We start from the raw sequence: 57,394 nt of genomic DNA on the forward strand, positions 1-57,394 counted from the left end.
TCGTTGTGTTTCGGTGGTCATAGTGTGAGGGAAACGCCCGGTTACATTCCGAACCCGGAAGCTAAGCCTTGTTGCGCCGATGGTACTGCATGCGGGAGTGTGTGGGAGAGTAGGACGCCGCCGAACAATTTGTGTGTGTGGCCCTGCCGGGTTTCCGGTGGGGCCACACCCATTTCTGTGCACCTTTTCTGCACCCATAAGAACTCCCGTAGGCTGGCGCCATGCGCTACGGCTTGGTCATCTTCGATAATGACGGCGTTCTCGTCGACAGCGAGCCCCTCGCCAATCGGATTCTTTCCGGTTATCTTTCCGAGCTGGGCCATCCCACCACCTATGAGGACGCCCTCCGGGATTACATGGGCGGCAGCGTGCAGCGCGTGCACGATCTCGTGCTGGCGCGTACCGGCGAGCGCTTGCCCGACGACTTCACCGACACCCTGCACCAGCGGACGTTCGCCGCGTTCCGCAGCGAGCTGGAGCCGGTGGCCGGCGTGGCCGAGGTGCTGGAGAAGCTGGCAGTCGACGCCGTGCCCCATTGCCTCGCGTCCTCCGGCTCTCATGAGCGCATACGCGTGGCCTTGCACAAGACCGGGCTGGACACCCACTTCGACGACGCCAGGATTTTCAGTGCGGAGGACGTGGGACGCGGCAAGCCCGCGCCCGATCTGTTCCTGCACGCGGCCGAGGCCATGGGCGTGCCCCCAGCCCGGTGCGCCGTGGTGGAGGACAGCCCGCTCGGGGTGGAGGCGGCTCGCGCGGCCGGAATGGATGTGTACGGATATGCCGCGATGACCCCCCGCGCCAAGCTCTCCCGAGCCACTCACCTGTTCTCGGACATGAGCGAGCTGCTGGCCCTGCTCGCCCGCTGATTCCGGACAGGTACGGTGTCGGGATGAGCGGTGGCGCGCAGGTGATGTGGGACGAGGCGGTCAGTGGCTACGACTTCGGTCCCGGTCACCCCATGGATCCGGTCCGCCTCACGCTGACGATGCGGTTGGTCGAGGCGTACGGACTGGACCGCGCGCCGGAGCTGAAGGTCGTACGAGCCCCCGCGGCCGGAGCTTCCACGCTGTGTCTCGTCCACCGCCAGGACTACATCGACGCCGTCGTCCGCGTCTCCGCGGACCCCGCCTCGGCGGACGGCTCGTACGGCCTGGGCACCCCGGACGACCCGGCCTTCGCCGGCATCCATGAGGCGTCGGCGCTGATCGCGGGGCAGTCGGTGGCCGCGGCCGAGGCCGTGTGGCGCGGCGATGTGCTGCACGGGGTGAACTTCTCGGGCGGGCTGCATCATGCGATGCCCGGCTCGGCGTCCGGTTTCTGCATCTACAACGATCCCGCGCTCGCCATCGCCAGGCTGCTGGAGCTGGGAGCGGAGCGCGTCGCGTATGTCGATGTGGACGTGCATCACGGGGATGGTGTGGAGACCGCCTTCTGGAACGATCCCCGGGTGCTCACCATCTCGCTGCACGAGCACCCCGGCACCCTCTTCCCGGGCACCGGCTGGCCGCAGGAGTCCGGCGGTCCGGACGCGGAGGGCACAGCGGTGAACGTGGCGCTGCCGCCTGGCACGGGCGACGGTGGCTGGCTGCGGGCGCTGCACGGCGTCGTGCCGGAGCTGCTGGAGGCGTTCTCACCGCAGGTGCTCGTGACCCAGCACGGGGCCGACACCCATGCGGAGGACCCGCTGGCACATCTCGCCGTCAGCGTCGACGCGCAGCGGTCGGCCGCGGAAGCGTGCCACGGCTGGGCGCACCAGCTGGCCGGAGGCCGCTGGCTGGCGCTCGGCGGCGGCGGATACGCGGTGGTGGATGTGGTGCCGCGCAGCTGGACGCATCTGGTCGGGATCGCGGCCGGTGCCCCCGTCGACCCGCGCTCCGAAGTCCCGGAGACGTGGCGGCAGGCGGTGTACGCGCGTACGGGGCAGGTGGCGGCGCCCATGCGGATGACGGACGGACGCGAACCGCTGTGGAAGGTGTGGGGCGAGTCGGGGTACGACCCGGCCGACCCGCTGGACCAGGCCGTGCTGGCGACCCGTCGTGCGGTCTTCCCCTCCCACGGCCTGCTTCCCTGACACCTCCCGGCGCCAGTTCCGGGAACGGTGGCATCACGTCGGTTCCGGACCGACTCCTGCCCGCCTACGCTTCTTTGGCCGCTGCTCTGTCGGCGCCGGGGTGTCCCGTACTAGCACCGGCGCAGGGGGACGTATCGACAAAACGACCCGGTTCGGGGTACGTCCGTACAACCTTTCCTGCGTACGGGGCGTCGCGCTGCTCCGTGAGGCGGACCGGCGGCCGGTACCAGGCGTGGGCGGTACGCACGCGCACTCACCGTGGCCGGTGTGCGCCGTGCTCGCCGCTGCCCCGAGCGCGGGCGGGGGCGGGTCCGCGCCGGCGGCCGCGGGGTCATGGCGGGGTCTGCGCCGCAGGTCAGCCGGGCATCGAGGTCATCGGGCGCGCCGACGCGGGCGACTCGGCGCTGTTCGTCGTCCGGGCTGCGGGGCGGGTGCCCGCCACCCTCCCCCTTGATGACTGTGCGCATTCCGCCAACTACCCTGCGATGACTCGCTATGTACTCAATGAGCCTGTCTGTCACAGTAGGAGACCGATCGTTGCTCCTCTTCCTCACTTGCATCACCCGCCCCTAATCTGGGGAGGAGCGCACATGCGAGCAGGAGTCACCGGAGGGGAAGCCGGTGCCCGACATGTGCGGAAGGTCAGGTGTGACATGGCTGCTGGCGAAAGGCCTCTCAACGAGGTCGTGTTCTTGACCGTGGCGGAAGTCGCCGCGGTGATGCGAGTGTCCAAGATGACCGTGTACCGCTTGGTGCACAGCGGTCATCTGCCGGCGATCCGGGTGGGCAGGTCTTTCCGGGTCCCAGAGCAGGCCGTTCATGACTACCTCCAGGAATCGTATGTGGGGGTGGAAAGCGCTTAGTGCCCTTCCCGGCACCGGCCGTCCTTGATCACGGACGGCCGGCAGGGACCCGCGACGGGCGCGGATTACGACCATCACTCGGTGGCGGGTAGGCTGACCCCTATGTAGGTCGTGTGGGCTCGGACGCCCCGCACCGAGTGATTCGAGATGAGTTCACCCCACGCCTGTGGGGTTGATCCGTGAGCGAGGGTAGTCGTGGGCTCTGTTATCAAAAAGCGGCGTAAGCGGATGGCGAAGAAGAAGCACCGCAAGCTGCTCAAGCGCACGCGCGTACAGCGCCGCAACAAGAAGTGAGCGAGCGCGCCGTTCGTTGACCGCCGCTCTCCGTCCCGCACCGTGGTGTGCGCGGGGGAGAGCGGCGGTTCTGTCTCATCCGGGCTCGTTCGCCACGTTGCCCACCGCTGAGCAGGGGGAAGAGATCGTGGGCAGAGTCGTGCTGGTGACGGGCGTCGCCCGGCAGCTCGGCGGCCTTCTCGTGGGCCGGATCCAACGAGAGCCGGACGTCGACCGGGTGATCGGCGTCGATGTCCGGACGCCTGTGCACCAACTGGGCGACGCACAGTTCGTACGGGCCGATATCCGGCAGCCCGCCATTGCCGGAGTGCTCGCGGAACACCGCGTCGACACCGTCGTGCACATGGACATCCACGGCACGCCCCTGACGCCGCGCGGCAGCCGCGCCTCGGTCAAGGAGACCAACGTCATCGGCACGATGCAGCTGCTCGGGGCCTGCCAGAAGGCGCCGGAGATACGCAGGCTGGTGGTGAAGTCGAGCACGAGCGTGTACGGCTCCGCCCCGCGGGACCCGGCCGTCTTCGACGAGGGCATCGAGCCCAAGGCGCCGGCGAGCGGCGGCTTCGCCAAGGACGTGGTGGAGGTCGAGGGCTATGTGCGGGGCTTCAGCCGCCGCAGGCCCGATGTCGCGGTCACCGTGCTGCGCTTCGCCCACGTACTGGGCCCGACTGTCGATTCGCCGATGGGCGACTACTTCACGCTGCCGGTGCTGCCGACGGTGCTCGGCCACGACCCCCGCCTGCAGTTCGTGCACGAGGACGACGCGGTCGAGGTACTGCGCATGGTCTCGGGTGAGCCCGCGCGCGGCAGGTTCCACGCGGGCACGTTCAACATCGCGGGCGCCGGTGTGCTGCTGTTGTCGCAGTGCGCCCGGCGGCTGGGCAGGCCGACGCTGCCGCTGCTGTCGCCCGCGATCCGCTGGGCGGGCTCGGCGATGCGCACGGCGGGCCTCACGGATTTCTCTCCGGAGCAGATCGGGATGCTGACACACGGACGAGTGGTACGGACGGCGCGGATGCGCGAAGTCCTCGGGTTCGAGCCCCGGCACAGCACGGCGGAGACGCTGGAGGACTTCGCCCGCGGCTACGGCTGCGGACTGCTGCCCCCGGAGGCGGTCGGCCGTACGGTCGACCGGGTCGCCGCCGGACTGGCGGGGTTGTCCGGAGAGCGGCATGAGGAGAAGGAGCCGGGCAGTCATGGCTGACGCGAAGGTCATTCCGTTCGACGACGACCGGCGTCGGCGGCGTACGGCGGGCGCGTCCGAGCCGCAGCACGACGCGTGGCCGGGCCAGGGCGAAGCGGGTGAGGCCACGGGCACGGGCGACCCCTCCGGCGCTGAGGATGCCTCCGAGGCCGAGGGCGGCACCGGCCCGGCCGGTGGCGGCTGGGAGGAGCGGGTCGCGCAGGGGCTGGCGTTCCTGCGGCGCCGGCTCACCGGCGAGTACGAGGTCGACGAGTTCGGCTACGACGCGGAGCTCACCGACCAGGTGCTGCTGTCGTTCCTGCGGCCGATGTACGAGAACTACTTCCGAGTCGAGGTGCGGGGAATCGAGCACATCCCCGACACCGGTGGCGCCCTGCTGGTGTCGAACCACTCCGGCACCGTGCCGCTGGACGGGCTGATGCTGCAGGTCGCCGTGCGCGACCACCACCCCGCCGGCCGGGCGCTCCGGCTGCTCGCCGCCGATCTGGTCTTCACGCTTCCGGTGGTGAGCGAGCTTGCACGGAAGGCGGGCCACACGCTGGCCTGTACCGAGGACGCGCAGCGGCTCCTGGAGCGCGGTGAGGTCGTCGGTGTGATGCCCGAGGGCTTCAAGGGGATCGGCAAGCCCTTCGCGGAGCGCTACAAGTTGCAGCGCTTCGGGCGTGGCGGCTTCGTGTCGACGGCGCTGCGGGCTGGTGCCCCGATCGTGCCGTGCTCCATCGTCGGGGCGGAGGAGATCTACCCGATGGTCGGCAATTCCCGGACGCTGGCCCGGCTTCTGGGCCTCCCCTACTTCCCGATCACTCCTACCTTCCCCTGGCTGGGCGCGCTGGGGGCGGTGCCGCTGCCGACGAAGTGGATCATCCAGTTCGGGGAGCCGATTCCGACCGACGGATATCCGGCGGCGGCGGCGGAAGATCCGATGCTGATGTTCAACCTGACGGATCAGGTGCGGGAGACGATTCAGCACACGCTCTACGAACTGCTGGTGCGGCGGCGCTCGGTCTTCTTCTGAGAGTGCGGAAGTGCGGGCGCCGCCACGCCCGCACCGCCCGCCTCAGTGCGTCAGCGTCGTCGCCTCACTGCGGTGGCTCCTCCGTGTCACTTCCCAGCCCGGGCAGCAGGACCAGCGGGGGCAGGGTGATGTCCGGCGCGGGAGTCCGGGACTGGGAGGACTCGCCGGGCTCGCCGGATTCGGCGCTCCCGGCGGACCCGGCAGGGCGCTCGGAGTGTGCGTCGCTCGGCTCCTCGGAGGGCTCCAAGAGATCCTTCCCGCCGACCAGTCCGTCCTGAGACGGCTCGGAGGAGGAGGGGTTCGGCGTGCCGGTGCCCTGCCGTTCCGTACGCTCGTCGGCGCCCGGCGAAGGTGAGGGCGACGGTGTCGGCGTGGCGTCCCTGTCGTGCAGGCGCCGGCGGTCCGCCGGGGACTCGCCGCCGGTGGCCGCCTCGGGTGGCGCGACGAACAGCGAGCGAACGGGGCCGACTTCCCGCTCTATGGCGTCGAAGACCGAGCTCACCTCCTCGCCCACTTCGGAGAGCTGCAGGGGCAGCCGCTCGCGCAGCTGGCTCCAGCGCAGCCGGTGCTCCTCGGCGAAGGACGACAGCGACTTCATCCGGCCGATCTTGCCGTCCCGTTCGTATGCGGCGCTGAGGAGCCGGTGGCCCTCCGCCGCGTCATGGCGCATGCCGGACAGCGCACGGCGCACCTCGCTCACCGACTCGTGGTCGAGCGATCCCGACCGCCCGCGCTCCACCAGACGGCGGGCTTCGCGCAGCCGGGTGGAGGCGTTGTCCAGATAGACCTGGCCGCGGTCGGCGTCGCCGCCCGCCAGGTCGAGCCGGAGGCCCTCCATGCCCCGCTTGAGCCCGTAGAGGGTGTCGCCGGGGAGCGCGTCCGAGCTGGCGACGGCGGCTCCGCCGAGGGCGCTGGCCGCGACCCCGACGCTGAGCCCGCCCGCCGCGAGCCGCTTGCCCAGCCGTGACCTGGGACGGAGTCTGCTCAGGACGCCCAGCGGTGGCGCGCGGTGTGCGCCCCGGCCCGTACGGCCCGCGCGGGCGGCACCTGTGGCACCGGCGGCGTCGGCCCTGCCGGCGGCACGTTGTTCCGGGACGGTGGCGTCCCTGCCCGTACGGGCGGCTCCTCCGGCGAGGGCGCCTTCGGTGCAGGCGGACTCCATGGCGGCGATGAGCTGGGCCCGTTGGACGGATTTGACCTTCGGATCCAGCTCGGGCCTGGGCAGCGCCCGCAGCCCGCCCGCCACGGTGAGCAGTGGGGACTGCCCGGCTTCGCGGCCCTCCTTGGTCCCGGCACGGCCACGTGTCGCCCTCTCGCCCTTCGCCCCGTCTGTGGCTGAGTCCTCGGTCGCTGAGCCGTCGGGCTCGCGGCCGTGCTCGTCCAGGGCCTGGGCGAAGGCGCGTGCCCGTCGGCTCGTCGACACCGATCCGATCACCGGCGGCACCTCCTCTCGTCAGCACGGTCGACCCCCCGCGACAAAGGGGAAGGTGCCGCGGCCGGACCCGTCCTCTCGCGCGGAGCGAGCGGCCGGAGTGCGGCACGACTGCGGGGAGCCTGCATCCCCCACAACGAGCGGAAAGCCAGTCGGGTTACGGAGTCACGATGATGTGACCGGAGGTATTTGAAAAGTTACCAATCGTTACGTCCGTCACCGCTCGTCCTCCGGGAGCAGCCGGGCCAGGGTGCGGACGGCGCGGTACTGGAGGGTCTTGATCGCGCCCTCGTTCTTCCCCATGATGCGCGCGGTCTCCGCCACCGTGAGGCCCTGGAGGAAGCGCAGCGTCACGCACTCCTGCTGCTGTGGGTTGAGCCGGTGGACGGCGTCCAGCAGGGCGGCGTTGGAGAGGGTTTCGAGGACCGATTCCTCGGGGCTTCGTTCGACCTCGTTCGCGTCCAGCATCTCGCCGGTGGTCACTTCCAGCCGGAACCGACTGGATTTGAAGTGATCGGCGACGAGATTGCGCGCGATGGTGACCAGCCAGGCCCCGAAGTCGCGGCCCTGCCAGGTGAAGGTGCTGATGCGCCGCAGGGCGCGCAGGAAAGTCTCGCTGGTCAGGTCCTCAGCCGTGGCCCGGCCGCCGACACGGTAGTAGATGTAGCGGTACACGGTGTCGTTGTACTGGTCGTAGAGGCAGCCGAAGGCGTCCGCCTCGCCGCCTTGGGCGCGCTCGACCAAATCCATCATGCGCCGGGCGTCGGTGTCGCTGACGGCGGGGCGGCGCCCCGCGGGTGAGGTGCCGGACGCACCGGCGCGGGTGCGCCGCCCGGTGATCCGGGAGCCTGCGCGGGCGTCGGTGGCGGTGCTGCTGTCGGTCAGGGCATAGCAGGGGTGTGCGGGGACAGGTGCGGCTGCGGCGAGGGCGGGTACGGCGTACGCGTTGGGGACGAAGGCGCGCAGTTGGCCGATGACCGTCGTGCGCAGCGTAGCCAGGCCCGAGGTGTCAACCCCGACGTGTGGGTACACGGGACTCCCAGAGGCAGAGCTTCCATCACATGCAGAACGGGACCTTGCGTCCGGTGCTGGGACGTGTGGGTACCGGAATGCGTCTGAGGAGAATAACGCTTCGTACAGGGAGCGCTACACCTAGTTGTTGAAATTGCCGAATCGGTTTGATCTGTTACGCATTGACAATCGATAGCAATTCGAACAAGCACTGTGTGTTGATCGCTTGGGCGACGTGGATTGTCGATTCAGTGACGATTTCTGGCCGAGTCGGTCCCGCAGGACTGGTGGGAGGCAGGCGGGGGTAAACAGCCGGACCGCGTTGCGGATCCGTGCATGTCCGCCGTGTGTGCGGCTGGGGTCGCACCGGGTCTCGCCCCTGCTCGGGGAGGTGGGGAACCTGTGGGCTCTCAGCGCCGGCGGCGGTGCAGTGCCACGGCGGCCGCGGCCCCGCCCGCCGCCGCGCCGACTCCCGCAGCGGCCGGTATGCCGATCTTCGCCGCCTTCCGCCCCGTGCGGTAGTCACGCAGCCGCCAGCCCATTTCGCCCGCATGCGTGCGAAGTCGGCTGTCAGGATTGATCGCATAGGGATAACCGACGAGTGACAGCATCGGAATGTCGTTCGCCGAGTCGCTGTACGCGGCGCAGCGCTCGAGCTCCAGCCGCTCGGCGGCGGCCAGCGCCCGTACGGCCTCCGCCTTGGCCGGGCCGTGCAGCGGCTCGCCGACGAGGCGGCCCGTGTAGACGCCGCCGACCGATTCGGCGACGGTGCCCAGCGCGCCGGTCAGGCCCAGCCGCCGGGCGATGATCGTCGCCGTCTCCACCGGCGCGGCGGTGACCAGCCAGACCTTCTGCCCGGCGTCCAGGTGGGCCTGAGCGAGCGCGCGGGTGCCCGGCCAGATCCTGCCCGCCATGTACTCGTCGTAGATCTCCTCGCCGATCGCGGTCAGTTCGGAGACCCGGTGGCCCTGGACGATCGACAGGGCGCTGTCCCGTGCGTCCTGCATGTGCCCGGCGTTCTCCGAGCCCGCGAGGCGGAAGTACGCCTGCTGCCAGGCGAAGCGGACAAGTTCGCTCTTGCGGAAGAACCGGCGCTTGTAGAGCCCGCGACCGAAGTGGAAGAGGGCGGCACCCTGCATGACGGTGTTGTCGAGATCGAAGAACGCGGCGGCCCGGGTGTCCCCGGCGACGGGGAACTCCGGTGCCTCTTCTTCCTGCTTGCGGGCAGCCTCGGCGGCGGCCTCGCCCGCAAGGACGCTCCGCGCGGTCGCGGAGCGCCTACGAGGAGTGAGCCAGGACGGAACGGCCATACCGCGAGCATAGTCAGTCCGCCGACCTGGGCCCTTACGCGCGGATGCCGGACGGATGCCGGACGGAGAACGATTGGGGTACGAGCCGCGAGGCGGCACGGCGGGCGGATACCGGGTGGGCGGATACCGGGCGGGCGGGGGGCGGACAATGGACCGCATGAAGAAGGTCACGTTGGTCGGGAAGCCCGGATGCCATCTCTGTGAGGTCGCGCGGGACACCGTCGTCAGGGTCTGCGCCGAGACGGGAGCCGTCTGGGAGGAGAAGGACATCAATCAGGACCAGGAGCTGTACCGCCTCTACTGGGAGCAGATCCCGGTGGTGCTGGTGGACGGCGAGCAGCACGATTTCTGGCGGGTCGACCCGGAACGGCTGCGCAGGGCGCTGGTCGGCTGAGGGCGGCCTGCCGCCCGCTCGGTCCGGAATCGGCCGGAATTCGATTATCATCGAGGTCGTTTTGCCGTCCGGGGGCGTACATGTGAGGAGTGTTACCGCGTGTCCCCCTTGGTGCATGTGGCGCCGGTCACGTTGACCGGACAAAGCGGACACCATCTTTGTGCACGCGTTCACAAAGGCATAGCCTGGGCGCGACGGAGCGGTCCGGGCGCAGGCGCAGAGACGTGCGTGGTGTGCGACCGCTCACCGCTTCGCGCAACCGGCAGGAGCACCGTGGCAACTGGCCGAACTCACCGACCGGCGACGACCCGGAGCCGAGGGATTCCCGAGGCCACGGTCGCGCGCCTCCCGCTGTACCTGCGTGCCCTCACCGCCCTCTCCGAGCGTTCGGTGCCCACTGTCTCGTCCGAGGAGCTGGCCGCTGCGGCCGGGGTCAACTCCGCGAAGCTCCGCAAGGATTTCTCCTACCTCGGCTCGTACGGGACGCGCGGTGTCGGCTATGACGTCGAGTACCTCGTCTACCAGATCTCCCGCGAACTGGGCCTGACCCAGGACTGGCCGGTCGTGATCGTCGGTATCGGAAACCTCGGAGCCGCGCTCGCCAACTATGGCGGGTTCGCCTCCCGTGGCTTCCGGGTGGCCGCCCTCATCGACGCCGACCCGGAGATGGCCGGGCGTCCCGTGGCGGGCATTCCGGTGCAGCACACGGACGAGCTCGAGAAGATCATTTCGGACAACGGCGTCTCCATCGGCGTCATCGCCACCCCGGCCGGTTCCGCGCAGCAGGTCTGCGAGCGGCTCGTCGCGGCCGGCATCACCTCGATCCTCAACTTCGCGCCCACCGTGCTCTCCGTGCCCGAGGGCGTGGACGTGCGGAAGGTCGACCTGTCGATAGAACTCCAGATCCTCGCCTTCCACGAGCAGCGGAAGGCGGGCGAGGAGGCCCCGGCCGAGGAGGAGTCCGCGCCTCCCGCGGCTCCGCCCGCCGCGACGGTGACCAAGGTCCCCAGGGCGAGCGGGAAGACGGCCGCGGGCCAGAAGTCCGGCGCCACCGGACCACCCGGCACGGCTGCCGAGACGGACGCGGTGCCGGTGGCGGACGCTGCCGGAGCTGCTGCCGGAATGGCCGCCAAGCGGCCGGAAGCGGGACCTGACGGGGACGTGCCCGCCGTGATGCCGGCATGAGCCTTCTGGTCGTCGGTCTGAGCCACCGCAGCGCCCCGGTGAGCGTGCTGGAGCGCGCCGCGCTGGAGAGCGGCCTGCGCGGCAAGCTGCTGCAGGACACCGTCGGCGCCGAGTCCGCCACCGAGGCGGCGGTGCTCTCGACGTGCAACCGCATCGAGCTGTACGCCGACGTGGACAAGTTCCACGCCGGTGTCGCCGATCTGTCCACCCTGCTCGCCCAGCACAGCGGTGTCAGCCTGGACGAGCTGACGCCTTATCTGTATGTGCACTACGAGGACCGGGCCGTCCACCACCTGTTCTCGGTGGCCTGCGGGCTGGACTCGATGGTCGTCGGCGAGGGTCAGATCCTCGGCCAGATAAAGGACGCCCTCGCCGTCGCCCAGGAGCAGCACACGGCCGGGCGGCTCCTCAACGACTTCTTCCAGCAGGCCCTGCGGGTCGGCAAGCGGGCACACTCCGAGACCGGCATCGACAAGGCGGGGCAGTCCCTCGTCACGGTCGGGCTGGAGACCCTCGCGGGCGGGCAGGACGTGGCGGGCTGGGTGACCGGCCGACGCGTGCTCGTGATCGGGGCCGGTTCGATGTCCTCGCTGGCCGCGACGACCCTCGCCCGCTGCGGTGCCGCCGAACTGGTGATCGCCAACCGCACCCTGTCGCGTGCGCGGCGGCTGGCGGCGAGCCTCACCGACGCCGGTCCGGCGCCGGGTGCCGGCCCCGCCCCCGCTCCCGCCTTCGTGCCGGGCGCGGCCCCCGCCGCCGGGCTCGCCCCAGCCGTCGGCAGCACGCCCGCGAGCACACCGTCCGGGGCGCTGAGCGCGCGTGCCGTGCCCGTCGAGGAGGTCCCCGCCGAGCTGGCGCTCGCCGACCTCGTCGTCTCCTGCACGGGCGCGACCGGCCTCGTCCTGACGGCCGACGCGGTGCGTACCGCCCTCGCTACGCGCGATGAGGCCGCCGGCACCCCCCCTGGTTCCGGCACCCCTGGTACCCGGCTCGCGCTGCTCGACCTGGCGATGCCCCGCGACATCGACGCGGCCGTCCACCACGTCGGCGGAGCACGCCTCGTCGACATCGAGTCCCTCGCCGAGGCGTCCGCCGATGCCCCGATGGCGGCTGACGTGGACGCCGTGCGGGGTATCGTCACGGACGAAGTGGCCGCGTTCGGGGCCGCCCAGCGTGCCGCGACGATCACGCCCACCGTGGTAGCCCTGCGCGCGATGGCCTCCGATGTCGTGGTCCAGGAGATGGCACGGCTGGAGGGCCGCCTGCAGGGGCTGGACGAGAAGCAGCGTGCCGAGATCACCCAGACGGTGCGTCGCGTTGTCGACAAGCTGCTGCACGCGCCGACCGTACGGGTCAAGCAGCTCGCGGGTGAGCCCGGCGGTGCCGGTTACGCCGACGCGCTGCGCGAGCTGTTCGATCTCGACCCGCAGGCTGTCGCGGCCGTCAGCAACCCGGAACAGGAGCGGCCATGACCAGGCCCAGTAGCACCGCAGCCCTCAGGCTGGGCACCCGCCGCAGCTCGTTGGCCATGGCGCAATCCGGCCTTGTCGCCGAGCAGTTGCGCCAGGCCACCGGCCGTACGGTCGAGCTGGTCGGCATCACGACCCATGGGGACACCAGCCGCGAGCACCTGGCGCAGATCGGCGGTACCGGAGTCTTCGCCTCCGCACTGCGTGAGGCACTCGCCAAAGGTGAGATAGACCTCGCTGTGCACTCCCTCAAGGACCTGCCGACGACCCAGCCGCCGGAGTTGGTGATCGCGGCCGTGCCGCCCCGCGGGGACCCCCGCGACGCGCTGATCGCCCGTGATGGCCTGGATTTCGAGCAGTTGGTGCGGTCCGCCACGAGCCCTCCGCGCATAGGTACGGGCTCGCCGCGGCGGACGGCACAGCTGAACGCCTGGGCACGCTCGCTCGGTGCCGAGGTGGACACGGTCCCCATTCGTGGGAATATCGAGTCGCGGATCGGGTACGTCCGCTCCGGAGAGTTCGACGCGATCGTCCTCGCCGCCGCCGGGCTGAACCGTATCGGCCGGCTCGACGAAGCCACGGAGCTGATCACCCCGGACGTAATGCTGCCCGCCCCCGGCCAGGGGGCACTGGCGGTCGAGTGCGTGGCGACCGACACGCATCTGGCCGCACAGCTCGCCGAGCTCGACGACCCGTACACACGGGCCGCCGTGACCGCTGAGCGAACCCTGCTCGCCGCCCTGGAGGCCGGCTGCAGCGCACCTGTGGGGGCGCTGGCCGACCTGCTGGTCGACGGGCAGGCTGCCACCGAAATGCGCCTGCGCGGCGTCGTCGGCACAACCGACGGCACCACGCTGGTGCAGCTGTCCACCACCGGCCCCGTACTGGCGTCCGCCGCCGAAGCCGTGTTCCAGTCCGAGCGACTGGGCCGCGAACTCGCCGACGAGATGCTCGCCAAGGGCGCGGCCGGTCTGATGGGGGAGCGAGCACTTTGAGCCCCACCGCCGCCCGGTCGTCGAAGACGCAGTCCTCGACGACTCACCACCTCTACGGTGCCCACGGGCACGTCACCTTCCTCGGTGCCGGGCCCGGAGACCCCGGATTGCTCACCTTGCGCGCCGTGGAGGCGCTCTCGCGGGCCGATGTGCTGGTCGCGGACCCGCAGGTGCACGAGATCGTGCGCCCCCACGCGCGGGCGGGGGTGGACACACCGCTGGCCAGGGCACCATGGAGCGACGCGACAGACGCGACACCGACCGACGCGTCGCACGCCGATGCCCCGCATGCCGACGGGAACTCCACCGGCCCGTCCGCCAACGGGCAGTCCGCCGATCGGCAGACCGCCCGGAGCGCCAACGGCCAGACCCCAACTACGCCTGTCAGCGCTGGCGATTGGGCAAATATTGTCATGGCGGCCGCGCGCAGCGGCAAGCGGGTCGTCCGTGCCGTAGTGGGCGACCCGGGGCTGGACGCGGACGCCGCCCAGGAGATGCTGGCGCTCGTCGCCGAGGGCATCACCTTCGAGGTGGTGCCCGGTGTGGCGACCCTCGTGGGCGTGCCCGCGTACGCCGGAGTTCCGCTGCGCGACGGACACGGCACGGACGTCCGCTTCATCGACGCCCGTACCGCCGACGACAGATGCTGGACGGAGACCGGCGCGAGCGACGCGACCCTCGTCGTCTCCACCACGCTGGACACCGTGGCCGGTGCCGCCGGGGAACTGGTGGCCGCCGGGCGCAAGCCGGACACTCCGCTGTCCGTCACCCTCGCCGGTACCACGACCCGGCAGCGCACCTGGACGGCGACGCTCGGCTCCATCGCCCAGACCCTCAAGGCGGCGAAGGTGCTGCCCTCGGGTGACGGCGGGCAGACGGTGATAGCCGTCGTCGGCGAGCGCAGCTCCCCCGCCCAGCGGGAACAGCTGGCCTGGTTCGAATCCAAGCCGCTGTTCGGCTGGCAGGTCCTGGTGCCTCGCACCAGGGAGCAGGCGGCGTCGCTCTCCGACCAGCTGCGCTCGTACGGCGCGGTGCCCGCCGAGGTGCCCACCATCGCAGTCGAACCGCCGCGTACGCCCCAGCAGATGGAACGTGCCGTCAAGGGCCTGGTCACCGGCCGGTACGAGTGGATCGCGTTCACCTCGGTCAACGCGGTGAAGGCGGTGCGGGAGAAGTTCGAGGAGTACGGGCTCGACGCACGGGCCTTCGCCGGGATCAAGGTCGCGGCGGTGGGCGAGCAGACCGCCGGCGCGCTGATCGACTTCGGCGTCAAGCCGGATCTCGTACCGAGCGGCGAGCAGTCGGCCGCGGGGCTGCTGGAGGACTGGCCGCCCTACGACCCGGTCTTCGACCCGATCGACCGGGTCTTCCTGCCGCGGGCCGACATCGCCACCGAGACTCTCGTCGCCGGTCTGATCGAGCTGGGCTGGGAGGTCGACGACGTCACCGCGTACCGGACGGTACGTGCCTCGCCGCCGCCCGCCGAGACCCGTGAGGCGATCAAGGGCGGCGGGTTCGACGCGGTGCTCTTCACGTCGTCGAGCACGGTGCGTAACCTTGTCGGCATTGCGGGCAAGCCGCACAACGTCACCGTCATCGCGTGCATCGGTCCCGCCACCGCGAAGACGGCGGAGGAGCACGGGCTGCGGGTGGACGTGCTGTCCCCCGAGCCGTCCGTGCACAAGCTCGCCGAGGCGCTGGCCGAGTTCGGGCAGAAGCGCCGCGCCGAAGCCGTCGAGGCGGGCGACGTGGTGAAGCGGCCGAGCGAGAAGCGGCCGACCAGGAGGAGGGCCCGGACATCGTGAACACCGCAGACACGGACCCCGGCTCGGGCTACGGCGGTTTCCCCGCCGTACGCCCGCGCCGCCTGCGCGGCACCCCCGCGATGCGCCGCATGGTCGCCGAGCACCGGGTGCACCCGGCCGACCTCATCCTGCCCGCCTTCGTGCGGGAGGGCATCAGCGAGCCGGTACCGGTCGCGGCCATGCCGGGCGTCGTGCAGCACACCCGGGACACGCTGCGCAAGGCGGCCGTGGAGGCCGTGGCGGCGGGCGTGTCCGGGATCATGCTCTTCGGCGTGCCCGAGGAGAAGGACGCGATCGGCTCCCAGGGCACCGACCCCGACGGCATCCTCCAGCGCGCCCTGCGGGACGTACGGGCGGAGGTCGGCGACGAACTGGTCATCATGTCCGACCTGTGCCTGGACGAGTACACCGACCACGGGCACTGCGGTGTCCTGGACGCGCAGGGCCGGGTGGACAACGACGCCACGCTGCTGCGGTACGCCGAGATGGCCCGCGTCCAGGCCGACGCGGGCGCCCACGTGCTGGGCGCCAGCGGCATGATGGACGGCCAGATCGGCCACGCGCGCGCCGCGCTCGACGAAGCGGGACACCAGGACGTCTCCCTCTTCGCCTACACGGCGAAATACACCTCGGCCTTCTACGGGCCCTTCCGTGAGGCCGTCGGCTCGTCACTCAAGGGCGACCGCAAGACCTACCAGCAGGACCCGCCCAACGCCCGGGAGGCGCTGCGCGAACTCGCCCTCGACCTGGCCGAGGGCGCGGACATGGTGATGGTCAAGCCGGGCCTGCCCTACCTCGACATCCTGCGGGAGATCGCGGAGCGCGCGGACGTACCGGTCGGCGTCTACCAGATCTCCGGCGAGTACGCGATGCTCGAAGCCGCCGCCGAGAAGGGCTGGGTGGAGCGCGAGCGCGCCATCCTGGAAACCCTGACCAGCTTCAAGCGGGCAGGTGCGAGCATGATCCTCACCTACTGGGCAACCGAGGCGGCGGCCCTCCTCCAGCACGACTCCCGCTGACGCGGCCCGCCGCACCTGCCGACCGCGCCCCGGTCTTCCGCCGAACGCCTGGGGCGTGCGTCGGCCCGTCGGCGTAGCGGGCAGGGAGTCCTGCCCCTGCTCTCCCCGGGCTCAGGTCGCGCAGAGTTCCGCGAAGCGGCCGGTGTCGATGTTGCCGCCGGAGAGGATCACACCGATGCGGGCCGGAGTCTCGCCCGCCCAGTCGATGCGGCCGGCCAGCAGAGCCGCCAGCCCGCTCGCGCCACTCGGCTCCACGACCATCTTCAGCCGCTCGAAAGCCAGCCGCATCGCGTCGCGGATCTGGGCGTCCGTGACCAGGGCGATCCCGTCCACCAGCCGCCGATTGACGGAGAAGGTCAGCTCGCCGGGAGTCTGGATCGCCTGGCCGTCCGCGATGGAGCGCGGCACGGGGACGGAGACGCGCTCGCCCGCCTCCAGCGACCGCTTGGTGTCGTCCCCCGCCTCCGGCTCGACGCCGATCACCCGGACCCCTTCCAGCAGGCCCTTCGCCACCGTGGCGCTCCCGGCGATCAGCCCGCCGCCGCCGACCGGCACCACCAGCGCGTCGAGGGCGCCGACATCCTCCGTCAGTTCCAGCGCGGCCGTCCCCTGCCCGGCGATCACATGCGGATGTTCGTACGGCGGGATCAGCGTCAGTCCGCGCTCGGCGGCCATGGCGTTGCCGAGGGCGGCCCGGTCGCCCGTGTAGCGGTCATAGGTGACGATCTCCGCGCCGTACCCGGCGGTCGCCTCGCGCTTGGACTCCGGAGTGTCCTCGGGCATCAGGATGACGGCGCTGCTGCCCAGCTCCCGCGCGGCCAGCGCGACGGCCTGGGCGTGGTTCCCCGAGGAGTACGCGGCGACGCCCCGGGCCAGCTGCTCCGGTGACAGGCGGGAGGCGGCGTTGTAGGCGCCCCGGAACTTGAACGCCCCGACGCGCTGGAAGTTCTCGCACTTGAGGAAGACCTGCGCGCCGACGAGCGCGTCCAGGGTGCGCGAACGCAGCACGGGCGTGCGGTGCACGATCCCCTTGAGCTGCGCGGCGGCGTCGCGGACGTCCTGGAGGGTGATCGGGGGTGTTGTCGTCATGCTTCAGCTCCCTGGGGGCCGGATTCCTTGTCGGTTCGGGGTGCGTCGCCGTCCGTGGGGGACCGGTCGCGGACCTTCGCGAGATAGCTGTAGACGGAGGCGCGGGAGATGCCGAGCCGGGAGGCAACCTGCCGGGCGGCGCCGCGTACGGCGAACACCCCGTGCTCGTGCAGGCTGCCGAACAGCTCGAGCCGTTCCGCCCGGCTCAGGCCAGTCCACGGCTTGTTCTGCCGCAGCAGGTGGGCGTCGACGATCGCGTCCACCACGGTGTCCACGTCGTCGCCGAAGGTGGTGGTCGGCGCGGCGGCGACCGGGCTCGCGACACCCGCGAGCCCGCCGATGAGGGCATGGGCCTGGTTGACCGCGGTGACGTCGAGGTTCACGCACAGCGCCCCGAACACCGCGCCTGCGGAATCACGCAGCACCATCGTGGAGGACTTGACGAGGCTCCCGTCCTGGGTGCGGGTGAGGTAGTTCAGCTCGTCGGACGCGTCGTCGCCCCGGGCGAGCAGGCCCATCCCGATCTCGCTCATCGACCCGCCGACACTGCGCCCGGTGACCGATCCCGCGAGGGCGACCACGGAGTGCTCGGGGCGGCGGAAGTCATGGACCACCGCCTCGCAGAACGGCCCCAGGGTCGCGACGATCCCGTCGACGACGGGGGCCAGTGCGTCGATGATCGCGTCCTGCTCTTGCTTCCGCGCCCGCTGCTGTCCCTGTTTCTGCTCCGGCTCCGGCTCCTGCCCCCGCCGCCCGGTCGGCACGCCGTGCGTCTCCGCCACTTCTGCCGCCACCCCCGTCACGTTGGCCACGCCGGTCGCCCGGAGCAGCATGCTGGACTCAGAGTATATGCACTGGACTAAAAGTCCAGTCCGTCGGTCCGTCGGTCCGCCGGGCAGGGACCGGAGAAGCGCCGGTCAGTCCCGGGGAAGGAAGGCGGTCAGGACGGTACGGATATCGGGCTCGGGGTCGAACCCCTCCGTAGGCATGCCGATCTGGTGTAGCAGCAACCCGTCCAGATAGTCGTACAGGCTTCGGCAGTGCGCCTGCGGCGTGGGCGAGCCCAGCTCCCGCAGCCATTCCGCTCCCCATCGGGTCAGCGACTCCCGCCCACGTGTGAGCGGGTCACGGAGGGAGGGGCGGGCGACGGCTTCCAGGAGGAGCGCGTACCGGGCGGTTGTGCGCGCCCGGCCCGGCCCGAGCAAATGCAGGACGACGCGGGCGAGCGCTGCCGCGAGCGCCTCCGAGCCCTGCTGGGACCCCCGTGCCGCCTGCGCCCCCTGCGCGCCCGCCTCCCCCTCCGTGCCTCCCGCACCCTGCCACCCGGGGCCGCTGAACACTTCCCAGTCCCGCTGGTCGAGCAGCACCATGTGGGCGACGACCCCGTCCACCAGGGCGTCCCGGGTGCGGAAGTGGTTGGACGTGGTGCCTGCCGGCACGCCCGCGGCTCCGTCCACCGCCTGGTAGGTCAGCCTGCGCAGCCCGCCGGAACCCAGCACCTCCATCGCCGCGTCCAGAACCTCGTCCCGCCTGCCCGGCATTCGTACTCTCCTCCGCCTCTGGGATTGCTTACGGGGTCCATACCGGCCGGGCACTACAAATATAGTAGCCTGGAGGTATGGCCAAGTCAGCGATTATCGTCGGAGGCGGCATCGGCGGGCTCGCCGCCGCGCTTCACCTGCGCGCCCGCGACTGGGACGTCGAGGTGCGAGAACGCGCCGCCGGGCTGCCCCGGACCGGCACCGCCCTCGGCATCTGGCCCAGCGCCCTGCACGCCCTCGACAGCATCGGAGTCGGCGCCACCGTCCGCACCCTCGGCCGTGCCCAGACGGGCGGCGGCTTCGTACGAGCCGACGGCAGCCGGATCGCGGACGTCGACGTCGACGCGATGGAACGCCACCACGGCGACCCCATGTACCTCATCTCCCGCGCGCCTCTGCTGCACGCCCTCGCCGCCCCGCTGGAGCAGGACGGCGCCATCCGCTTCGGCGAGCAGGTGACCGACGTCCGCGAACTGACCGGGTACGACGTGGTGATCGCCGCCGACGGCATCAACAGCCAGGCCCGCACCACCCTGTTCGGCAGCGAGTACGGCACCCGGTACACCGGTGTGACCTCCTGGCGCGGCATCGTGGACGGCGACACCTCGCGCGTCGTGGAGACCTGGGGTACCGCTGCCCGCTTCGGCGTCACTCCGCACACGGCGGGACGTACCAACTGGTTCGCCTGCGTCCGCGCCCCCGAACACGCTCCCGCCCCGGGCGGCGACCTCGCCACCCTGCGCACCCGCTTCGGCCACTGGCACCCGGGCGTCCGCCGCGTCCTGGACGAGCTCGACAACGAAGGCGGAGCCGGCGTGCTCCGCCACGACCTCCACGATCTCGCCCGGCCGCTGCCCAGCTACGTCAGTGGACACACTGCCCTCATCGGCGACGCGGCCCACGCGATGACACCCGCCCTGGGACGGGGCGCCTGCGAGGCGCTGATCGACGGTGTCACCCTGGCCCGCGCACTGACCACGCACGACGCGGTGGGCGACGCGCTGACTGCCTACGACGCGCAGCGCCGCCGCACCACCCAGTGGATGGCCCGCGCCTCCCGGCTGCTGAACCAGCTGGTGCACACGCCCGGCGCGGCGCCCCTGCGCAACGCGGCGATGCGGGTGGCCCTTGCGGTGAGCCGCCCGCCCGGGTGAGCGACTCCTTCACAGCCGACACCACTGGTCCGCAACGTCGTTGATCACCTCGGCCGGGCGATGCCCGGAGCGACGTGACGACGGAGGCATGGCGTGGGGGTCGGTTTGCGTTCGGCGATCCTGGATTTCGTCGGAGACGAGGGCGAAGGCCCAGGCGGCGGCCCCGGCAGCCGCGGCCCCGGCAGCGACCTGGGAGGGATGAAGTCCGACAGAGAGCTGTGGACTTCGGCATCCGAGGGCGTCAACTCCCTGCACCAAAGCCTGAAGCGGGCCACCGCCCAGCTGGACGAGCAACAGGCCGGGCTCGGCGCGGGCACAGCCCCCGTCACCGGACTCACCAGCGGCACAGCCCAGTTGGCGGCCTACCGGTCCTGGGAACGGTACCTGCGCCTGCTCGGCCGCGAATGCGCCGAACTGACCGGCAAGTTGCACAAGGCGGGCAACGACCACTACAAGAACGACCAAGCGACAGGACACGCGTTCGCGGAACAGCTGACCAGACCCGAACACCCCCGCAGGGGCGGTGACCGGGGATGGTGAGCTACCGGACGCTGCGCGACCTTCAGCCGTCCCGCTTCGAACAGGCGGCGGACGGCTACCACGAGGTCAGCAGCGCGGCCCGCGAGGCGAAGGACCACCTGTCCCACCAGATCGTCGCCAAGGCGTTCGAAATGTCGGCCGACGGGCTGCTCGGCGAGGGCGCCACCGCGGCCCGGACCCGACTCACCCGGCTCGCCGAGAACCTCCACTACACACAGGTCGAATGCGGCCTGCTCAGCGCGGCACTGAACGGGCTCGCCGCAGAACTCCGGGCGGCAAAGACGAAGCTCACAACAGCCGAGGAGGAAGCGGAGAACGCGGGCTTCCAGGTCGACGAGAAGGACGGCTCCGTGAGCTGGACGTCGGAGAAATCCCCCTTCACCGCGCTCCGGGGCGTGACCGGCCAGGACAGTTGGGTACCGCTTGCCGCCCCGGATTCGGACCGGGTGAAAGCCCAGGCATTCGCGGACCGCATCGGCGACGCACTCGCAGACGCGACGGAAGCCGACAGGCGCTGGGCACCGAAACTCCGGCGCCTGAAGGCCCAGAACGATCTGACCGTGAGCAGCGGCGACTGGTCAGACGTCCACGGCGACCAACGCGCGGTCCAGTCCATCGCGGGGGAATACCTCGACAAGGGCGCCATTCCGAAGGGCAACGACCCGGAGCGCAACGCCGAATGGTGGCAGAGCCTCTCTGCTCAGCAGAAGGCCGACTACGCCTCCCTCTACCCCGCCTCCATCGGCTCCCTCGACGGCCTCCCCGCCGACATCCGCGACGAGGCGAACCGCACGGTCCTCGCCCAGAAGAAGGGCCACTACGAGACGGCCCTAGCAGCGATCCCACCCAAACCCACCGGCCTCTACGCCCACCCGGGCGGCTCCCAAAGCCGCGACTGGCGCGAACAACAAGATGCGCGGCGCGCATGGGAGGAAAAATACGGCGACAAGAAGGCCCGCCTCGAATCCGCCCTCAGAGGGATGGACGCCATCGAAAACCGCTTCGCGAGAACAGGTCAAGACGGCCTCCCCGAAGCTTATCTTTTGGGGTTTGACGTCGAGGGTGAGGGGCGTGGCAGGGTGATCATCGCCAATGGCAACCCGGATACCGCTGACCATACCGCAGTCTATGTCCCCGGAACGGGCGCTGGCCTCGGAAACATCCATGGGGACATCAACCGTGGCGAAACGCTGTGGAGGTCGAGCGATGCACTTGCGCCTGACAGCGATGTATCGACTATCACTTGGTTGGATTATAGGCCCCCGGAAGATGTTCCGCACGCCGGTTCCGGAAGCTACGCAGCGGCTGGCGGCCCAAGGCTGAACGATTTCCTTCAGTCGACCGCAACTGCCCAGGGCGGCGCAGACGCGAGCCACACCACAGTCGTCGGTCACAGCTATGGAACGACCACTGTCGGCGAAGGATCGAAGCAAGGAAAACTCGCCGCCGACGACATTGTTGCTGTTGCCAGTCCCGGGATGCAGGTGCCTCACTCTGAGGCCTTGGACACGGGAAGCGAGCACACCTGGACCATGACTGCGCGCGATGACGACCTTGTCGGCCTCGGTGGCCGCCTGTCGGGCTTGGGAGAGGGCGGAGTCATTCCCAGTGATGAGAGGTTCGGTGCTCAGCGCATGCAGACAGATACATTGGGACATAGTGGTTATTGGGATTCTGGGTCGACGAGTCTTGAGAATCAGTCCAACGTCATCGTTGGGGAGTATGGAAGAGTGGTCAGGGGTGATTAAGTGCTGCCACAGATATCCATCGGCCAGCAGGTTCGCGAAGCTGGCAGTCAGCATCTCCCTTTTGTCTTCGATTGGATGCGCCGTCATGAGCGAAGAGGAACCTAAGCTGCCCTATAAACCTCAAGTGCGTGAGGTGGAAGCGGGTAAAAGTGTGACCAGGAAAATTTCCAGCGAACTCCTCGATATGGCTGGAATCAAGGGGAAGGTCACTGATTCTGGACCCGGCATTGCAGTGTGTGAGGATGTGGATCCGAACTTCCGGGAGTACTATATTGTCCGGCATCCGTGGTCGATTTACGGCATTTCGAATAGAGCTCTGGAGCAAGGTATGCAGAACTTCAGAAAGGGACTGCCAGGGCATGGCTGGACAATCACAAAAGACGGGCCAGCGCGATCACGAAACGAAGACCCGGAGATCTTCGCCGAGAATAAAGGAGAAAAACATGCGGTGCACATTATCTGGCATAGGACAGGTGCAAACAGGAAGCCGCTCATTCATGTGAACCTCGTGTCGGAGTGCTATAAACGTTCCATCCGAGGCGGCGAGCAACATTGATGATTGGCCCGATTCGTGGGCCTACGTCGACTGATCCGGGCGGTGACGTCGCCCAGCGTCAGAGAAGATGCGCTGGCCAGGGGTGAGCACCCCGTGAGGATCGTAGCGGTGCTTCGCGGCGCGAAAGGCGGGCCACGTGGGGCCGAAGTGGGTGGGCCAGTCGTGGGGGTGGGTGGGGATGGAGCCCACCGGATACCGTTTGCCGCAATGGTCGCGGACCGCTTCGTACGCGGTGCGGTTGGCCGCGAGGAGACGCCGCACCGTGGCGTGGTCGTCCGGAGGACACGCGCGCAGGACGGCCAGCAGGTAGGGCGTCGGGTCGTGCGGGGGCATGCGCAGCAACTCCGTGTGGAGGCGCTTGCGTTGCAGGGGGTAGAGGAGGACGACGCCGCCCGGTCCGACGTCGTCGGGGGTGAGATCGCGCAGGATGTCCCCGGCCAGGGACTCCGTGGCGTCGCCGGGGAGCAGGAGGTTCAGCCAGGGGTGCGCGTAGTCCCAGAGCCCGGATTCCTTCTGTTCGGTGAATACGGGCCCGAGCCGGTCCAGGAAGCTGTAGTAGTCGAGGTCCTCGGTTTCCTTGCCCGCCGGGTCGAAGCGCAGGCCGTGCAGCAGCAGTTCGTCGTCCGGCTCGGGCCCGGCGGGTGGGCCGTAGGCGACGGCTTCCAGAAGGTAGGTGCGGTACGCGCCGGTGTCGTCAGCCGCGATCTGGCCCTCCACGTACGAGAAGCGGCGTTGTTCGACAAGTAGCCGCTGGTCTGCCAGGAAGGTGCCCAGGTCGGTGTATGGCAGGAGGTAGTGCCGTACGGTCCGGGGCGCGCGGACGAGGCGGAGTGTGGCGGAGACGATGATGGCGCATTGGCCGAGCCCGGCGCGGACCGCGTCGAACAGGTCGCGGTGCCGGGTGGGTGAGCAGCGCACCAGTTCTCCGGCTCCCGTGACGACCTGGAGTTCGGTCACGGTGTCGGTCTGGGCGCCGTGCTGGTGGGTCTGGCCGCCGAGTCCGCCGACGGAGAGGGTGCCGCCGACGGAGAGTTCCAGGTAGTCGGTGAAGACGGGCGGTGTGAGCCCTGATGCCAGCGTTGCCTTGGTGACGTCGCTCCATTTGGCGCCCGCGCCGACCGTCACGGTGCCGTGCCCCGCCGAACCGTGCCCCGCCGAACCGTGCCGCACCGGGCCGATGTCCGCGAGGGGTGAGGTCTTGATGACGAGGCCCGCTTCCGTCTGGGCCTGGCCGTGTGTCGCGTGTGCCTGCCCGCGCGGGGCGACGGGGATCCGGTGCCTGCCGCAGTAGCGGACCATGGTGACGATGTCGTCGACCGAGCCGGGCCGCAGCACGGCGGCGGGTGTCCGGTGGACGATGTGGCCGAAATCGTCGGCTGCGGCGGCGCGTGCGGCGTCGTCGGTGTGGAGGGTGCCGTCCAGCGGCGGGACTGCCTCCCAGGGCGGGCTGCCGCCGTGACTGGCGCCGCCGCTGTCCCGGTCGGTGGCCCAGGCGCGGGCCGACGGGTGGAAACCCGTCACCACCGCTCCGGCCGCTCCGGCGACTCCAGCAAGTCCGGCCAGGCTGTTGAGCGCGGTACGTCGGGTCGGCTGCGGGCGCATGGCGCGGTCCTCTCGGCGGCGGGCCGTGGCAGAGCCTGAGACGTTACGCAGGGTGGGCGGCCGTGTGGGCGTGCGCGCCGCCCGGTCATCCGTTCGGCAGCGGCGGCCCACCCGTCCGGCCGATGCGGGTCCGCACGGTCTCCCGAGGCGAACGGCCCGACATGTAACGATATCGCCGTGAATCAAACCGGCGGCCGGATGAGACTGGAAACGCAGTATGAGGGCGGCGCGGTGACGCCGCTGGAGCTGTACTTCGACTTGGTGTTCGTGTTCGCACTCACCGGGGTCACCGCGTTCATGGCCGAGGACCTGTCCTGGCACGGGATGCTGCGCGGCGCGCTGATCTTCGGGCTGCTGTGGTGGAGCTGGGTGTGCTACGCGTGGGTCGGCAACGTGGTCCGCGCGGACGAGGGGGTCGCCCGGCTGGCCATGCTCACCGGGATGACGGTCATGTTCGTGCTCGCGCTGAGCATTCCGGAGGCGTTCGAGGACGGCCCCGGCGGCCTGCACGGGCCGGTGGTCATGGCCGTCTGCTACTTCCTGTTCCGCGCCGTGCACATCGTGCTGTTCTGGTTCATCGCCGCCGGAGATCGCGGGCTGCGCGGCCAGCTGCTGCGCCTGTTGCCGTCGATGCTGTCGGCGACCACGCTGCTGCTGTTCGCGGCGGGGACCCACGGCACGGTGCAGACGGTGCTGTGGGCGGCGGCGCTGGTGGCCGACTATCTGGGCAACTACCTGGGCGGAGCCCGTGGCTGGCGGATCCGCTCGGCCCGGCACTTCGCCGAGCGGCACGGGCTCATCCTGATCATCGCGCTGGGCGAGTCGATCGTGGCCATCAGCGTCGGGATGGCCGAGCGGCCCATCTCCTGGCCGATCGTGGTTGCCGCGGTGCTCGGGCTGACGCTGGCCTCATCCCTGTGGTGGTCCTACTTCGACGTGACTTCGCTGCTCGCCGAACAGGCTTTCTCCAGCACCCCGGTGGCCGAGCGGCCCCGGCTGGCGCGGGACGCCTACAGCTATCTGCATCTGCCCCTGATCGGCGGTGTGGTGCTGCTCGCGCTGGGGTTGAAGAAGGTGCTGGAGTACGTCGGTGACACGGAGCACCATGACCTCGCCGACCCGCTGAAGGGCATCGGCCTCTTCGCGCTGACGGTGGGGGTTGTGCTGTATCTGCTGGCGCATGTGGTGTTCAAGTGGCGGGTGCTGCACGTACTCAACGTGGAGCGTGGCGTGCTGGCCGTCGCGCTGCTGTCGATGCTGCTGATCGGACCGCATATCCCGGCGCTGGCCTCGCTCGGGGTGCTTGCGGCGGCGATGGCCGGGCTGGTGGTGTTCGAGACCGCCCGTTTCGCTGAGGCCCGCGAGCGGATCCGCCACGCGCATTGAGCCGTCCGGCGGAGCAGATCAGATGGCCGGTGTGGCCCGGGTCGTCTTCGAGTGCGCCGGGGGCGGCGGTGGCCTGCACCGCCGCCCCCGGCCGGACGCGCCCCCGGCCGGACGCGCCCCCGGCCGGACGCGCCCCGGCCGGATGCGCACACGGACGCGCACAGTCCGGACGCTTACAGCTCCGCAGGGGTGCGGATGCCCATCAGCGCCATGCCCTGGTGGAGCGTGCGGGCCGTCAGCTCGCACAGGAAGAGCCGGTTCTCCGTCTGGGCAGGGCCGCCCTCGGCCTTCAGCACCGGGCACTGGTCATAGAAGGTCGTGAAGTGTGACGCCAGCTGGTAGAGGTACGCGGCCAGCTTGTGGGGCTCGTACGCCTCCGCCGTCTCGGCCAGGGTGTCCCCGAACGCGTCCAGGTGCAGCCCCAGCGCGCGCTCGGCGGGTGCCAGCGCCAGCTCCGGGTGCGCCACGGGCTGCGCGGTGTCTCCCGCCTTGCGCCGGATGGAACGGGTACGGGCGTAGGCGTACTGGAGGTAGACGCTGGTGTCGCCGTTGAGCGAGACCATCCGGTCCAGGTCGAAGACGTAGTCGCGGGTCAGGGAGTTCGACAGGTCCGCGTACTTGACCGCGCCGATGCCGACCTCGGTGGCGCGCTCCTGGATCTGCGCCTCGGTCAGGCCGAGATTGGCGCTCTTCTCCCGTACGACTGCCGCCGCCCGCTCCACCGCCTCGTCGAGCAGGTCGACCAGCCGGATCGTCTCGCCCTCACGGGTCTTGAACGGCTTGCCGTCCTTGCCCAGTACCGTCCCGAAGGGGAGCTGGCGGGCCGCGCCCTCGGGCAGCCAGCCGGCCCGGCGGGCTGTCTCGAAGACCATCCGGAAGTGCAGTGCCTGCCGGGCGTCCACCACGTAGAGCAGGGTGTCGGCGTGCAGCGTGCCGATCCGATCGCGGATGGCGGCGAGGTCGGTCGCGGCGTAGCCGAAGCCGCCGTTGGACTTCTGCACGATCAGCGGGGTGGGCTCGCCGTCGGGGCCCAGGACGTCCTCGAAGAACACGCAGAGCGCGCCCTCGGAACGCACCGCGACGCCCGACTCCTCCAAGTCCTTCACGACCTGCTGGAGATCGTCGTTGTAGGCGCTCTCGCCCACCACGTCCTCGTCGCGGATCTCGACGTCCAGCTGCCGGTAGACGTCCTGGAAGTAGATCTTCGACTCGTCGACGATCTTGTGCCACAGCTCCAGTGTCTCCGCTTCCCCCGCCTGGAGCTCGACGACCCGGTCCCGGGCCCGCGCCTTGAACTCCTCGTCGGAGTCGAAGCGGATACGGGAGGCCTTGTAGAGCCGGTTGAGCCGCGCCATCGCCGCCTCGCCGCCCTCCCCGGCCGCCGCGTCGGAGGCATGGTCCAGCTCGTGCGGGTGCTCGATCAGATGCTGGATGAGCATGCCGAACTGGGTGCCCCAGTCGCCGATGTGGTGGCGCCTGATAACCCGCTCGCCCCGGTACTCCAGGATCTGCGTGATCGCGTCACCGATGACCGTCGAGCGCAGGTGCCCGACGTGCATCTCCTTGGCCACATTGGGCTGCGAGTAGTCGATGACCGTGACACCGGGGTGCTCCGCGTGCGGGACGCCGAGCCGGTCGTCGGCGGCACGGGCGGCCAGCGTCCGTACGATCGCCTCGTCCGCGATGGTGATGTTGAGGAAGCCGGGGCCGGAGACCTCGATGTGCTCGATGACGCCGCTGCCCTCCCCTTCGCCCGCCGCGGGCAGCGCCTCGGTGACCTTCGCCGCCAGTTCGCGCGGGTTGCCCTTCAGCCGCTTGGCGAGGGCGAGCATCCCGTTGGCCTGGAAGTCGGCACGGTCGCTCCGTCGCAGCAGGGGATCGGGCGCGGCGTCGCCGCGGGCCGTCTCCGGCACTGCGGCCGAGAGGGCGTCCACGAGGCGCTGGTGGACCGTGGCGGCGAGGGAGGGGACCGAGGCCATGGAGTGCTAACCGTTCCGTCGGATGGGTGCGGGACTTCCGCGAGAAGATGCCTGGCCAGTATCCCATGGGGCGTCCACCGCTTTCGAGAATGGGAGAATGGGGCCGTCGGACGGATCAGCAGGGCCGGGATCGGCCGGGCGATGATCAGTCGGGCACCGGACAGCCAGGTGACGAGTAAAGAGAAGGAAGTGCCGGACGTGGTTCAGACCGCCCCCGAGGCCGACTGGGTTTCCCGTATCGCCGATGAGGTCATCGCCGAAGCGGAGCGTCGCGCGGAGGGGAAAGCCGGTGAGGGGAAGGCGACGGTGGTGTGTGCCTCCGGGCTCAGCCCGTCCGGGCCGGTCCACCTGGGCAACCTGCGTGAGGTGATGGTCCCGCACCTGGTCGCGGACGAGATCAAGCGGCGTGGCGTGCCCTGCGAGCACCTGATCTCGTGGGACGACTACGACCGGTTCCGCAAGGTCCCGGACGCTGTCGAGGGGGTGGACGCCTCCTGGAGCGAGCACATCGGCAAGCCGCTCACCTCCGTCCCGGCGCCGCACGGCAGCCCGTACGGCAGCTGGAGCGAGCACTTCAGGGTGGCGACGGAGAAGGCCCTCGAGGAGCTGGGCGTCGCCTACCGGGGAATCAGCCAGACCGAGATGTACACCTCGGGGGCGTACCGCGATCAGATCCTCTTCGCGATGCGCGAGCGGGCCCGTGTCGACGCCGTGCTGGAGCGCTACCGGACGCTGGACAAGTCCGCCGGCCAGAAGGGCAAGCAGAACAAGCAGCAGCAGAAGCCGAAGGACGCCGTGGAGGCCGAGGCGGAGGTCGCGGCGGCCGAAGGCTCCGGCGCCGCGGCGGAGGACGACGGGTCGGGCGCGGGCAGCGCGTACTACCCGTACAAGCCCTACTGCTCCGTGTGCGAGAAGGACCTCACGACGATCACCGGCTACGACGACGAGAGCACCGAGCTGAGCTACGTCTGCGAGTGCGGGCACCGCGAGACGGTGCTGCTCTCCGAGCACCGGCAGGGCAAGCTGGTGTGGAAGGTCGACTGGCCGATGCGCTGGGCGTACGAGGGCGTGACCTTCGAGCCCAGCGGTGTGGACCACCAGTCGCCGGGATCGTCCTTCGTGGTGGGCGGGCAGCTGGTGCGGGAGATCTTCGGCGGCAAGCAGCCCATCGGCCCGATGTACGCCTTCGTGGGCATCAGCGGCATGGCGAAGATGTCCAGTTCGAAGGGCGGCGTGCCGACGCCCGCCGACGCGCTGGAGATCATGGAGGCGCCGCTGCTGCGCTGGCTGTACGCGCGCCGCAAGCCGAACCAGTCCTTCAAGATCGCCTTCGACCAGGAGATCCAGCGCACCTACGACGAGTGGGACGCGCTCGTCCGCAAGATCACCGAGGGTGCCGCGCAGCCCGCCGACCTCGCCGCACACCAGCGGGCCTCCAGCACGGCCGCCGGCCCGCTGCCGAGCACGCCGCGCCCGCTGCCGTTCCGCACGCTCGCCTCGGTGGCCGACATCACGGCGGGTGCCGAGGAGCAGACGCTGCGGATCCTGAGCGAGCTGGACCCGTCCGCCCCGGTCCGCTCGCTGGACGAGACCCGGCCCCGGCTGGACCGCGCCGAGCGCTGGATCTCCACTCAGGTGCCGGAGGACCAGCGCACCAGGGTCCGCGAGACGCCGGACACCGAACTGCTGGCCGGACTGGACGACGAACAGCGCGAATCCCTGCGGCTGTTGCTGGACGGGCTGGACGAGCACTGGTCCCTGGAGGGGCTGACCACCCTGGTGTACGGGGTGCCGAAGGCGCGCTCCGGCTTCGCGCCGGACGCCAAGCCGACACCGGAGCTGAAGGCGGCGCAGCGCTCATTCTTCGCGCTGCTCTACCGGCTGCTGGTGGGACGCGACACCGGGCCCCGGCTGCCGACGCTGCTGCTCGCGGTCGGGTCGGACCGGGTGCGCAAGCTGCTGGGAGCGTAGGCGCGGGCGGGGGTGGGGCGGCGCGGCGCGTCCAGTCCGCCACGCCGCCCCACCCGGCCTGGCGGTCAGCCCGCCAGAAATCTGGCGGACCAGCTACGCCGCGCGCGGGAAGCAGCGCAGTACGTGCGGGCCCGCTGAACCGCCGAGGACGCCCCACCGCCGGGCAATCCCGGATGCCGCTGATCCGTTGGCTGGTGCACCACGTCGTAAGGTGGGCAGCCATCGAGCAGCGGGGGTGTGCGTGAGAGCAGGGGTGGTGCTCGACGACCGGTATGAGTTGCTCAGCAAGCTGGGTGGCGGCGGGATGGGCGACGTCTGGGAAGCGTTTGACCGCTCTATGGACCGGCCGGTGGCGGTCAAGCTCGTCCGTGATGACGGGAACGAGGAGTTGGTGTCCCGGCTGAGCCGTGAGGCCCGTGCCGCTGGGCGGCTGGTTCACCCGCACATCGTGGCTGTGCATGACCACAACAGCACCTTCGTCGCCGGTCGGCCAACGGAGTACGTGGTCATGCAGCTTGTGCCAGGCAGGTCACTGAGCGAGCTGATGGCTACCGACGGCATCCCGGAGCTGCGGCAGGCACTGCACTGGGCCGCGCAGGTCGCCCACGCCCTGGAGGCCCTGCACGCACCGGACGTGGGAATCATCCACCGCGATCTCAAGCCAGCCAACATCATGATCACCCATGGGCTGGTGAAGCTGGTCGACTTCGGTATTGTCCGAGTGATCCGCACGGATGCCGCGCCCGGCACGGATCTGACCGCCGGGCGGGCCATCGGCACGGCCCAGTACATGGCACCCGAGCAGTGCACGGGCGCAGCAGTCGATGGGCGAACGGACCTTTATGCGCTGGGCTGCCTGCTGTTCGCCATGCTCACAGGGGAGAGCCTCTTCCCCGATGAACTCGGTCACCTGCCGGTGATGTTCCGGCAGGTGCACGAGACACCGCGCACGCCGAGCAGTCTGCGGCCCGGCATCCAGCCGGCACTGGACGTCCTTGTTCTCCAGCTTCTGGCGAAGGTTCCGGAAGAACGTCCGGACAGTGCCACGGACGTCCGCAGGCGGCTCCTCGCCCTGGCCGACGCTCCCCCCACTCCCGACGCGGTACCTGCCGGTGCCGAGCAGGCATCGCGCGTCCGTACCCCAACCCTGTGGGAGGCCCCGGCCGCCGAGCCGACCACCGAGCCGGACAGCGGACGGCGTGCGACAGGTGCGCTCGCCGCCCGTCTGCAACGGGCTCTGCGGGTCGCCGAAGAGGCCAGGCAGGGTTATCGGGAAGACGCCGCTGCTGTGGTTCTCCTCGAGGAACTGATCTCCGAACTCACTGCGGAACTGGGCGCCGTCAGCACCGATGCCCTGCTCGCCCGGCAGGAGCTCGCCAACTGCCTCGACCGGTCCGGAAAGCTGTACCAAGCTGTCGAGCTGCGCAAGGAGTTGGTCGACGATCTTGTCGGCGCACACGGCCCGACCAGCACACAAGCCCTCGAAGCCCGTGCCGAGCTGGTAGCCACCCTCGACCGGGAGGGGAGCGAGAGGGATGCGATGGCCCACAGGCGCGAGCTGACTGCTGATCTCGTCCACTTGTACGGTGGGGAAGACGAGCGGGCTCTTGACGCCCGCAAGCAGCTCGCCGACGCCGCCCGGGACAGCTCTGCACACGGTGAAGCCGCAGCGGTCTGGATCGGGCTCATCCCTGATGCGGTTCGTCTCGATGGCCCCGAAAGTCAGCTGGCCGGGCATGCGGTGCAGCAGCTCCAGCAGTACATCGATGACGATCAATTCGGCGCAGGCACGCGGCTGTGGCGGGATCTCCTGCCGGATCTCACCGAAGCTCCCGCGCATCCCCGCACGCTCGCCGCTCGCGAACAGCTCGCAGATGCGGACCGCCTGAACTCGACCATGGGCGATTTCGCCGTGGCACGGCTGTGGGCTGATCTCGTCCCCGAACTGGGGCGGGTACGCGGCCCCGATGCCCCGGACACCTTGGACGCCCGCCGGAAGCTGGCCCGAGCGCAGAGCCGCTGCGGCGACGCAAGGCAGTCCGCTGTCCTCTGGCACGGTCTCGTCGCTGACCTCACCCGTGTCTACGGTGCGGACCATCCCGAGACACTCGGCGCACGCGGCGAACAGGCGCAACAGGCCCGCTGGGCGCCGTCGCGCGCCGATGCAGTGAGGCTGTGGGGGGATCTGATCCCGGATCTCGTCCGCGTCTACGGCATGGACAGTGCTGAGGCATTCGATGCCCGGGGGCGTCTCGCTCAGAGCACCGAGCGGGCCGGTGACGCCCGGGCCGCCGCAGAAATCATGCAGGAGCTCATCCGCGACCTCGCTCGCACGGCAGGCCCTGACAACCGCTCGACCCTCATTCAGTGCTACTGGCTAAGCCACGTGGAGGGCCCTGCCGACATTCGTGATGCGGTGGCAGGCGAGCTCAGGAAGCTCTACGGTGCCGCGCTGACGAGGAAGGCGCGAGCCGCCCTGCGGGGGAAGCTCTGAAGGGCCTCGAGACCAACCGGTCACGCAGGTGACCTGGCGGTGCCGTGCGAGACAGGGCGGATGTGGATGATCGCCCGGCGGGGGAAGCTCCCCGAGTCGTGAGCTGCTGGGAGCCTGACACGCGGACGCGTGACAGGCAGGGCGTGGCGGGATCAGCCCGCCACGCCCATCTCCATGTGGAAGCGCTCTTTGAGTTCGTGCAGATAGGTGTACATGTACGCCTCGCTGAGCGGGTCGCCGTCGAGGTTGGTGATGCCGAAGTCCTCATGGAGGGTGCGGGCGAGCTGGCCGGCGTTGGGGAAACGGGACTGGGTCGCGGCGAAGTCGCGGTAGGCGCGGAAGTACGCCTCCTCCCGGGGGACGCCGTCGGGGATGCCGACGGGCACATCGGTCTCGGGGACCAGTTCCGGGGCCGTTTCCGTTTCCGGTTCCGGTTCCGCCTCGGCTACGGGGTCGGGCCGGGGCTGCGGAGCCGGAGCCGGAGCCGGAGCCACGGGGTGGCCGTTGAGGGCGTCTCCCGCACCTCTGCCGAAGCCCCCGAGATCACGGTCACGGCCGGGGCCGACGGGCACCTTGACGCGCTCGGCGGCGCCGGGCGGGGCGGAGGGGGGCGGCTCCTCGGCGGCCGGTTGTCCGGCGGCCGCCGTGGGCTCCTGCCGCCCGGCTGCGGCGGCATCCCGTGCTTCCGCGCCCGCCCCGCGCTCCCAGTGGTCTCGGTTCTCCCCGCGTTCCGGGCCGCCCGTGTCCCACGGATCCGGCCCGTGCGTCGCCGGGACCGTGTGCCGCTCCACGCCTTCTTGAGCCTGCACCGGGCCGCTGGGGCCGCTGCCGGGCAGCGGTGCGGGCGCCCGCACCGCTGCGGGCACGGCCGGTGCCGGTGCCGGTATTGGTGCCAGCGGTGTTGACTGAGCTGGGCCCGGAGTTGTCGCCGGAGCCTTGATGCCTGCCGCCGCCAGCCCCGCCGGACCGGTCTCCGTCAGCGGCACCCCGTAGCGCGCCAGCCGCAGCGGCATCAGTGACTCCACGGGTGCCTTCCGCTTCCAGCGGCGCCCGTAGCGTGCGTGCAGCCTGGCCTCGTAGACGAGCCGGTCCTGCTCCATCCGGATCACCTGATCGTAGGAGCGCAGCTCCCACAGCTTCATCCGGCGCCAGAGCCGGAAGGTGGAGGGGAAGGCGAGCAGCCAGCGCGAGATGCGTACGCCGTCCATGTGCTTGTCGGCGGTGATGTCGGCGATCCGGCCGACGGCGTGCCGGGCCGCTTCGACGGCGACGACGAAGAGGAGCGGGATGACCGCGTGCATGCCGACACCGAGCGCGTCCGGCCAGGCGGCGGCGCCGTTGAAGGCGATGGTGGCGACGGTCAGCAGCCATGCCGTCTGCCGCAGCAGCGGGAAGGGGATGCGGATCCAGGTGAGCAGCAGGTCGAGCGAGAGGAGGACGACGATGCCCGCGTCGATGCCGATCGGGAAGAAGGGGGCGAAGCTGCCGAAGTCCTTCTCCTCGGCTAGATCGCGGACGGCGGCGTACGACCCGGCGAAACCGATCGCTGCGATCACGACGGCCCCGGCGACGACGACGCCGATCAGTATTCGGTGCGTACGGGTCAGTTGTACGGCCTGCACTGGACTTTTCCCCACCCCTCGGAAACCGGCGGCGCCCAGCCTGGCACACCCGCCGGGCTGCCGGGGCTGCGGAGCCCGGCGGGTGTGCCCCGCCTCAGAAGCGGGGGACCCGGTTCGTCACTTGACGGTCGCCAGGGTCTCCTTCGCCGCCTTTGCCGCCTTCTTCCGCAGGTCGTCCGCGCTGGGCTGGTCCGCGCCCTCGAAGCCGGTGCCCTCGTAGTCGATGGTGACCACGACGTTGTAGTTCCGTGTGACCGTGCGGTTGACCCGGTAGTCCTGCTTCTTCTTGGCAGTCTCGTAGCCGATCGAGACCGCTTCCTGGCCGAGGCCGCTGACCTGCTCGTCGGTGGCCTTCTTGTTGTCCTTGTCGGCCGCGACGGTGCTCACCTCCTCCTTGAGGTAGCGCTGCGCCTGCTTGTCACCGGAGCCCACCGAGGGGCCGGATTCGAAGCGCTTGAGGGAGACGGTGAGCGAACGGTAGTTGGCGTTGTTCTTGCCGTGACCGCCGCTCCACAGGCAGGAGCCGTAGCGCTGGGTGTCGGTGGAGGTGAGGTTCTTGCCCTTGACGTTGTCCGCGTTGGGCACCGTGTCCTCGACCGTGTCCTTGGGCAGGCTCTTGCACGGGTCGGGCAGCTGCTCGAACTTGGCGGGCGCCACCGTCGGTGAGGGCTTGCCGCTGGGGCTGGCCGTCGACTTGTCGTCGCCGCCGTCGTCCGAGCCTGAGGAGCATCCGGCCACCAGCAGCACGGGTGCGGCTACGGCTGCGCAGACGATCTTGCGGGCCAGGCGCGGGTCGAATGGGTGCATGGTTCCTTCGCTTCCGGGTGTTCCGGGGCTCAGCGCCCCGTGCTCAGTCGATCAGTGCTCACCGCTCACTGCTCACTGCTCGGTGTGGTGATTCCGGCTCAGTTGTCGTTGATCTTCCCGGTCAGCTGCCGGGCGAGATTCTGCGCCTGCTCCTGGAGTTCGGCGCCGTTCGGGGTGCTCCGGTCGTCGGCGACCGCCTGCGTGTACTCAACGGTGACCAGCACGTTCTCGGTCCGGAAGACGAGTGTGACGTCGCGGTGCGTGGCCCGGCCGCTCTCCGTGGTGACCACCTCGTCGTCGAGGAAGGCGGCGTCGCCGATCCCGTCGAGGTTACGGGAGGGGAGAGCCTCCTCCTGAGAGGGGGAGGGGGACCCGGGATCGCCGGTGTCGTCGAGGTCCCCGTCGTCCGAGCCGGCGTCGCCGCTCCCCCCGCTCGTGCCGGACGCCGAGTCCGGGTCCGAGCCCGGTTGCGAGCTGGCGTCCGCCTCGCCGCCGGGCTTCAGGGTGTCCGGGCCGCTGGTGCCGGAGTCCTCGCCGCTCTCGGCGGGGTCGGTGACGCTGATGCCCGCGTCGTCCGCCCGCTTGCCGTAGAGCAGCTCCGTCTGCTCGTCGTCGCTGACGGCGGGGTCATAGGAGACCACTCGTTCGAGGTCGATGGTGAGGTGGCGGCTGCCCGCGCTGCTGGCGCTGTCCCAGGTGCAGCCGACCCGCCGGTCGGTGTCGTAGGTGACCGATGCCTCGCCCTCGTACGGACTGGCGTCGGAGCTGCTGTCGGCGGATTCCGATTCCGCTTCGGATTCCGCTTCCGGAAGCATCTTCTTGAGCGTGTCCCGGCTCACCGCACCGCACGGCTCCGGGAGCGTGCGGTACTTGCCGGGTGGCGCCGCGGGTGAAGCGCTGCCGCCGCCGGGTTTGGCGTCGGTGCCGTCTTTGGAGTCCGAGGAGCCGGTACAGGCACTCAGCCCGCCGGCCAGCGCCACCGCCAGCACGGCGCTCGTGACGCACGTCCTTGCCCTCCGCCGCACCGGATGCCTCCTCGGGTTCGAAAACGTGTTGCTGCCACTGGGTGACCACGGACCACAATGTCTATCGCACGCACCGCACAGCCGTCCGGTCCGGCGACGGATATGTTGCGTGAAGTCCAGCTTTTGCCTTTGCTGTAGTTCGATGCCTGGACCGAATGAAATATCGTCTTTTTGTAGGGGGAGTGGAGTGAGATGTCGTACACCGCCGTAGCCGGTGACCGGGTGCCGATCCGTATGTGGGCCGATCCGTCCACAGTCGAGGAGTCCGCGATGCAGCAGCTGCGCAACGTCTCCACGCTGCCCTGGGTCGAGGGCGTCGCCGTCATGCCGGACGTGCACTACGGCAAGGGTGCGACGGTCGGCTCCGTCATCGCGATGCGGGGCGCGGTCTGCCCTGCGGCGGTCGGCGTGGACATCGGCTGCGGCATGTCGGCCGTGAAGACCTCGCTGACCGAGAACGACCTGCCCGGCGATCTCTCCCGGCTCCGGTCGAAGATCGAGCAGGCCATCCCGGTGGGCCGCGGCATGCATGACGCGGCGCTCGAGCCGGGCGCGGTGCACGGTCTCCCGTCGGCGGGCTGGGATGACTTCTGGGGCCGTTTCGAGGGCGTGGCCGAGGCCGTGAAGTTCCGTCAGGACCGGGCGCGGAAGCAGATGGGCACGCTGGGCAGCGGCAACCATTTCGTGGAGTTCTGCGTCGATACCCAGGGCGCGGTCTGGCTGATGCTGCACTCCGGTTCGCGGAACATCGGCAAGGAGCTGGCGGATCACCACATCGGTGTGGCCCGGAAGCTTCCGCACAACCAGGACCTGGTCGACCGCGATCTCGCGGTGTTCGTCGCCGACACCCCGCAGATGGCGGCGTACCGCCACGACCTGTTCTGGGCGCAGGAGTACGCGAAGCACAACCGCGCGCTCATGATGGGCCTGTTCCAGGATGTCGTCCGCAAGGAGTTCAAGAAGGCGCGGCCGGTCTTCGAGCCCGTCATCTCCTGCCACCACAACTACGTGGCGGAGGAGCAGTACGACGGCAAGGACCTGCTGGTCACCCGCAAGGGCGCGATCCGCGCGGGCAGCGGCGACTACGGGATCATCCCGGGCTCCATGGGCACGGGTTCGTACATCGTGCGGGGCCTGGGCAGCCGTGACTCGTTCAACTCCGCCTCGCACGGCGCGGGCCGGAGGATGAGCCGGAACGCCGCCAAGAAGCGCTTCTCCACCCGTGACCTGGAGGAGCAGACCCGCGGCGTGGAGTGCCGGAAGGACTCGGGCGTGGTGGACGAGATCCCGGGCGCGTACAAGCCGATCGAGCAGGTGATGGAGCAGCAGCGCGATCTGGTCGAGGTGGTCGCGAAGCTGAAGCAGGTCATCTGCGTCAAGGGCTGAGCGGCGCACGGCTGGAGCGCACTGGTACGGCTTCACGGCAGGGGCACACGGCCACGGACGCCCCGCAGGCCCGGGCCACGGGGGACCGGGACTGCGGGGCCCCGCAGGGCGCTGTGGGGGCAGGGGGTTGGGCAGCCGGCGGGCCGCTCAACCCTCGCGGTGCACCTTGGTGTTGGACGCCTGCGCGCGCGGGCGCAGGACGAGCAGGTCGACGTTCACCCGCGGCGGCCGGGTCACCGCCCAGTCGACGGTGTCGGCGACATCGTCCGCGGTCAGCGGCTCGGCCACGCCCGCGTACACCTTGGACGCCTTCGCCTCGTCGCCGCGGAAGCGGTTGAGGGCGAACTCGTCCGTCTTGACCATGCCGGGCGCGATCTCCACGATGCGCACCGGCTTGCCGCACAGTTCCAGGCGGAGCGTCTCGGTCAGTACGTGCGCGCCGTGCTTGGCGGCGGCGTAACCGGCGCCGCCCTCGTAGGTGCCGTGCCCGGCGGTCGAGGTGAGCACGACGACGGTGCCCTCGCCGGACGGTGAGGCCTCCAGCGCGGGCAGCAGCGCCTGCGTCATGTGGAGCACGCCCAGCACGTTCACCTCGTACATCCGCTGCCAGTCGGCCGGGTCCGCGGAACTGACCGGGTCGGTCCCGAGGGCGCCGCCCGCGTTGTTGACCAGGACGTCGCAGCGGTCGAGACCGGCAGCGAAGGCGTCCACGGCGGGCCGGTCGGTGACATCGAGGGCGTACGGGACGGCCTCGTGCCCGGCTTCGGTGAGTTCGGCGGCCAGCGCCTCGACGCGGTCGGCGCGGCGGGCGGTGAGCACCACCCGGAAGCCGGAGGCGGCCAGCCGCCGCGCGGTGGCGGCGCCGATCCCGCTGCTGGCTCCGGTGATGACTGCGGTGCGAGTGGTCATGACAGCAGCGTACGTCCCGTCTCGCGTGGCCAACACGGCCGTACGAGAGGGCCGTACGAGAGGGCCGGACGAGCCGGACGAGGGGCCGGGGCGACCGCCCTCAGCCGCTCCGGGGCCCGTACATGATCAGTCCGACGCCGGCCAGGCAGATCAGCGCGCCCAGTACGTCCCAGCGGTCCGGGCGGAAGCCGTCCGCCACCATGGCCCAGGTGAGCGATCCGGCCACGAACACCCCGCCGTAGGCCGCGAGGACCCTGCCGAAGTGGGCGTCCGGCTGCAGCGTGGCCACGAAGCCGTAGGCGCCCAGCGCCACTACTCCGGCACCGATCCAGATCCAGCCGCGGTGCTCGCGGACGCCCTGCCAGACGAGCCAGGCGCCGCCGATCTCCAGAAGGGCGGCGAGGACGAAGAGCGCGATGGAGCGACCGATGAGCACGGGGGGAACGATAGGCCCGCGGCCGAGGCCGTTCGGCGGCGGCACCTCCGGAAGTGCCCTCCAAGAAGCTCTCCGGAAGCCGGAGTGCGCTGTCCCTGCGAGGCGCGCTGGAAAATGCCGCATGTCCTGAAATAAATGAGCAGTGGCTCAGGCCGGCAGCAGACCGATCCGTACATCGGTCGCTCAGGACAGGTGCGCAGGAGAGTGGCGTGGTGCATGCATCCGGCGAGATCGTGCACTTGGGGCTCCGGTCCTGTGCCGCACTCTCTCCAGCGGGGCATGAAGGAAGGGTTCCCGGAAGGTGCAGAACGAACCAGGAGAAGCAGGAGAAAAGGCGGGAAGTGGGGGCCCGGGGAACCCGGGGGGTCTGTCCGCCCGCCCCTTCGTGCCGGAGACGGACGTCGTGGTCTTCGGGGTCACCGCGGCGCTGACGCTCGCCTTCATCGTCTGGGGTGCGGTTGCGACGGACTCGCTGGAGGACGTCTCCACCTCGATGCTCGACAACGTGATGGTGAACGGCGGCTGGGCCTTCGTGCTGGCGGCCTCCGGTTTCGTGCTGTTCGCGCTCTGGCTGGCCTTCAGCCGGTACGGCCGGATCACCCTCGGCACGGAGGGGGAGAAGCCGGAGTTCAGGACGGTCTCGTGGGTCGCGATGATGTTCAGCGCCGGCATGGGCATCGGTCTGATGTTCTTCGGGGTGAACGAGCCGCTCTCCCATTTCGCCGATCCTCCGCCCGGCACGGACCCCGCAGACGTCGGCGCCAAGATGGAGACGGCGATGTCGACGACGCTGTTCCACTGGACGCTGCATCCATGGGCCATCTACGCGGTGGTCGGCCTGGGCATCGCGTACAGCACCTTCCGGCGCGGCCGGCGGCAGACGATCAGCGCCGTCTTCACCCCGCTCATCGGGGAAGAGCACTCGAGGGGTGTGATGGGCCGGGCCATCGACATTCTGGCGATCCTGGCGACGCTCTTCGGCTCCGCCGCGTCGCTGGGGCTGGGAGCGCTGCAGATCGGCAGCGGTGTCGAGGAGGTCGACTGGATGTCGGAGGTGAGCACCGGTGTCCTGGTGGTCATCATCGCCGTGCTGACGGCCGCGTTCATCCTGTCTGCGGTCTCCGGTGTGGCGAGGGGTATCCAGTGGTTGTCCAACATCAACATGGTGCTGGCCGCGCTGCTGGTGGTCTTCCTCTTCTCGGTCGGCCCGACGGTGCTGATCCTCGACCTGCTGCCGACATCGGTCGGGTCCTACTTCGGGGACTTCGCCAAACTCGCCGCCCGTTCGGAGGCCAGCAGCGGTGAGGGGATCGAGGAGTGGCTGTCCAGCTGGACGGTTTTCTACTGGGCCTGGTGGATCTCCTGGACGCCGTTCGTCGGCATGTTCATCGCCCGCATCAGCCGGGGCCGCACGATCCGGCAGTTCGTGGGCGGGGTCATCCTGGTGCCGAGCGTCGTCAGCCTGATCTGGTTCGCGATCTTCGGCGGCACCGCGATGCGGCTGGAGTCCGAGGGCGCCGGGCTCACGGACGAGTCGACGGCCGAGGGCCAGCTCTTCGCCGTACTCCGCGAGTACCCGCTGGCCAGCGCGGCGAGCCTGGTCGTGATGATCCTGGTCGCCATCTTCTTCGTCTCCGGTGCGGACGCGGCTTCGATCGTGATGGGCACGCTTTCGCAGAAGGGCACACTGGAGCCGAGCCGTGTGGTTGTCATCTTCTGGGGTGTTCTGACCGGTGCCGTTGCCGCCATTATGCTGTTGGTCGGCGGCGGCGGAGACACCGCGCTGACCGGCCTCCAGAACCTCACCATCCTGGTGGCGGTGCCGTTCATGCTGGTCATGATCGGGCTGTGCGGGGCGCTGATGCGTGATCTGCGCAGTGATGCGCTGATCCTGCGCGGTGAGCGTGGTGACGAGGCTGTCGAGACGGCGGTCATCGCCGGGCAGGATCAGTACGGCGGCGATTTCGAGATCCGGATCGGCCCGGGGTCCGACGTCGACTTCACCGCGCTGCGGCATCGCGCGGACGAGGCTGAGCAGGGGCCGGACTCCTGACAGCGCGGCTCCATATGTACGTAATGTGCTCGTGATGTCGCCATGGGTGTCACCGCGTGGCGGTGTCGAGACGATTTCGTGATGAGTGACTTTGCGAGACACGGGCAGGTGCAGCAGTCGGCCGAGTCGTCCCGATGAGCCTTGGCACCACGCCCCATATACCCCATAGCGAAGGAAACGAGTACGTGGCTGCGCAATCCACGGCGAAGTCGCCGAGTGAGGAACCAAGCTCCAAGCCGCCGATAACCAAGGCGCCATCGATCGCGCCCCGCGTGTTCTGGCCAGCGGCTCTGATCATCCTGGGCTTCGTGCTGTATGCCGTGATCGGCCAGGAGACGGCGGCCGATCATGTCCAGACCGTGCAGGACGAGATCGTCGGCAATCTGAGCTGGTTCTACATGGCTCTCGTGTCGCTCTTTGTCATCTTTGTGCTCTGGGTCGGTATCGGCCGCTTCGGCGACATCAGGCTGGGCAAGGACAACGAGAAGCCCGAGTTCAGCACCCTCTCGTGGCTGGCGATGCTCTTCGCCGCCGGTATGGGCATCGGCCTGGTCTTCTGGGGCGTTGCCGAGCCGCTGAACTTCTTCGACGCCCCCATGCCGGGCACCGGTGAGAGTGATCCGGAGAAGGCGCAGTTCGCCATGGTGCGGACGTTCCTGCACTGGGGCATCCACCCGTGGGCCATCTACGTCGTCGTGGGCCTCGCCGTCGCGTACTCCGTGCACCGCAAGGGGCGCCCCGTCTCCATCCGCTGGGCGCTGGAGCCGCTCTTCGGTGACCGGGTGAAGGGTGTCTGGGGCGACGTCGTCGACGTCATCGCCATCGTCGGCACCCTCTTCGGTGTCGCGACCTCGCTCGGCTTCGGCGTGATGCAGGTCGCCAGCGGGATGCACTTCCTGGACTGGGTCGACGATCCGAGCAGCAAGACCCTGCTGGTGATCCTGATCGCCTGCATCACCGCCATCGCGACCCTCTCCGTGGTCAGCGGTATCGGCAAGGGCATCAAGTGGCTGTCCAACATCAACATGGGCCTCGCCGCCGCCATCATGATCTTCGTGATCATCGCGGGTCCGACGCTGTTCATCGCCAACGGCATGACCGAGAGCACCGGCGCGTACCTGCAGGAAGTCGCTCGCATGAGCTTCGACACGGGTGCCACCCACGGTGACGAGGGAACCAGCTGGGTCAACGGCTGGACGGTCTTCTACTGGGGCTGGTGGATCTCCTGGGCGCCCTTCGTCGGCATCTTCATCGCACGCATCTCGCGCGGCCGTACCGTCCGTGAGTTCGTCTGCGGCGTGATGCTGGTGCCCACCCTGCTGACCTTCGTCTGGTTCGCCGTCTTCGGCGGCACAGCGCTTCAGCAGCAGATGAACGGCGAACACGACTACACGAAGGACGGCGTCAGCACGAACAACGCCCTCTTCGAGATGCTGGACACGCTGCCGGGCGGTACGTTCGTCGCCGGTGTGGCGATCCTGCTGATCGTGCTGTTCTTCGTCACCTCCTCCGACTCCGGCTCGTACGTGGTCGACATGCTGGCCTCCGGCGGCGACCCCAACCCGCCGATCTGGAGCCGGGTGTTCTGGGCTCTCGCGGAAGGGGCCGTGGCGATCGCGCTGCTGCTGGCGTCCGGATCCGGGGATACCGCCTCGCTCGACACGCTCAAGACGGCTGCGATCGTGATCGCGTTCCCGTTCAGCATCGTGATGATCGGGTTGTGCATCGCGACGCTGAAGTCCTTCCGCGAGGAGCGGAAGGCCTATCTGGAGGCGAAGCAGCGGAAGGAGCAGGAGCGGCTTGTCGACGAGACCGTCGCCGTGATCGAGGAAGGGTTCGACAACGGGACCATTCCGAGTGGCGGCGGGAACACGGACGACGACGGTGGGTCCGACCTTCTCACCAAGCCGAAACCCTGACCACGGCATAGACGCAAGCGATCACTGAGAGTCCTGCTCCCCACCGGGGGCGGGACTCTCGTGCGTGGTGCGTCCGCAGGCGGGGAAGGTGCTGGCATTACATACCCCCTGGGGGTAATCTTCTTGTCGTGAGCCGCCCGCCGGGCGGGTTGTCGCCAAGGAGGACTGCCATGAACAACGGCCTGAAGATCGCGGCGTTCGCCGCCGCCCTCGCCGCCACCTTCGGCGCCGCGTATGGCGTCGGGAACGGCGTGGGCCCCGTCGACGCGGAGCCCGCCGGGTACACGGGGCACAAGGAGCACCAGAAGCAGAGGGACGGCGGGGGCGGTGAGGGCAACGGCGGCGCCGAGGCGGGCCTTCCCGGTGGCCTCCAGGTCTCCGAGGGCGGCTACCGGCTCGACCTGATGACCCGGAGCGCCGAGGAGGACCGGAGCAGTTCACTCCGATTCCGGGTCCTCGATCAGCAGGGGCGCAAGGTCACCGCGTACCAGAAGGAGCATGGCAAGGAGCTGCACCTGATCCTGGCCTCCCGCGACCTTTCCACCTACCGCCACCTGCACCCGAGCCGGGCCGAGGACGGCACCTGGAGCACTCCGGTCAAGCTGCCCAAGGCGGGCGACTACCGCGTCTTCGCCGACTTCACCCCCGACGCGAAGGGCGCACGCAACCTCACCCTCGGCGCCGATCTGGCGGTATCCGGCTCCTACCAGCCGGAGACCCTGCCGAAGCCGGACCGGACGGCGGAGGTCGACGGCTACACCGTCACCCTCGACGGCGGGCTGCGCCCCGGCGCCGCCCGTGAGCTGACCCTCAAGGTCGCCAAGGACGGCCGTCCGGTCACCGACCTTCAGCCCTACCTCGGCGCCTACGGCCACCTGGTGGCCCTTCGGGACGGAGACCTCGCCTACCTCCACGTCCACCCCGGCGGTGAGATCGGGGACGACTCCGTACGGCCCGGCCCCGAGGTGTCCTTCAGTGCCACCGCCCCGAGCGCGGGCAGCTACCGGCTCTTCCTCGACTTCCGGCACGAGGGGAAGGTGCGCACCGCCGCCTTCACCGTCACCGCCGACGGCGCGGCCGACAAGCCCGCACCCGACGACAAGCCCGAGCCGAATCCCGAGGCCGACCCCGGGCACCAGCACTAAGAGCCGCTAACAGAATGGGCGGTCGGCTTGCGACGCCTGGCACGCGCGCTCGCCGCGTTGTCGGAGTCGTCCATGTACGCCCAGTACGAGGACGCCCCTCCGCCTTGCGAAGCACCGCATCTGACGCCGCGCGCTGATCCACCAGGGATTACGGGGCAGCCCTCAGTAGGTGAGTGCCGCGGACCAGTCGCCGCGGCCATGACGGGTGAGGTCGAGGAGGTGCCACACCGGGCTGAGCAGGTCGATGCCCCGCTGGTCGATTTCCTCGGACATACGGGGGTGCGCCGAGTAGAAGTGGCGCACCGACCCGTCGCCGTCCCGGGTGAAAACCGACACCGTCGAATCCTGGCCGCCCCCGGCGTCCTCACTTCCCAGGTCGAATTTGAAGGTGCTCGCCCCGGCACTGAGCAGGCGCAGATTCGTCCACTTGCGGTTTCGGGCGTGTGTGCGAAGAGCGGGCAGTCCGGCCGCGGCGACGATCACCAGGTCCATATTCTGTGCGACGTGGTGGGCGATTCCGTTCAACCCGTCGATCCACATTGTGCACATGGGGCAGGGCTGGGTCTCCTGCTTTCCGTACATGAAGTGGTAAACGACCAGATCACGCTCGGACCGGGTGAACAATTCGCTCAGGCGTACGGTTTGCGCGGGAGTGTCACCGGCATTCAGGTCCGCGGGACCCTCCTCGAAGACGTAGTCGTCGACGACAGGTCCGAGCGGGAGCTTGCGGCGCAGGTCAGCGACCCGCTCGCGATGGCGCATCAGTTCGATCTCGGCTTGACGCAGCTCCTCGCGGCTGCTGAGGTATTCGGCCGTCTCCCCGGTGAGATGGGTTTGGCGCATCGCTGCCCTCCTGGACGAAGACCGGTATCAGCTGCCGCGTCAGCCCAATTGTCCGCTCGCGCGTGAGAACTCGCCAGGTGGGGACGGGAAACGCAGGCGAACCTCTGTCCGACGATTTGTCGTAGTAGTCGGACGGATACCCCTGTGGCGGATGGGTATGGCTGTGCCGGAAAGCGCCGGATCACCGCAGGAAAGCCGGGTACCACTCGTGACACAGCCTTTTGAACTGCCGGACTTCTACATGCCGTATCCGGCTCGGCTCAATCCCCATCTGCACCAGGCGCGGGCCCACGCCAAGGAATGGGCCCGTTCGATGGGGATGCTGGAGGGTTCGGGCGTCTGGGACGAGCACGACCTCGACGCGCACGACTACGCACTCCTGTGCTCCTACACCCACCCAGACTCCTCCGCCGAGGCGCTCTCGCTGGTCACCGACTGGTACGTCTGGGTCTTCTTCTTCGACGACCACTTCCTCGAGCTCTTCAAGCGGACGCAGGACCGGGAGGGCGGCAAGAGGTATCTGGACCGGCTCCCGGCGTTCATGCCGATGGATACGTCGGCAGCAACCCCGGAGCCCGAGAATCCCGTCGAGGCCGGACTCGCCGACCTGTGGGCACGGACCGTCCCGGACATGTCCATGGCCTGGCGCGAGCGGTTCGCCGAGAGCACCGAGAACCTCCTCAACGAGTCGCTGTGGGAGCTCTCCAACATCAACGCGCACCGCACGCCCAATCCGGTCGAATACATCGAGATGCGCCGCAAGGTGGGCGGAGCACCGTGGTCGGCCGGGCTGGTCGAATATGCGGCCGGCGCCGAAGTTCCGGCGGCCGTCGCCGGATCCCGGCCGCTGCGAGTCTTGCGGGACGCCTTCGCCGACGCGGTGCACCTGCGCAACGACCTGTTCTCCTACCAGCGGGAGATCGAGGAGGAGGGCGAGCTGAGCAACGGCGTCCTGGTGCTGGAGACCTTTCTGGACTGCACGACCCAGCAGGCGGCGGACACGGTCAACGAGCTGCTCACCTCAAGGCTTCAGCAGTTCGAGGACACCGCGCTCACCGAGCTCGGTCCGCTCTTCGCAGAGCAGGGCCTCGACCCCCACTCCTGCGCGGACGTCCTCAGCTACGTCAAGGGGCTCCAGGACTGGCAGGCAGGCGGCCACGAGTGGCACATGCGCTCCAGCCGCTACATGAACGGCGCCGCCGACCGCCCCGACTCCCCGGTGCCCGGCCCGGCCGGATTCTCCCTCACCCCCGTGGGCCTGGGGACCTCCGCGGCCGACATCCGGCAGCTCACCGGCCGGGCTGGCGCCGGACGGCTGCGCGCCTTCAGCCATGTCCCCTGCCAGCCGGTCGGCCCGTCGCTGCTGCCGGACTTCTTCATGCCGTTCCCCACCCGGATCAGCCCGCATCTGAAGGGCGCCCGCCGCAACATCGCCGAATGGGCCCACCGCATGGGACTGCTGGAGCCGCAGCCCGGCATCCCCGGCTCCGGCGTCTGGGACGAGGAGAAGCTCCTCGACATCGACCTCCCGCTGTGCGCCGCGGGCCTGCACCCGGACGCCTCCCCCGAGGAACTCGACCTGGGCTCGGCCTGGCTGGCCTGGGGGACCTACGGCGACGACTACTACCCGGTGGTCTTCGGACGGACCCGCGACCTGGTGGGAGCGAAGGCCGCGACCGACCGGCTCGCCGCCTTCATGCCCCTCGACTCCAGCCCGCCGCCCGCCCCCGCGAACGCGCTGGAGCGGAGCCTGGCCGACCTGTGGGTCCGCACCGCGGGCCCCATGGATGCCGTGGGCCGCCGCACCCTGCGCACGTCCCTGGAGGACATGACCGCCAGCTGGCTGTGGGAGCTGGCCAACCAGGCACAGAACCGCATCCCCGACCCCGTCGACTACATCGAGATGCGCCGCAAGACCTTCGGCTCCGACTTCACGATGAGCCTGTCGCGGCTCTCCCATGGCCGGCGGATCCCGCCGGAGATCTACCAGAGCGGTCCGATGCGGTCCCTGGAGAACGCGGCTGCCGACTACGCGGCACTGCTCAACGACTGCTTCTCCTACCAGAAGGAGATCGAGTTCGAGGGCGAGGTGCACAACGGAATCCTCGTCGTCCAGAACTTCTTCGCGTGCGACTACCCGACCGCATTGGGCATCATCCACGATCTGATGACCTCACGGATGCGGCAGTTCCAGCATGTTGCCGAGCACGAACTGCCGCTCCTCTACGACGACTTCCAGCTGGACGCCGAGGCCCGGAAGGTCCTGGACGGCTACGTGGAGGAGCTGCGCAACTGGCTCGCGGCAATCCTGAACTGGCACCGCGGCTGCCGCCGCTACCGGCAGGAGGACCTGCTGCGCCACCGAGCGAAGGAGCAGGACCCCTTCGCCGGCCCCACCGGCCTGGGCACCTCGGCCGCCCGCCTCCTGTCGCCCGGCCGACGGCGGACCACGTACGTGTGACCAGTGCTGCGCCGATGGTGGCGGCGGGCGCTGAAACCCTCGTGAAACCGCGCTGAATGCGCCCTGCCGCAACCTGTGCGGCATGACGCCAACGACACCGCACTCACTCGCCATCGCGGCCAAGGGGCTGCGCAAGGCCTACGGGGACAAGACGGTCCTCGACTGCATCGACCTGGCGGTGCCGACCGGCACGGTCTACTCGCTGCTCGGGCCGAACGGCGCGGGCAAGACCACCGTCGTCAAGATCCTCTCCACCCTCATCACCGCCGACGCCGGCGACCTGCGCGTCGGCGGCCACGACCTGGCCGCCGACCCGCAGGCGGTGCGCGCCGCGATCGGCGTCACCGGCCAGTTCTCCGCCGTCGACTGGCTGATCACGGGCGAGGAGAACATGCTCCTCATGGCGGACCTGCACCAGCTCTCCCGCAGCGAGGGCCGCCGCACGGCCGCCGAACTCCTGGAGCGCTTCGACCTCGTGGAGGCCGCGGCCAATCCCGTCTCCACCTACTCCGGCGGCATGAGGCGCCGCCTCGACCTCGCCATGACGCTGGTCGGCAAGCCGCGGATCATCTTCCTCGACGAGCCGACAACCGGCCTCGACCCGCGCAGCCGCCGCAACATGTGGGGGATCATCCGCGAGCTGGTCTCCGGCGGCGTCACCGTCTTCCTCACCACCCAGTACCTGGAGGAGGCCGACGAGCTCGCCGACCGCATCGCGGTGCTGAGCGACGGCAAGATCGCCGCCGAGGGGAGTGCCGACGAGCTGAAGCGGCTCATCCCGGGCGGGCACGTGCGCCTGCGCTTCGCCGACCCGGCCGCGTACCAGTCCGCCGCCGTCGCCCTGCGCGAGGTCACCCGCGACGACGAGGCGCTGTCGCTGCAGATCCTCAGCGACGGCAGCCAGCGCGAGCTGCGCTCCATCCTCGACTGGCTGGACTCGGCCGGCATCGAGGCGGACGAGCTGACCGTGCACATCCCCGACCTCGACGACGTGTTCTTCGCCCTGACCGGCGGAACCAACCTCCCCAACCAGCCCGCCGCGAACCAGCCCGCCGCGAACCAGCCCAGGAAGGCAGCCCGATGAGCGCCCTCTCCCTCGCCGTACGCAACTCGAACACGATGCTGCGCCGCAACCTGCTGCACGCCCGGCGCTACCCGTCCATGACCCTGAACCTGCTGCTCACGCCGATCATGATGCTGCTGCTCTTCGTCTACATCTTCGGAGACGTGATGAGCGCGGGCATCGGAGGCGGCGGCGCCGACCGCTCCGACTACATCGCCTATGTCGTCCCGGGCATCTTGATGATGACCATCGGCAGCACCGTGATCGGGGCCGCGATTTCCGTTTCCATGGACATGAACGAGGGCCTCATCGCCCGCTTCCGCACGATGGCGCTCTACCGGGGCTCTCTGCTCATCGGGCACGTCGTCGGCAGCGTGCTGCAAGTGCTCGCCAGCCAGCTCCTCGTCGGTGCCGTCGCCGTGGCCATCGGCTTCCGCTCCACGGACGCCACGGTCCTGGAGTGGCTGGCGGCGTTCGGGTTGCTCGCGCTGTTCTCCCTGGCGCTCACCTGGATCGCGGTCGGGATGGGCATGGCCAGCCCGAACCCCGAGGCGGCCAGCAACATGGCAATGCCGCTGATCCTCCTCCCGCTCATCTCGAGCGCCTTCATCCCGGCCGACACGATGCCGGGCTGGTTCCAGCCGATCGCCGAGTACCAGCCGTTCACGCCGGCCATCGAGACCCTGCGCGGCCTGCTGCTCGGCACCGAGATCGGCAACAACTGGTGGATCGCGATCGTCTGGTGCGTCGGCCTGACCGCGCTCGGCTACCGCTGGGCGACCGGGTTGTTCAACCGCGACCCGAAGTAGCCGCGATGACAGCGCGGGCCGCCTCCCGCAGCTCGTCCCGCTCCAGGGCGGCGTACGCAGACACCGCGTCTGCGTACGCCGCCCTGGCAGCGTTCCCGGCGGCTCCGACCGCCTGCCGGGCGCGGTCCGCCGACATCGTCGGCTGGTAGTCGCGCTGCGCCCGCAGCCGTTCGGCCAGCGCGATCATCCGTACGGCACCCGCGTCGCCGGAGGCGAGCCCCGCCATGCCGAGGGCGTGCAGCACCGTCCCGAACACAGGGAGCTCCATGGGCGAGCCGGACGGACCGGAGAGCAGGGCCACCAGCCCTTCCCGCAGCCGGTCGACAACCTCCGCGACCCGCTCGAGCCGGCCGGCGTGCGCGTGCGCCGTCACCGCAGCCGACTGGATCTTCAGCGCCCACCGGTCGAGGAAGGGATCACCGCTGCACATCGAGCCGGCCTCGGCCACCCCCTCCACGGCGCTGCGCCACAGGCCGAGCCCGACCTCCGTCAGTCCGCGGGCGAGCGCGATCTCGGCGCGGCCGCCGAGGTCGGCGCTGTCGGTGTCCTCCTTCTGCAGGGGGTTGACGTCCTCCGCCTGCCGCAGCCAGTACTCGGCCTCCTCGGGGTCACCGCGTTGCAGGCAGGCGAGGACGAGGCCCCAGCGGACGCCGATGGAGTCGTGCTCGTCACCGAGCCGCGGCAGCGCCTCGAGCGCCGCTCTGAGGTGCTCGTACGCGACCTCGCCCTGCTCCGTCTGCAAACACAGCTGGCTCAACCGGGAGTGGCCCATGACCTGCATGAACGGGTTGTCCACCGGCGCCAGTGCGGCGATCATCCGACGGGCCGAGGCGAGCGCGCGGTCGATGTGGTGCTCGGACTCCCAGACGTAGCTGGAGACGCACTCGGCGATGCCGGCGAGCAGCGGCTGCTCGCTGTCGCAGAGCCTCCGCAGCACGTCGTAGCAAGGAGGCAGCATCTCGGGGACGGCGCTCAGCACTGCCGCGATGGCGCGCAGCGGCGTGTCCGGCGGGGCCGGTGGCAGCCGGCGGAGGGTGACGAGCTGGCGTACGGCGTGCGGGCCGTAGCCCACGAACAGGCTCGCCGTGCACAACACCGCGGCGGCGCGGGCGACGTCGACATACTCGGGCTCGGGGCGGTAGTGCGACAGCGGCGGGCCGGTGTCCGCGGCGAGGGCGGTGAGGCGGGGGTAGCTGGAGTCGGTGGACCACAGGGCCGCGAGGACGGCGGTGAGGGCGGCGAGGGTGGGGCCGTCCGTACGGGCCAGGGCGTGCCGCAGGGCCAGCACGAGATTGTCCTGCTCGGCCCTGATCCGCTCGCCGGAGGCCCGCGGTTCCGAGCCGAAGAACCAGTCGTGATTCGCGGCCCCGAAGTCCCGCGCCCAGGCGAGGAACCGGCCGACGGCCTCCTCTTCCCCGCCCGCCTCCGCGCGCCTGGCCGCACTGAACTCCCGTATGGTCTCCAGCATCCTGAACCGCACGCCGGCCGGGGTGTCGGCGACGGTGAGCAGCGACTGATCGGCCAGCTGCTCCAGCAGCGTCAACGCGTCCGCGTCCTCGCCGAGCACGTGCTCCGCCGCCTCGCCGGAGAAGCCGCCCGGAAAAACGGACAGCGTGCGCAGCGCGGCCCTGGCGTCCTCGGCGAGCAGGTTCCAGCTCCACTCCACGACCGCGTGCAGCGTGCGGTGGCGCTCCGGCACGTCCCGCGCCCCGCCGCGCAGCAGCGCGAACCGGTCGCCGAAGCGGCGGGCGATCTCCGGCACCGAGAGCACCCGCACCCGTGCCGCTGCCAACTCCACGGCGAGCGGCAGCCCTTCGAGGTGGCGGCACAGCTCGGCCATGGCGTCCGGCGGCAGCTCCACGCCGGGCCGGGCGGCCCGGGCCCGCTGCGTGAACAGCTCGACCGAGGTGTCGAGAGCGAGTTCCGGCAGCGCGTACACCGCCTCCGAGGTGAGGCCGAGAGGTGCCCGGCTGGTGGCGAGCACCCGCAGGTCCTTCGAGGACGAGACCAGGGCCGCAGCGAGGACGGCGGCGCCCCGGACCACCTGCTCGCAGTTGTCCAGCACCAGCAGCGCCGGCCCGGAGCCGAGCACGCCGAGGATGCCGGACACCGGATCGGCCGCGGCGTGGCCGCTCATGGCGCCGGGCCGCCCGTCGCCCGCGCCCAGCGCGGAGGCCACCTCAGCGGCCACGTCCGCGTCCGCGGTGACGCCGGCGAGCGGTACGAAATACACAACGCGCTGCTCGGCCCGGCGGCTTACGGCGTGTGCGAGCCGGGTCTTGCCGAGGCCGCCGGGGCCGACGACCGTGACGGCGCGGGAGGCACGCAACAACCCCCGCACCGCCGCGATGTCCTCCTCCCGGCCCAGGAGCGGGTTCGGCTCGTGCGGCACGCCATGCCTGGCCACGGGCGCCTCGCCGCGCAGCAGCTCCTGGTGCACGGCCTGGAGCCCGGCGCCCGGGTCCGTGCCGAGTGCGTCGCGCAGCTCATGGCGGTACACCTCGTAGCGCGTCAGAGCGGCCGACGGGCCCGCCGTCGCCGCCTCGCCGCGCAGCAGCTCGGCGAGCACCTCCTCGTCACGCGGATGCCCGGCGGCGGCCGCGGCCAGCGGCCCGGCCGCCTCCGCGCGCCGCCCCAGCCGGGCGAGCGCGAGCGCCTGTGCGCGTACGAGCGTGCCGCGGACGGGTGCGCGCTCGGCGCGCAGCGCGGCCACGGGATCGTGGGTGTCACCGGCCCCGTCGGGCGTGCCCTCCCACAGCGCGAGCCCGGCCTCGGCCGCGGCCAGCGATCCCGCGTGGTCCCCGGCCCTGGCCCGGTCCGCGGCGGCGGCAGCGTGCAGCAGCAGGGCGGAGGTGTCGACCTGGTCCTCGGCGAGGGCGAGCCGGTATCCGGTCGGCGTGCTCGCGATGACGTCGGCACCCAGCTGCGCCCGCGCCCTGGACACGAGGACCTGCACCGCCTTCGCCGGCCGCTCCGGCAACTCGTCCGGCCACAGCCCTGCCACCAGCCGGTCGGTGCTGCACCCCGTGCGGATGTCGCCCGCGAGCAGCGCGAGAAGACCACGGAGCCGGGGCGCGGTGACCTCCTGCCCGCGACAGGCGACACGCGGCAGCAGGATCAATTCGGTGGTCACCCGTGCAGGTTAGCGAGACGGAGACGTCCACGGGGCGGTGGAACCCTCCCCGGCCGCTCAGCCGGCGTCACCGGCAACGGCCGCCTGTGCAACGCGGGCCCCGCCGTCATCCTGTGGTCCCCCCACTCCATCAGCCTGCGGGCGGAGCGGGATCAGCCCGCAGAGCGATCTGCGGCGGCCTCCTGACTGGAATCGTCGTCATTGAGGGGCTGGGCACCAGTCCACCGAAACCGAGGACCGCGTATGCAGCAGCTCCGGCAGGCCGAAGAACTCACTGCCACCCGTCCGGGACGGCTCCGCACCGGATGGCGGGCGGCCCACGAGCCCGTTGCCGGGGTGTCCCGACGGGTGCAACTCATCGCCTACGCCGTGCCGCTGGCCGTCCTGCCCTCCAGTGTCTGGCGGCTCCCGATCCTGTTCGACGACGGGGTCGGGGTCGGTGAGCGGGCGTATGTCGTCGCCCTGTCGGTCGTGTCCGAGGCGTTCGCGTTCACCGCGATCGGTCTGATCGCCCGATGGGGCGAGGTGTTCCCGCGCTGGGTCCCGTTCCTGCGCGGCCGCCGGGTCCCACCGAAAGCAGTGGTCATTCCGGCGGCCGCCGCCGCCACGGTCCTCACCCTTTTGTTCACCCTTCTGTTCATCGCCTCGGAGATCAGCGGCACCACGATCCGGGGCGACGAGGTGCCGGCCGACTTCCCGAGCCAGGCCGGCGGCTGGGAGGCTGCCTGGTTCTACTTCTGCTACTCGCCGCTGGCTCTTTGGGGACCGATGCTGGCCGTGCTGACCGTCGCCTACGCGAAGCGCCGCCGCGTGGCTGCGAAGACGCCCGCGGCGGCGTGAGTCCGTCAGGGCCAGAGCAGGCAGTACGGCTGGTGGCCCGCGGAGTGGAGGCGTTCGGAGAAGTCCTGCCACTCGTGGAGCAGTTGGTAGACGACGAAGGCGTCCCGCGGGCCGGAGCGGTCCGGGACGGTCGACCAGATGAAGGCGGCGGCGCCCACGGACTCCTCGCCGATGCCGCGCAGCGGGTCGACGACGGTCATGGGAAGTTTCACCACGGCGTAATCCGGGTGCAGCACGACGAGTTCAAGCGGGGGCACCCGGTGCAGGGGTATGCCCTCGATGCCGGTGAGGACCATCGCCGCCATCGTCTCCGGCTTGATCTTGGTGAACATGCCCTGGCCCAGCTCGTCCCCGCCCAGCTCCTCCGGACGCATGGACACGGGAACGCGGGCGGCGGTCGCGCCGTCCGGCGCGCCGAAGTACTTGTAGGTCACCCCCACTCGGCCGCCACCCTCGCTGCTCCCAGTTCTCGCCGCGTCACGTCGGTGCCGGCCCCGGGCGCGCTCCGGCTCGACGCCTCCGGTCCCCTCGCCCAGCCCGCCACCGCGCTTCATGTCACCACCCGACCACTCGCAGCTCGCGCCGCGCAACCCGATCATCGTGTCAGAGACCTCCCCGCCCACGCGTGTGTGAAACGCCCGGCGGCGGAAGCGCACGCGGCTCTGACACCATGGTTGATGTGACCTACTCGTACGATGCCCCAGTATCGCAGTCGCTGTTCGACCGTGCCTCCGCCGTGACACCGGGAGGTGTGAATTCCCCGGTGCGCGCTTTCCGTGGCGTGGGCGGTACGCCCCGTTTCATGGTGTCCGGTGCCGGTCCGTACCTGACGGACGCCGACGGCCGGGAATATGTCGATCTGGTGTGCTCATGGGGCCCGATGATCCTCGGGCACGCACACCCCGAAGTCCTGGCCGCCGTGCGTGACGCGGTCGGCCGCGGCACCTCCTTCGGTACGCCCGGCACGGATGAGGTGGCGCTCGCGGAGGAGATCGTCGCCCGTATCGCCCCCGTCGAGCAGGTGCGGCTGGTCTCCAGCGGCACCGAGGCGACGATGTCGGCGATCCGGCTGGCCCGCGGGTTCACCGGCCGGGCCAAGATCGTGAAGTTCGCGGGCTGCTATCACGGCCATGTTGACGCGCTGCTCGCCGCCGCCGGTTCGGGAGTGGCGACGCTCGGCCTGCCGGACACTCCCGGTGTCACCGGCGCACAGACCGGAGACACCCTCGTCCTTCCCTATAACGATCTCGACGCCGTACGGGCTGCCTTCGCCGCGCACCCCGGCGAGATCGCCTGTGTCATCACCGAGGCATCGCCAGGGAACATGGGCGTCGTGCCCCCGCTGGACGGCTTCAACGAGGGGCTGCGGGACGCCTGCCGGGCGGACGGCGCGCTCTACGTCTCGGACGAGGTGATGACGGGCTTCCGGGTCAGCAGCCAGGGCTGGTACGGCATCGACGGCGTGACACCCGATCTGATGACCTTCGGCAAGGTGATGGGCGGCGGTTTCCCGGCGGCGGCCTTCGGCGGGCGGCGGGACGTCATGGCGCAGCTGGCCCCGACCGGCCCCGTCTACCAGGCGGGCACGCTCTCCGGGAACCCGGTGGCCACCGCCGCCGGTGTCACCCAGCTGCGGCTGCTGGACGAGGCGGCGTACGCGGCGGTGGACTCGGCGTCCCGGCAGCTGCGCGCGCTGGTCACCGAGGCGCTGGGCAAGGAGGGCGTCGCGCACCGGGTGCAGGCTGCGGGCAACATGTTCTCGGTATTCTTCACCGAAGGCCCGGTCACGGACTACGACGGGGCGAGGGCGCAGGAGTCCTTCCGCTTCACGCCCTTCTTCCACTCGATGCTGGCGCAGGGCGTCTACCTGCCGCCGTCCGCGTTCGAGGCGTGGTTCGTGTCGGCCGCACATGACGAACGGGCCCTGGAGCGGATCGCCGACGCCCTTCCGGCGGCGGCCCGCGCCGCCGCCGAGGCGGTTGTGTGAGCGGGGGCGTACGCGCGAGCGAGCGAGCAGAGAGGACGACGGGAGCGAGATGAGCGGGAGCAGCGGTATGGAGAGCATGACCGGCGCCGCGGGCGCGGGCGGCATGGGCGCGGCGGACAGCAAGACGGTGACCGTCGTCCATGTCCTGCGTCACGGTGAGGTGCACAACCCGGACGGCGTGCTCTACGGCAGGCTGCCCGGCTACCACCTCTCCGAGCTGGGCATGCGGATGGCCGACCGGGTCGCGGACGCCCTGGGTGAGCGCGACATCACCCATGTCGTCGCCTCCCCGCTGGAGCGCGCGCAGGAGACGGCCTCCCCGATCGCGAAGGCGCATGGCCTGGACACCGCCGAAGACGAACGGCTGATCGAGGCCGCCAACGTCTTCCAGGGCCGTACCTTCGGCGTCGGTGACGGCGCCCTGCGCAAGCCCGCCAACTGGCGCCACCTGCGCAACCCCTTCCGTCCGTCGTGGGGTGAGCCGTATGTCGACATCGTCGTACGGATGAAGGGCGCACTGGACGCCGCGCGGGACGCGGCCCGGGGCCATGAGGCGGTGGCCGTCAGCCACCAGCTGCCGATCTGGACGCTGCGCAGCTTCATCGAGCGCCGTCGCCTGTGGCACGACCCGCGCGCCCGGCAGTGCACCCTGGCCTCGCTGACCAGCTTCACCTACCTCGGCGACCGGATCGTGTCCGTCGGGTACGCCGAGCCCGCCCGCGACCTGGTACCGCCGCACCTGCTGGCCGGGGCGAAGCCGGTGAAGGGCGCCAAGGGCTTCGGGGCCTGAGCCGCGCCGCTCTGAGGTGCGGCCGTGCGGGGCGATCACGCCCGAAACGGCCACAGGCGGGCGACCTGAACAGGTGGTACGTATCGCACCAGGGGGGTGTGAAAGATCCTCCGGACGCCCATGCGAAACTCTTCACATGCTCCGAGCCGCCGCTCTCCGACCCCGTAGAACCCTGCTGATCGCCGCGGCCTCGGCCAGTGCACTGCTGCTGGCCGGCTGCGGCGAGAGCGAGACCGGATCCTCCTCCGGTGACACTCAGTTCGTAGGAGGAACCGGCCAGGTCAACACGGTGCCGGCGAGCAAGCGGAAGGCCGCGCCGGACATCTCGGGGGAGTCCGTCGACGGCAAGAAGCTCTCCCTGAAGGACTACCGGGGCAAGATCGTCGTCCTGAACGTCTGGGGTTCGTGGTGTGCCCCCTGCCGTGCCGAGGCGCCGCACATGGCCAAGGTCGCGAAGGACACCAAGCCGAAGGGCGTGGAGTTCATCGGGATCAACACCCGCGACCTGGACAAGGCCAACGCGCGGGCGTTCGAGCGCACCTACGACATCGACTACCCGAGCTTCTTCGACCCCAGCGGCAAGCAGGTCCGGCGCTTCCCCAGCAACACCCTCTCGCCGCAGACGATCCCCTCCACCGTGGTCCTCGACCGGGACGGAAAGATCGCCGTCCGGGCGCTGAAGGAACTCAGTGAGGACGAGCTGCGCGCCATGGTCAAACCACTGATCGCGGAGAAGTGAGCGAGCCATGAACACGCTCGCGGCGACCGGTGTGAATCAGACCGTCCTCAGCGGGACGCTCCTGCTCGCATTGCCGATCGCCGTGCTGGGCGGGCTCGTCTCCTTCTTCTCCCCCTGTGTGCTGCCGCTGGTGCCGGGCTACCTCTCGTATGTCACCGGGGTCAGCGGCACGGATCTGGCGGAGGCCAAGCGCGGCCGGATGTTCCTGGGCTCGACGCTCTTCGTGCTCGGCTTCACCGCCGTGTTCGTCTCCGGCGGCGCGCTGTTCGGGGGCTTCGGTTCGACGCTGCTGGAGCACCGGGAAGCCATATCCAAGGTGCTCGGCGCGCTGACCATCCTGCTGGGTATCACCTTCATGGGGATCATGTCGCGGTTCACCTCGCGCGAGTTCCGCATCCACCGCAAGCCCGCCATCGGGCTGGCCGGTGCGCCGATGCTCGGGGTGCTCTTCGGGATCGGCTGGACGCCGTGCATCGGGCCGACCCTCGCGGCCGTGCAGGCGCTCGCCCTCAACGAGGCGAGCGCGGAGCGGGGCGCGCTGCTGACCGTGGCGTACTGCCTCGGCCTCGGGGTGCCGTTCGTCGTCGCGGCGGTCGCCTTCAGACGGACGCTGGGCGCGTTCAGCTGGATCAAACAGCACTACGTGTGGGTGATGCGCATCGGCGGCGGCATGCTCGTCGCCGTCGGCCTCCTGCTCGTCACGGGGGCCTGGGACCGGATCGTTTACGAGATGCAGGTGTGGTCTTCGGACTTCACCGTGGGGATCTGAACGCCATGAGCGAAGACCGTGAGTACCGTGCAGACCGAAGCACCGGCACCGGCACCGGCACTGGCACAGCCACCGTCGAGGCGGAGCGGGCCGAGGAGGCTGAGCGGACCGAGAAAGCCGAGTCGGCCGAGAAGGGCCGGACCGAGGAGAGCCGGACCGCCGGCGGCAGCGACGCGCGCGAGCTCGGTGAGGCGATGTCGCAGCTGTCGACCGCGCCCGCCGTTGAGGGCGCGCAGGCCGTGCCCGGCTCGTTCGGCGGAAGCCGCAAGCCCGGCGCGCTGGGCAGGCTCGCCTGGACGGGCCGCGAGGTGCTCGGCTGGTGCCGCTGGTTCTGGCGGCAGCTCACCTCGATGCGGGTGGCGCTGATACTGCTGCTGCTGCTCTCGCTGGCGTCCATCCCCGGCTCACTCATCCCGCAGAACAACGTCGACGTCATCAAGGCCAAGGACTTCAAGGCGCGGCACGAGGTGCTCACGCCGATCTACGAGAAGCTCCAGATGTTCGACGTCTACACCTCGGTGTGGTTCT

At 70.1% G+C, this 57,394-nt stretch carries 49 protein-coding genes and 1 rRNA gene (1 of these 50 cut by a window edge); 34 read left to right on the forward strand and 16 right to left on the reverse strand.

Annotated elements, in window-relative coordinates; all coding sequences use genetic code 11:
• Positions 1-9: 9 nt before the first annotated feature.
• The 8 genes from rrf to LHJ74_RS19510 all read left to right on the forward strand — a co-directional run bounded on the left by rrf (position 10) and on the right by LHJ74_RS19510 (position 5,450).
• Positions 10-126 (forward strand): 5S ribosomal RNA (gene rrf / locus LHJ74_RS19480).
• Positions 127-221: 95 nt separating this feature from the next.
• Positions 222-869 (forward strand): HAD family hydrolase, encoded by a 648-nt coding sequence (locus LHJ74_RS19485; RefSeq protein WP_260219389.1) that lies wholly within the window; start codon positions 222-224, stop codon positions 867-869.
• A 23-nt stretch (positions 870-892) separates the two neighbouring features.
• Positions 893-2,074: an acetoin utilization protein AcuC gene (locus LHJ74_RS19490; protein ID WP_260219390.1), complete on the forward strand. Its 1,182-nt coding sequence runs from the start codon at positions 893-895 to the stop codon at positions 2,072-2,074.
• Between the two features lie 100 nt (positions 2,075-2,174).
• Positions 2,175-2,528 (forward strand): phosphatase, encoded by a 354-nt coding sequence (locus tag LHJ74_RS34605; RefSeq protein ID WP_511262220.1) that lies wholly within the window; start codon positions 2,175-2,177, stop codon positions 2,526-2,528.
• Positions 2,529-2,727: 199 nt separating this feature from the next.
• Positions 2,728-2,937: a helix-turn-helix domain-containing protein gene (locus tag LHJ74_RS19495; protein WP_121518344.1), complete on the forward strand. Its 210-nt coding sequence runs from the start codon at positions 2,728-2,730 to the stop codon at positions 2,935-2,937.
• Positions 2,938-3,132: 195 nt separating this feature from the next.
• On the forward strand, positions 3,133-3,231 hold the full coding sequence (locus LHJ74_RS19500; protein ID WP_003948845.1) for a 30S ribosomal protein bS22: 99 nt from the start codon (positions 3,133-3,135) through the stop codon (positions 3,229-3,231).
• Positions 3,232-3,358: 127 nt separating this feature from the next.
• Complete coding sequence (locus tag LHJ74_RS19505) at positions 3,359-4,435, forward strand: NAD-dependent epimerase/dehydratase family protein (RefSeq protein WP_260219391.1); 1,077 nt, start codon at positions 3,359-3,361, stop codon at positions 4,433-4,435.
• The gene (locus LHJ74_RS19510) at positions 4,428-5,450 is read left to right on the forward strand and encodes a lysophospholipid acyltransferase family protein (protein WP_260219392.1); all 1,023 of its coding nucleotides are present in this window, start codon (positions 4,428-4,430) and stop codon (positions 5,448-5,450) included. The genes LHJ74_RS19505 and LHJ74_RS19510 overlap by 8 nt, the downstream gene beginning before the upstream one ends.
• Positions 5,451-5,514: 64 nt before the next feature.
• On the opposite strand, the gene LHJ74_RS19515 is transcribed toward LHJ74_RS19510, so the two are convergent.
• From LHJ74_RS19515 to LHJ74_RS19525, 3 genes are all read right to left on the reverse strand, one after another.
• Positions 5,515-6,885 (reverse strand): DUF5667 domain-containing protein, encoded by a 1,371-nt coding sequence (locus LHJ74_RS19515; RefSeq protein WP_260219393.1) that lies wholly within the window; start codon positions 6,883-6,885, stop codon positions 5,515-5,517.
• A 213-nt stretch (positions 6,886-7,098) separates the two neighbouring features.
• A complete protein-coding gene (locus tag LHJ74_RS19520; protein ID WP_260219394.1) occupies positions 7,099-7,914 on the reverse strand; it encodes an ECF subfamily RNA polymerase sigma factor, BldN family in 816 nt (271 codons plus the stop codon).
• Between the two features lie 389 nt (positions 7,915-8,303).
• Positions 8,304-9,203 (reverse strand): HAD family hydrolase, encoded by a 900-nt coding sequence (locus LHJ74_RS19525; protein ID WP_260219395.1) that lies wholly within the window; start codon positions 9,201-9,203, stop codon positions 8,304-8,306.
• 157 nt (positions 9,204-9,360) lie between these two features.
• Here LHJ74_RS19525 and LHJ74_RS19530 point away from each other — a divergent pair, with 157 nt between their 5' ends.
• From LHJ74_RS19530 to hemB, 6 genes are all read left to right on the forward strand, one after another.
• Positions 9,361-9,597 carry a glutaredoxin family protein gene (locus LHJ74_RS19530; protein ID WP_260219396.1) on the forward strand — a complete coding sequence of 79 codons (237 nt, stop codon included), beginning with the start codon at positions 9,361-9,363 and terminating at the stop codon, positions 9,595-9,597.
• Between the two features lie 273 nt (positions 9,598-9,870).
• Positions 9,871-10,782, forward strand: coding sequence for a redox-sensing transcriptional repressor Rex (locus LHJ74_RS19535; protein ID WP_260219397.1), 912 nt, complete (start codon positions 9,871-9,873; stop codon positions 10,780-10,782).
• Positions 10,779-12,254, forward strand: coding sequence for a glutamyl-tRNA reductase (hemA, locus tag LHJ74_RS19540; RefSeq protein ID WP_260219398.1), 1,476 nt, complete (start codon positions 10,779-10,781; stop codon positions 12,252-12,254). The genes LHJ74_RS19535 and hemA overlap by 4 nt, the downstream gene beginning before the upstream one ends.
• The gene (gene hemC, locus LHJ74_RS19545) at positions 12,251-13,246 is read left to right on the forward strand and encodes a hydroxymethylbilane synthase (RefSeq protein WP_260219399.1); all 996 of its coding nucleotides are present in this window, start codon (positions 12,251-12,253) and stop codon (positions 13,244-13,246) included. Before hemA ends, hemC begins: the two co-directional genes overlap by 4 nt.
• Positions 13,243-15,051 carry a bifunctional uroporphyrinogen-III C-methyltransferase/uroporphyrinogen-III synthase gene (locus LHJ74_RS19550; RefSeq protein ID WP_260219400.1) on the forward strand — a complete coding sequence of 603 codons (1,809 nt, stop codon included), beginning with the start codon at positions 13,243-13,245 and terminating at the stop codon, positions 15,049-15,051. The genes hemC and LHJ74_RS19550 overlap by 4 nt, the downstream gene beginning before the upstream one ends.
• Positions 15,048-16,070: a porphobilinogen synthase gene (gene hemB, locus LHJ74_RS19555; protein WP_260219401.1), complete on the forward strand. Its 1,023-nt coding sequence runs from the start codon at positions 15,048-15,050 to the stop codon at positions 16,068-16,070. Before LHJ74_RS19550 ends, hemB begins: the two co-directional genes overlap by 4 nt.
• Before the next feature lie 111 nt (positions 16,071-16,181).
• On the opposite strand, the gene LHJ74_RS19560 is transcribed toward hemB, so the two are convergent.
• From LHJ74_RS19560 to LHJ74_RS19570, 3 genes are all read right to left on the reverse strand, one after another.
• A complete protein-coding gene (locus tag LHJ74_RS19560) occupies positions 16,182-17,159 on the reverse strand; it encodes a pyridoxal-phosphate dependent enzyme (protein ID WP_260219402.1) in 978 nt (325 codons plus the stop codon).
• Positions 17,156-17,992: a helix-turn-helix transcriptional regulator gene (locus LHJ74_RS19565; protein ID WP_260219403.1), complete on the reverse strand. Its 837-nt coding sequence runs from the start codon at positions 17,990-17,992 to the stop codon at positions 17,156-17,158. Before LHJ74_RS19565 ends, LHJ74_RS19560 begins: the two co-directional genes overlap by 4 nt.
• 84 nt (positions 17,993-18,076) lie before the next feature.
• The gene (locus LHJ74_RS19570) at positions 18,077-18,700 is read right to left on the reverse strand and encodes a TetR/AcrR family transcriptional regulator (RefSeq protein ID WP_260219404.1); all 624 of its coding nucleotides are present in this window, start codon (positions 18,698-18,700) and stop codon (positions 18,077-18,079) included.
• A gap of 77 nt (positions 18,701-18,777) precedes the next feature.
• Between LHJ74_RS19570 and LHJ74_RS19575 the strand changes: the two genes are divergently transcribed.
• The 4 genes from LHJ74_RS19575 (at position 18,778) to LHJ74_RS19590 (ending at position 22,698) form a co-directional block, all read left to right on the forward strand.
• Positions 18,778-19,854 (forward strand): FAD-dependent monooxygenase, encoded by a 1,077-nt coding sequence (locus LHJ74_RS19575; RefSeq protein WP_260219405.1) that lies wholly within the window; start codon positions 18,778-18,780, stop codon positions 19,852-19,854.
• Positions 19,855-19,947: 93 nt separating this feature from the next.
• Positions 19,948-20,394, forward strand: coding sequence for a hypothetical protein (locus LHJ74_RS19580; protein WP_260219406.1), 447 nt, complete (start codon positions 19,948-19,950; stop codon positions 20,392-20,394).
• Positions 20,388-22,142, forward strand: coding sequence for an alpha/beta hydrolase (locus LHJ74_RS19585; protein WP_260219407.1), 1,755 nt, complete (start codon positions 20,388-20,390; stop codon positions 22,140-22,142). Before LHJ74_RS19580 ends, LHJ74_RS19585 begins: the two co-directional genes overlap by 7 nt.
• Positions 22,143-22,227: 85 nt before the next feature.
• On the forward strand, positions 22,228-22,698 hold the full coding sequence (locus LHJ74_RS19590; RefSeq protein WP_260219408.1) for a hypothetical protein: 471 nt from the start codon (positions 22,228-22,230) through the stop codon (positions 22,696-22,698).
• A 21-nt stretch (positions 22,699-22,719) separates the two neighbouring features.
• Here the strand turns inward: LHJ74_RS19590 and LHJ74_RS19595 are convergent, their stop codons facing one another.
• Complete coding sequence (locus LHJ74_RS19595; protein WP_260219409.1) at positions 22,720-24,300, reverse strand: FAD-binding protein; 1,581 nt, start codon at positions 24,298-24,300, stop codon at positions 22,720-22,722.
• 177 nt (positions 24,301-24,477) lie between these two features.
• Between LHJ74_RS19595 and LHJ74_RS19600 the strand changes: the two genes are divergently transcribed.
• On the forward strand, positions 24,478-25,686 hold the full coding sequence (locus LHJ74_RS19600; RefSeq protein ID WP_260219410.1) for a low temperature requirement protein A: 1,209 nt from the start codon (positions 24,478-24,480) through the stop codon (positions 25,684-25,686).
• A gap of 173 nt (positions 25,687-25,859) precedes the next feature.
• Here LHJ74_RS19600 and argS read toward each other — a convergent pair whose 3' ends face one another.
• Positions 25,860-27,665 carry an arginine--tRNA ligase gene (gene argS, locus LHJ74_RS19605; protein ID WP_260219411.1) on the reverse strand — a complete coding sequence of 602 codons (1,806 nt, stop codon included), beginning with the start codon at positions 27,663-27,665 and terminating at the stop codon, positions 25,860-25,862.
• A 198-nt stretch (positions 27,666-27,863) separates the two neighbouring features.
• Between argS and lysS the strand changes: the two genes are divergently transcribed.
• Positions 27,864-29,636, forward strand: coding sequence for a lysine--tRNA ligase (gene lysS, locus LHJ74_RS19610; RefSeq protein WP_260219412.1), 1,773 nt, complete (start codon positions 27,864-27,866; stop codon positions 29,634-29,636).
• Between the two features lie 253 nt (positions 29,637-29,889).
• Positions 29,890-32,130: a serine/threonine-protein kinase gene (locus LHJ74_RS19615; RefSeq protein ID WP_260219413.1), complete on the forward strand. Its 2,241-nt coding sequence runs from the start codon at positions 29,890-29,892 to the stop codon at positions 32,128-32,130.
• 152 nt (positions 32,131-32,282) lie between these two features.
• On the opposite strand, the gene LHJ74_RS19620 is transcribed toward LHJ74_RS19615, so the two are convergent.
• From LHJ74_RS19620 to LHJ74_RS19630, 3 genes are all read right to left on the reverse strand, one after another.
• Positions 32,283-33,752, reverse strand: a complete 1,470-nt coding sequence (locus tag LHJ74_RS19620) for a DUF2637 domain-containing protein (protein ID WP_260219414.1) — start codon at positions 33,750-33,752, stop codon at positions 32,283-32,285.
• A 117-nt stretch (positions 33,753-33,869) separates the two neighbouring features.
• The gene (locus LHJ74_RS19625; RefSeq protein WP_260219415.1) at positions 33,870-34,559 is read right to left on the reverse strand and encodes a DUF3558 family protein; all 690 of its coding nucleotides are present in this window, start codon (positions 34,557-34,559) and stop codon (positions 33,870-33,872) included.
• Positions 34,560-34,657: 98 nt separating this feature from the next.
• Positions 34,658-35,584: a hypothetical protein gene (locus tag LHJ74_RS19630; protein WP_260219416.1), complete on the reverse strand. Its 927-nt coding sequence runs from the start codon at positions 35,582-35,584 to the stop codon at positions 34,658-34,660.
• A gap of 192 nt (positions 35,585-35,776) precedes the next feature.
• On the opposite strand from LHJ74_RS19630, the gene LHJ74_RS19635 reads away from it, so the two are divergent.
• Positions 35,777-36,970 carry an RtcB family protein gene (locus LHJ74_RS19635; RefSeq protein WP_260219417.1) on the forward strand — a complete coding sequence of 398 codons (1,194 nt, stop codon included), beginning with the start codon at positions 35,777-35,779 and terminating at the stop codon, positions 36,968-36,970.
• A 147-nt stretch (positions 36,971-37,117) separates the two neighbouring features.
• Here the strand turns inward: LHJ74_RS19635 and LHJ74_RS19640 are convergent, their stop codons facing one another.
• Positions 37,118-37,879: an SDR family NAD(P)-dependent oxidoreductase gene (locus tag LHJ74_RS19640; protein WP_260219418.1), complete on the reverse strand. Its 762-nt coding sequence runs from the start codon at positions 37,877-37,879 to the stop codon at positions 37,118-37,120.
• A 100-nt stretch (positions 37,880-37,979) separates the two neighbouring features.
• Positions 37,980-38,315, reverse strand: coding sequence for a YnfA family protein (locus LHJ74_RS19645; protein ID WP_260219419.1), 336 nt, complete (start codon positions 38,313-38,315; stop codon positions 37,980-37,982).
• A gap of 367 nt (positions 38,316-38,682) precedes the next feature.
• Here LHJ74_RS19645 and LHJ74_RS19650 point away from each other — a divergent pair, with 367 nt between their 5' ends.
• The 3 genes from LHJ74_RS19650 to LHJ74_RS19660 all read left to right on the forward strand — a co-directional run bounded on the left by LHJ74_RS19650 (position 38,683) and on the right by LHJ74_RS19660 (position 43,432).
• The gene (locus LHJ74_RS19650) at positions 38,683-40,368 is read left to right on the forward strand and encodes a BCCT family transporter (RefSeq protein WP_375546787.1); all 1,686 of its coding nucleotides are present in this window, start codon (positions 38,683-38,685) and stop codon (positions 40,366-40,368) included.
• Positions 40,369-40,640: 272 nt separating this feature from the next.
• The gene (locus LHJ74_RS19655) at positions 40,641-42,287 is read left to right on the forward strand and encodes a BCCT family transporter (RefSeq protein WP_260219421.1); all 1,647 of its coding nucleotides are present in this window, start codon (positions 40,641-40,643) and stop codon (positions 42,285-42,287) included.
• A 170-nt stretch (positions 42,288-42,457) separates the two neighbouring features.
• Positions 42,458-43,432 (forward strand): DUF8832 domain-containing protein, encoded by a 975-nt coding sequence (locus LHJ74_RS19660; RefSeq protein ID WP_260219422.1) that lies wholly within the window; start codon positions 42,458-42,460, stop codon positions 43,430-43,432.
• A 162-nt stretch (positions 43,433-43,594) separates the two neighbouring features.
• On the opposite strand, the gene LHJ74_RS19665 is transcribed toward LHJ74_RS19660, so the two are convergent.
• Positions 43,595-44,275 (reverse strand): DUF899 family protein, encoded by a 681-nt coding sequence (locus LHJ74_RS19665; RefSeq protein ID WP_260219423.1) that lies wholly within the window; start codon positions 44,273-44,275, stop codon positions 43,595-43,597.
• 208 nt (positions 44,276-44,483) lie between these two features.
• Between LHJ74_RS19665 and LHJ74_RS19670 the strand changes: the two genes are divergently transcribed.
• From LHJ74_RS19670 to LHJ74_RS19680, 3 genes are all read left to right on the forward strand, one after another.
• Positions 44,484-46,736, forward strand: a complete 2,253-nt coding sequence (locus LHJ74_RS19670; protein WP_311203328.1) for a family 2 encapsulin nanocompartment cargo protein terpene cyclase — start codon at positions 44,484-44,486, stop codon at positions 46,734-46,736.
• Positions 46,737-46,818: 82 nt separating this feature from the next.
• Positions 46,819-47,820, forward strand: a complete 1,002-nt coding sequence (locus LHJ74_RS19675; RefSeq protein ID WP_260219424.1) for an ATP-binding cassette domain-containing protein — start codon at positions 46,819-46,821, stop codon at positions 47,818-47,820.
• Positions 47,817-48,608, forward strand: coding sequence for an ABC transporter permease (locus LHJ74_RS19680; protein ID WP_260219425.1), 792 nt, complete (start codon positions 47,817-47,819; stop codon positions 48,606-48,608). Before LHJ74_RS19675 ends, LHJ74_RS19680 begins: the two co-directional genes overlap by 4 nt.
• On the opposite strand, the gene LHJ74_RS19685 is transcribed toward LHJ74_RS19680, so the two are convergent.
• Positions 48,589-51,741 carry an ATP-binding protein gene (locus LHJ74_RS19685; protein WP_260219426.1) on the reverse strand — a complete coding sequence of 1,051 codons (3,153 nt, stop codon included), beginning with the start codon at positions 51,739-51,741 and terminating at the stop codon, positions 48,589-48,591. The genes LHJ74_RS19680 and LHJ74_RS19685 overlap by 20 nt on opposite strands.
• Before the next feature lie 243 nt (positions 51,742-51,984).
• Between LHJ74_RS19685 and LHJ74_RS19690 the strand changes: the two genes are divergently transcribed.
• Positions 51,985-52,581, forward strand: coding sequence for a hypothetical protein (locus LHJ74_RS19690; protein WP_260219427.1), 597 nt, complete (start codon positions 51,985-51,987; stop codon positions 52,579-52,581).
• A 5-nt stretch (positions 52,582-52,586) separates the two neighbouring features.
• Here LHJ74_RS19690 and LHJ74_RS19695 read toward each other — a convergent pair whose 3' ends face one another.
• A complete protein-coding gene (locus LHJ74_RS19695) occupies positions 52,587-53,135 on the reverse strand; it encodes a hypothetical protein (RefSeq protein WP_260219661.1) in 549 nt (182 codons plus the stop codon).
• A gap of 116 nt (positions 53,136-53,251) precedes the next feature.
• Here LHJ74_RS19695 and hemL point away from each other — a divergent pair, with 116 nt between their 5' ends.
• From hemL to resB, 5 genes are all read left to right on the forward strand, one after another.
• Positions 53,252-54,568: a glutamate-1-semialdehyde 2,1-aminomutase gene (hemL, locus tag LHJ74_RS19700; RefSeq protein ID WP_260219428.1), complete on the forward strand. Its 1,317-nt coding sequence runs from the start codon at positions 53,252-53,254 to the stop codon at positions 54,566-54,568.
• Positions 54,569-54,635: 67 nt separating this feature from the next.
• Positions 54,636-55,358: a histidine phosphatase family protein gene (locus tag LHJ74_RS19705; protein ID WP_375546784.1), complete on the forward strand. Its 723-nt coding sequence runs from the start codon at positions 54,636-54,638 to the stop codon at positions 55,356-55,358.
• 136 nt (positions 55,359-55,494) lie between these two features.
• The gene (locus tag LHJ74_RS19710; protein ID WP_260219429.1) at positions 55,495-56,097 is read left to right on the forward strand and encodes a TlpA family protein disulfide reductase; all 603 of its coding nucleotides are present in this window, start codon (positions 55,495-55,497) and stop codon (positions 56,095-56,097) included.
• Between the two features lie 7 nt (positions 56,098-56,104).
• A complete protein-coding gene (locus LHJ74_RS19715; RefSeq protein WP_260219430.1) occupies positions 56,105-56,866 on the forward strand; it encodes a cytochrome c biogenesis CcdA family protein in 762 nt (253 codons plus the stop codon).
• 5 nt (positions 56,867-56,871) lie between these two features.
• Positions 56,872-57,394 carry the 5' end (the start) of a cytochrome c biogenesis protein ResB gene (gene resB, locus LHJ74_RS19720; protein ID WP_446033486.1) on the forward strand. 1,511 nt of this gene lie beyond the right edge of the window, so 523 of the gene's 2,034 nt are visible here — the first part of the coding sequence; the start codon lies at positions 56,872-56,874; its stop codon lies off the right edge, out of view.

The sequence above is a fragment of the Streptomyces gossypii genome (assembly GCF_025165795.1).
GTDB lineage: Bacteria > Actinomycetota > Actinomycetes > Streptomycetales > Streptomycetaceae > Streptomyces > Streptomyces gossypii.

Excerpts from the sequence above, each read along its gene's own strand:
- LHJ74_RS19635 (WP_260219417.1), top strand. The coding sequence starts at position 35,777 with ATGTCGTACACCGCCGTAGCCGGTGACCGGGTGCCGATCCGTATGTGG.
- hemL (WP_260219428.1), top strand. The coding sequence starts at position 53,252 with ATGGTTGATGTGACCTACTCGTACGATGCCCCAGTATCGCAGTCGCTG.
- LHJ74_RS19660 (WP_260219422.1), top strand. The coding sequence starts at position 42,458 with ATGAACAACGGCCTGAAGATCGCGGCGTTCGCCGCCGCCCTCGCCGCC.
- LHJ74_RS19560 (WP_260219402.1), bottom strand. The coding sequence starts at position 17,159 with ATGACGACAACACCCCCGATCACCCTCCAGGACGTCCGCGACGCCGCC.
- LHJ74_RS19575 (WP_260219405.1), top strand. The coding sequence starts at position 18,778 with ATGGCCAAGTCAGCGATTATCGTCGGAGGCGGCATCGGCGGGCTCGCC.
- LHJ74_RS19695 (WP_260219661.1), bottom strand. The coding sequence starts at position 53,135 with ATGAAGCGCGGTGGCGGGCTGGGCGAGGGGACCGGAGGCGTCGAGCCG.
- LHJ74_RS19625 (WP_260219415.1), bottom strand. The coding sequence starts at position 34,559 with ATGCACCCATTCGACCCGCGCCTGGCCCGCAAGATCGTCTGCGCAGCC.
- LHJ74_RS19675 (WP_260219424.1), top strand. The coding sequence starts at position 46,819 with ATGACGCCAACGACACCGCACTCACTCGCCATCGCGGCCAAGGGGCTG.
- LHJ74_RS19680 (WP_260219425.1), top strand. The coding sequence starts at position 47,817 with ATGAGCGCCCTCTCCCTCGCCGTACGCAACTCGAACACGATGCTGCGC.
- LHJ74_RS19715 (WP_260219430.1), top strand. The coding sequence starts at position 56,105 with ATGAACACGCTCGCGGCGACCGGTGTGAATCAGACCGTCCTCAGCGGG.
- LHJ74_RS19590 (WP_260219408.1), top strand. The coding sequence starts at position 22,228 with ATGAGCGAAGAGGAACCTAAGCTGCCCTATAAACCTCAAGTGCGTGAG.
- LHJ74_RS19525 (WP_260219395.1), bottom strand. The coding sequence starts at position 9,203 with ATGGCCGTTCCGTCCTGGCTCACTCCTCGTAGGCGCTCCGCGACCGCG.
- LHJ74_RS19495 (WP_121518344.1), top strand. The coding sequence starts at position 2,728 with ATGGCTGCTGGCGAAAGGCCTCTCAACGAGGTCGTGTTCTTGACCGTG.
- LHJ74_RS19570 (WP_260219404.1), bottom strand. The coding sequence starts at position 18,700 with ATGCCGGGCAGGCGGGACGAGGTTCTGGACGCGGCGATGGAGGTGCTG.
- LHJ74_RS19665 (WP_260219423.1), bottom strand. The coding sequence starts at position 44,275 with ATGCGCCAAACCCATCTCACCGGGGAGACGGCCGAATACCTCAGCAGC.
- LHJ74_RS19640 (WP_260219418.1), bottom strand. The coding sequence starts at position 37,879 with ATGACCACTCGCACCGCAGTCATCACCGGAGCCAGCAGCGGGATCGGC.
- LHJ74_RS19530 (WP_260219396.1), top strand. The coding sequence starts at position 9,361 with ATGAAGAAGGTCACGTTGGTCGGGAAGCCCGGATGCCATCTCTGTGAG.
- hemA (WP_260219398.1), top strand. The coding sequence starts at position 10,779 with ATGAGCCTTCTGGTCGTCGGTCTGAGCCACCGCAGCGCCCCGGTGAGC.
- LHJ74_RS19705 (WP_375546784.1), top strand. The coding sequence starts at position 54,636 with ATGGAGAGCATGACCGGCGCCGCGGGCGCGGGCGGCATGGGCGCGGCG.
- hemC (WP_260219399.1), top strand. The coding sequence starts at position 12,251 with ATGACCAGGCCCAGTAGCACCGCAGCCCTCAGGCTGGGCACCCGCCGC.
- LHJ74_RS19490 (WP_260219390.1), top strand. The coding sequence starts at position 893 with ATGAGCGGTGGCGCGCAGGTGATGTGGGACGAGGCGGTCAGTGGCTAC.
- LHJ74_RS19690 (WP_260219427.1), top strand. The coding sequence starts at position 51,985 with ATGCAGCAGCTCCGGCAGGCCGAAGAACTCACTGCCACCCGTCCGGGA.
- LHJ74_RS19595 (WP_260219409.1), bottom strand. The coding sequence starts at position 24,300 with ATGCGCCCGCAGCCGACCCGACGTACCGCGCTCAACAGCCTGGCCGGA.
- LHJ74_RS19585 (WP_260219407.1), top strand. The coding sequence starts at position 20,388 with ATGGTGAGCTACCGGACGCTGCGCGACCTTCAGCCGTCCCGCTTCGAA.
- argS (WP_260219411.1), bottom strand. The coding sequence starts at position 27,665 with ATGGCCTCGGTCCCCTCCCTCGCCGCCACGGTCCACCAGCGCCTCGTG.
- LHJ74_RS19485 (WP_260219389.1), top strand. The coding sequence starts at position 222 with ATGCGCTACGGCTTGGTCATCTTCGATAATGACGGCGTTCTCGTCGAC.
- LHJ74_RS19565 (WP_260219403.1), bottom strand. The coding sequence starts at position 17,992 with ATGCTGCTCCGGGCGACCGGCGTGGCCAACGTGACGGGGGTGGCGGCA.
- LHJ74_RS19710 (WP_260219429.1), top strand. The coding sequence starts at position 55,495 with ATGCTCCGAGCCGCCGCTCTCCGACCCCGTAGAACCCTGCTGATCGCC.
- LHJ74_RS19510 (WP_260219392.1), top strand. The coding sequence starts at position 4,428 with ATGGCTGACGCGAAGGTCATTCCGTTCGACGACGACCGGCGTCGGCGG.